The following is a 57671-nucleotide window of genomic DNA, read 5'->3' on the forward strand; positions in this document are numbered from 1 at the left end:
GACCGCATAGTCGGGCTGCGTCCCAGGAATGGGCGCGGCAATCGCCTCGACGGAAACGTCGCCCGTCGCATTGATGACGCTGCCCGTTCCAATGCTGCTGGAGACGGTCGGGCTGACATTGGTGGTCGCGTCGGAGTCGCCGGCGCCGAAGACGCCGCCGATCGTCACGCCGACGACCTTGGAATCACCTTCGGTGTTGGCGAGGGCCTTCAGGCGAATATGGCGAGCCGACTGGATGGATGTGTTGTTGCCGATGGTCGCGGCAACGGATGACGGGCTTGCGGTTGCCGTGGCGCTGTTGAGCGTCAGCGCCCCGAGGACGCCGCCACCGGTTGCTTCCGCAACGGCAAGCGCGCCGTTGATCGCAAGCGCGTCGACCCCGATGTCGCGGACCGAAACGATGTTGGCGTTCATCGATGCATTCGACTGGCCGTTGGCGACCGCCTCGGCATCGGTTGCACCCACCGCAGCCGCACCGAAGGAGTTTGCCTCGGTATTGGCGACCGCGTAGTTGCGCAGCCGCGACTTGATATCGATGTCGTTGGTGATCGTCAGGGCACCGCCCGCGCCGATCGAAGCGGTTACAACGGCATTGGACCTGGCGGTGGGCACGGCGCCCTGGCCGCTGAACAGACCGCCGCCCGAGGCTTCCGCGAAGGCCTTGGCGCCGCGATCCGTGGCGGTCGCACCGGAGAAGTTATGGGAGGCGAGGATGACGATGCCACCGGCCGAAATGGTCGAACCGCCGGCAATCAGCGCACTTGTCGTCGGCACGACATTGACGGTCACGAAGCTCGTGCCCACAGCGCCGAGACCGATGCTGAGCGCGAAAACGTCACCCTTGGCATTGTGGCTTGAGAGCGCTTCCAGCGTCACCGCGCCAGAGGCATCGATGTTCGCGCCGCCAAGGATCGAGGCTTCGATGTTGGTCTCGACATCAATCAGCGCGAAATTGAAGGAGAGGCCGAGCGCACCGCCGGCGAGCGCAAAGGTCTTCGCCTTGGCGTCGACGGTCGAATCCGCATGCACGGTGATCGCGCCCACGGTGTCGGTCTGGCCAATATGGCTACCGGACCCGATGGTCGCCAGAGCCTCGATCGTGCTGTCGTCCGTATCACCGATGTTGAGGTCGACATAGGACGCGCCGGCCGCCAATAGGCCTGCCTGTATGCCCGTCGTCGTGACGTCCAAATCCTGCGTATTCGAAGCTGAGACCGATAGCAAGCTTGCGCCATCCACCACGGTTCCGTCGAGCAGGCGCGCCTGTACGCGGCTGGTATCGTTGATAACGATGACCGAAGCCCCGAGGCCGACAAACCCGCCCTGGAAGGCGACGGTGGTTACATCAATCTCTTCGTCGAGTTCAGCTTCGACCTTGATCTGGTTGCCGGCCTTGAGATTGCCGCCTGCCTTTGCTTTGACCTGCTCGGACACATTGAGAACGGTCACCGCTGCGCCGGCGCCGACCAGGCCGACGGCGGCGTTGCCGATCAGCAGATCGACCTTCACGTTCTGGCGCGAAACGACCAGGATATCATGGCCGGCTTGCACCTCCGCACCGGCTTCGATGGTCGCAGTGGTGCCATGCTCCTCACTCGTCGGGGCCAGGGCAGCATTCAGGTCGGCGGCAGAGAAGAACGATGGATCGCTCAACCGGTTCGATGCGCCCTGCATATTGTCCCGGACGCGGGAATCGGCTGTACGCGCATTTCCGTCGCCGGTGAAGCCGGTCATCTGACCGGTCAGTTCGCCGACGCCGCCGTCGGTCTTTTCGCCCGCATCGGCGGCTGCATTGTCGCCACTGCCTGTGGTGGCATCGCCGGACGTGCTTTCCTTCTCGTTTTTATAGTCGTCGCTGAAATCCTGGCCGATCGACCAGACGGAGACCGACGCGCCGAGGCCGACGACACCGCCGACGCCGCTGAACGCGAAGCCCTTGAGGACCTGGATCGAGTCCGCACTGACCGCGACATCGTTGCGCGCCAGGACGTCGACATTCGCGCCGATCGAGGCTGTTGTGTCGTTCTTGATGCTGCCGAAGTCGATGCCGCCACCAATGCCGACGAAACCGACGGCTGCCGAACCGGCAAAGGAGGTGATGCGAACATCATTGGCCGCGTTGACGTAGACTCCCTGCCCGAGGCCGACAGCGGCCGGATGAAGTTGATAGTTGGCAAAGCCCTGGTTGATTGCAGCACCCGCACCGATGGCGGCGAAGGTATCGGAATCGATGATGGTCACGCTGACCGCGCCGGCTATGCCGACATAAAGCCCGCCCGCGCCGGCAACGGCGATATGGGTGACGACTTCGGACGATTGCGCCTGGACGATGACGCCATGGGCCTCACCCGAAAGCGTCGAGAAGCCGGTTGGGTCGCCACCGCTCGTGGCGATGTTGCCGTTGTGCACATTCGCGATGCCTGCGCCGTTGGCGCGCGCATCAATGGTGGCGTTGGCGCCAATCGTCGCCTCGGTGTCCTTGGTGACGTTAACGACGCCGACGGAGCCTGCGGCACCACCGCCGGAAAGGCCGATGGCAACTGCGCCGGAAACGATCGTGAACTGGGAGTCGTCCTTCGCCATGACGGCGACGTCGCCACCGGCTTCGACGGTCGAATCTCCGATGCGCGCAAAGGTGTCGGCATCGATCGAGACGACCGAGACACCGCCGGCAAGGCTGACCGCACCGCTGAGTGCCAGACCGGCGGAGACGACGAGAACCTTCTCCTTCGCCGTCGCGATCACCGCCACGTCATTGTTGGCATCGACCAGCGTGTCGTCGCCGATCGTCGCCGTTGTTTTCGTCGTAACCACCGACACGTCGACCGCAGGCGCGGCCGCAGCCGAACCGCCGAAGGCGGCACCTGCGCCAACACCGAGATGGCTGAAATCGCTGGCCGCAGCGACGAGGACGGACTGCGCTCCATTGCCGCCGCCGCTCATGTCCTGATTGATACGGGCGCCCTCGCCGATCAGCGCGGTGGTCGTCGTGTTGAGGACGTTGACCGCCGCACCGACGGCGACGCCGACGGAACCGCCGCCGCCAACGCTGATCGCTGCCGTTTCGATATCGTCCTTGGTGGTTGCCGAGACCGCGACCCCACGGAAACCGCTGTCGACAGAGGCTGTTGCAATCCGCTGCTGGGTCAGGCCCGGATCGGTCGGCGTCCCGTCATCGCTGTGATCCTGGTCGAGGTCGTTGAATTGTCCGAGGCCGCCGCCTCCTTCCTTGACCGGCACGCCCGCTTCGAGGCTGTCCTTGCCGACCTCGCCGTCGGTCTTCGGATCGTAGCCGTCGCCCATGCTTTGCGAACCGGCAAAGCTGATGTCGAAGCGGCCGGTGCGTGCGGCCACGCTGTGCTGGCCTTCGCCTGTCACGCGCGCGTTTTCTCCGATGAACGATTCCGTCACCTTGTCGACAACCGCGACGCCGGCAGCAACACCAACGCCGGCGCTGCCGCCAACGGCGACGCCGCCAACGATCAGGTCGAGTTCCGTTTCGTCGATCGCCTGTACCAGCACGCTGCCAAGGGCGCGCACGTCGGTCAGGCCCGCATTGGCGATACCGTCGAGCGGATCGTCACCGATGAAGGCGCGGGTGGTCATGTCGAAAACGAAGACATCCGCCGAAACGGTGATGCCGGCCGTGGAGGCACCGCCGGCCGCCACCGAGAAGGAACCAATGTCCTCGTTGCTGGTTGCCTCGACTTTGACGTTGCCGTCAGCGTCCATGTCCATGCCGGAATCGATCGATGCCTGCGTGGTCTTGATCAGTGTCGCGATATTGACGCCGGCACCGACCGCTGCGCTGCCGCCGGACACCGCAAGCGATCCGGCGACAGTGAGCAGATCGGTCTCGCCATAAGCGTAGACCGCAACACCCGGATCGTTTGCACCGGACTGGGCGGTCACCGCCGTATTCGAGCCAATGCGCGCGATCGTCGTTTCCGTCAGCACCGTGACGGCAACAGAGCCAGCCACGGCAGCGCTGCTGGTCGATACACCGCCGGCGGCGGCGATCGTGGTCACATCCTCAGTCGAGATCGCGGAGACATCGAGGCCGGCCGGTCCACCGGTTTCGACGTCGGCGTGGCCGAGAATCTGTGCCTTCACATCGTCGATGTGAACGAAGACCGTGCCGGCGATACCGATGCCGGCGCCCTGGCCGAAGGCGACGCCGCCGGCGAGCGCAAAGATCTTGGCGTCACCGGTTGCCTTGACGGAGACATTTCCGCCGGCATGAAGTTCAGATTTGTCGAGTGCCGTTCCCGTCTCGACATAGGCTTCGGTGGAGGTGTCGAGCACGACGACACCGACGGAGGCGGCAACGCCCGAGCCGCTGAGGCTCAAGCCAAAGGTGGCGGCAATCGAGGTGATGGTGTCGAACGAATCCGCATTGACCAGAATATTGCCGGCAGTCGCACCGAGGTCCGCGGTTCCGCCGACCCAGGCGCTGGTGTTGCGAATGATGACGTTCACGTCAAGCCCGATGCCGACACCGGCATTGCTGCCGCCGGACAGTCCGATGCCGCCAGCACCGCTAACCATGGTCAAGATGTCGGTCGCTTCGACGGTCACGCCGCCATCGCCGTCAAAGTCGGAGCCATCATTGATGAAGGCATGCGTCTCCATGAAGATGACGTTGACGCTGGAGGAGCCACCCACCGCCGTTCCGTTGCTTGCCGCAACGCCGGCGGCAAAGCTGGTCACCGCCAGATTGCCGATGACAGGAAGGCTCTCGATAATCGGCAACAGCTCGGCATGCGCCGTGACACCGATCGCGCCGGTAGCCTCGGCATCGACGCCGGTTCCGACGTCGGCCTTGGTGTTGAGATCGTTGACGATGTTGATGGAGACCGCGACGCCGACGCCGGTGCTGCCACTACCGCTGCTGAGCGCCGCACCGCCGGCGATGCTCTGCATCTCGTTGACGCTGACTGCATTGATGGCAATGCCACCGGCATTGGCGTCGAGATCGGCATTGTTGCCGATGACCGCACTTGAATTGACGTCGAGATAGTTGATCGCGACGGAGCCGCCGACGGCTGTATTCTTCGACACGGCGCCGGCCAGTGCCCGCGCCTGGAAGGTATTCCTTTCGCCATCGGCCGTGACTGCCCGTACCTTGATCGAGCCGGCGGTAAGGTCGGCGCCGGAATTGACCTGCGCGGTATTGTCGAGCAAGGCGATGTTGAGGCCGACCGCGGCGGCGACGCCGGTGTTGGCGCTGGTATTGGTCGCCGTCGCCGTGCCGAGTGCGCGCGCGTCGGTGGTCATCGTCGCTTCGATTTTCATCGCACCCGAGGACCCGATCACGACATTGCTTGCGATCGTCGCGGTGTTGTCGCCGTCGAGGAAGTTGACGGCGATCGTTGCGGCGACGCTCGTCCCGCCCTGTGTCGACTTGCCGGTCTCGTTCGTGCTCTTGCTATCGGCGGTGCCGAGGCTGCTACTGCCAGATTGGGTCGGCGCCTTCGAGCCGCCACTCTGGTTCTGCGCCATGCTCGTCTGGTTGCTGGTCTCCTGGTCGGAGTTCGCCTTCGAGGTGTCGTTACCCTTGGCGCTGGCCTTGGATTCTGCCTTCGTGTCGAAGGTCGACGTGGCAGTGACGCTGACATTGTTGGCGCCGGAGAAGTTTCTGCCGACAAAGGCGTCGTTGGTCACTTCCGCGATGTTCAAAGCGAGCGAAATGCCGACACCGACATTGCTGCCTGCCGCTTCGCCGTCGCCGAGCGTATGGATCGTGCTGGCATGGGTCGTCTGCGCGGCGAGATTGCCGGTGAGCGTGATCGCGCCGCCGGCACCCGTGCCGATATGCGTATCCGTGTCGTTATCCACGTAGGCGACTGCAATTGCGCCGCCGACGGCGGTGTTGCCGGCTGCGCCGGCCTTGGCCGTGGTGGTGACCGTATCGTTCGAGGTGGAAAGAACCTGGAAGTTACCGGTATTGCCGCTGACCGTTTCGCCGTTCTCGATCCCGGCGAAGGTCGTGTTGAGTGAAATTCCAAGCGCTATCGATGCGCCGACGCCGGTGCTTCCCGAACCGCTGCCGGCGCCATGGGCGGTCGCCTCTGTCGTTGATTTGGTTGTGTTGGTCGCCTGCAGGCCGACATCGCCGCCGGTGAGCGTCACGGTCGTCGTGCCGCCACCGCCGTGGTCGAAGCCGATCGTGCCGAGCGTGTTGGTGGTCGCAACGCTCAAGGCAAACGAACCCGCCACGCCGGTGTCGCCGCCGCTCGCACCTGACGTGGATTTCGCACCGAAGTTGTGCTCGGCATTGCCGCCGACCGTCTTCATCGTCGCCGAAGCCGTGAGGCCATCGGCCGTGATATGGGCGCCTGCCCCGACCGAGGCTTCGTTCCGCATGGTCGCGACGTTGATGGCAACGGCGACGCCGACGCCGGTGCCGCTGCTCGTGGTCGTTGCCTTGCCGTCGCCCGTGGCACTGGCATTCATGTTGTTGGAGGACTGGAGCAGAAGCGCTCCGGTGCCCACGCCCTGCCCGGCAATGATCGTGACGCCATCACCGATCGACGCGACGGCAAGCGACGAAGACACGTTGAGGGCGAGTGCGGCGGCGACGCTCACCTGGCCGCCGCCCGTGCCGCCCTGGCTTGTTGCGGACTTGTCGCCGGTGTTCGTCTTGCCGGATTTCTCATTGGCGAGCTGTTTTTGCTTGTTCTTCTGGTCGTCGGCGGTCGTGTTGCCGCTCGTGTTTTCCTTGTCCTTGTCGGCGCCGGCGGCGCTGGCCGTGGCTTCGGCCTTGCTCGCACCATCGCCATGGGCCGCAAAACTGACATTGCCATCGGCGGTAATGTTCCGGGCGGTGGTCGCAGTCGCGCTGTCGTCGACAAACGCCAGCGCGATTGCCGCACCGACCGCCGTGTCGCCGGCAAGCGCATCGCCCAGTGCCGAGGTCGTGCTATCGCCATGGTGGGTCGCGGTGGCGCTGAAGGCGCCGTCGAGGTCGATAAGACCGCCGGTGCCGAGCTTTGCCTCCGTCACATTGTCCGCAACGGTGATCGCAATTGCGCCACCGACGCCGGTACCATCTTCAGCTGCCGCACCGGATTCTGCCGTCGTGGTGGTCTTGTGGCTGCCCGTGGCGCTGAGCGTCAGGTCATCGAGGCCAGTTAGGACGGCGGAATTCTCGACCTTGGCCGACGCCGTGTTGTCGGCCGCATTGATCGCAAAGGATGCACCGACACCGGTGCTGGCGCTCTCGGCATCCGCTTCGGCGACAGCACTGCTTTCGGACGTGTTGGAGACCGTCAGCGAGGCGTCGTCGCTGCTGAGCGTGACGCTGGCCGAAGGTCGAATCGCCGCTTCTGCGGTGGCATCCGAAACGTTGAGCGCAAACGAGCCGGCAACGCCGGTGTTGCCACCGCTGGCGCCGGAAGTCGAATGTGCTTCGAAGACGTTCTTCTGGTCGCCGTCGACGTTCTTCATCGTGGCAGACAGCGTGACGCTGCCGTCAGCATTGACGATCGCGCCGCTGCCGATGATCGCCTTGTTGCTCATATCGGCGACATTGATCGCCACTGCAGCACCGACCGCCGTGCCCGAGGTTTCGCTTTCGAGCGTCGCGCTGCCATCGGCGATTGCCGAGGCGTCCATGTTGTTTTTCGCTTGCAGGCTCACGCCGCCGGTTCCGGCGCCATCCCCGGCCCTCACCGCGCGGCCATCGCCAATGCTGGCCAGCGCTTCGCTGTCGGAGACGTTGATCGCAAGGGCGGCGGCGACGCCGACATCGCCACCGCTGCCGCCGCCGGTATTAGCGGTCTGGCTCGTGCTGTCGGCATCGCCGGATTTGCTGTTGGCGAAGGCGACCTGCTTCTGTTTCTGCTGGTCGGCCTTGGTGTTGCCGTCGGCGGATTCGTCGTTCTTGTCGGCACCCTTTGCGCTTGCCTTGGCTTCCGCCTTGCTGGAGCCGTCGCCCAACGCAGACAGGCTGACAGAGCCGTCAGCACGCAGATTCCGGTTGGTGGTCGAGATTGCACGGTTGTCGACGAAGGCAAGCGCGATCGCCGCGCCGACAGCGGTCGAACCGATCGCGGTGCCGTCAGCCGTGGCCGTGCTCAGCCCATGATGGGTCGCCGTTGCTGAAAAATCTCCTGTTATGTCGAGCTCGACGTCGTCCGTTCCGAGCGAGGCGCGGGTGGTGTTGTCGATCACGTCGATCGCCACTGCGCCGCCGATGCCGGTGCTGCCACCGGTGCCGCCGGCTTCCGCCGTCGTTTCGGATTCATGGCTGCCGGTTGCCGAAAGTGTCACGTCTTCTGCGGCCGTGACCGTCGCCCCGTTTTCGACGAGTGCGCTCGTATTGTTGTCGATGACGGCAAGCGCTACCGAACCGCCGACGCCGGTCTCACCGGCTTCGCCGAGATCATCGCCGTTCGGGGTCGCGGCGGTCTCGGCATGGGTGGTCGACGAAGCGGTGAGGCTGAGGTCCGCACCATTGAGGTCGACCGAGGCGCCCGCTTCGATAACGGCCTCGACGTCGGCCATGATGATGCTGATCGCGAGAGCGCCGGCGACATTCGTTTCGGCGCCGCCAGCACCGGCTTCCGCCGTCACGACGAAACTGTCGCCGGCGTTCAGCGTGGCATTGAGGTTGACGGAACTTGCCGTCAGGTCCGAAGTTCCTGCGACATAGGCGCGGGTGGTAACATCGGCAATGCCGAGCGCGACAGCCACGCCAACGCCGGTCCCAGCGCTGCCCGTGGCCGAGCCGTCTGCGGCTGCCGTGACGCTCTCGGTGGAGGTCGCCGTCAAGCCAAGGGTGGTCGCAGAAACTAGGGTCGAACTGTCGACATAGGCCTCGGTCGTGGTCCGGTAATCGGAAACGGTCACCGCGCCGGCGAAGGTAATGTCACCGCCACTCGTCGTGGCCTTGTCCGAGGTATTGCTGTCCTGGTTCGGGTCGGCGAGCCGCTTCTCGGATTCGTTCGAGCCGTCGCCCTGGTTCGAACCGCCGGCGCTGGAAATCGCGGTGGTACTGACATTGCTGGTCAACGTCGCGCTGAAGGCGACGGAATCGGGCAGGTTGCCACTATTGGCGTTTAGCGCGGAATTGCCCGACATATAGGCGCGCGTTGTCGCGTTCACTTCCGAAACAGCAACGCTGGCACCCTTGGAGCCGGAGCCGCCATCTGCGGTCGTCGTCAATGCGAGATTGGTGTCGGCGGTCAGCGAAACAGCGCCGGATACGTTGAGGGCGCTCCCGCCCAGCACTTCGGTGATGGAATCGCTGAGAACAACTGTCACGGAAACCGCGGCATCCTTTGTCGTGTCGTTCTCGCTTGCATCGCCTTCGTCGGCTGCGGTCAGCGAAACGCTGACCGAACTGCCGGCCGAAAGGCTCGCAGCCGTCAGCGTGCTGTTGTCAAATTTGATCCTCGCCTCCGGCAGCACGGTGACGATGACGCCTTCGAGCGGCCCGACTTCCGCGGTCGAAGCCGAAACGGTCGCATCCGCCGTCGCCGAGATCTGCACAGCGCCAGAGGCGGTGATGGTCGCACCGCTGAGGTCGATGATCGCCTCGGGTGTCGCGAAATAGGCGCCGCCTGTGATTTTGCCGTCGTCTTCGGCGAGCGCCACAAGGGTAACCGTCGTCGCCGAAACATTGCCTGAAACCGTGATCTTTTCGGCATGAATCGCCAAGGCGCCGAATGTGTTCGCCCCCTCGATCAGGACTTCGTCCTTGCCGTCATCGCCGGCCGTATCGGCAGCGCTTTCGCCAAAAACGGTAAGGCTCGCAGCCCCGAGGTTGACGCCCGTAACCGTCAGGACATCCTTCGACAGGAGCGGGATGCCGAGGTCTGCGCCAAGTTTGATCGTCAGGCTGTTGGTGGGCTTGGCGAAGGTGACCTCCTCGAAGGTCGGGATCAGCGACAGCGACTCGAGCGTCAGAGTGCCGTCACCGTTGTCCTTCAGGCGTGCTTCGTCGTCGAAATCGCTGGTCGCAATAATGCGATCGGCGACGACCGTATTGTCTGTGATCGGCTCCAGGCCGTCGTAGCGCAGAACCTGGCCATCGCGGGTGATCGTGCCGGAGGCGGGACCGGTCGCAACGTAAGTGACGGAATGGAAGACACCGCCATCGAGAACGAGGCTGTCGAAGCCACCGGCGCCGCCGTCCATGACGCCGGCCAGTCCGCCGCCGGCTGAAACGAAGAAGGTGTCCTCGTTGTCGGCAGAACCTCTGAGATTCTCAACCTCGACGAAGGACACCCCTGAAACGTTGCCGGAATTCAGTCCGGTTATGTTCCAGTCGGTATCTTCCGGCGGTCCGATTACCGCGTCGCTTCCTGCACCGCCACTCAAGAGAACCTTGCCCGAAATGGCGTTGTCGAAGCCGTTGTGAACGAAAGTGTCGTCGCCGGCTCCAGTGTCGATTGTCAGCTTCAGATTGGGCGAAGCAAAGGTGTAGGACACCAGCGCGCCGTCATTGATGCTGTCGAGCGTCGAGAACCCATCTCCGGGCGTGCCGGCATCGCTGAGGCGCAGAGTCTGCCCCTCACCGGTCACGTCGGCAAAGATCCGCTCCTGCGCAGTCGTGGCATCGGTCACGGCCGAGACGCCGCCGATACCGATCCGATGGCTGATCTGGCCGTCTACGGCGGTGAACACGCCGGACTTCGCGCCATCGGCCGCGAATTCGACGAGATCGAACAGGCCGCCGGTCAGCGAGAGCTTGTCGTCGCCGTCACCGCCCTGAAAATCGATATCGAGCGCCTGAAGGAAATCCGTGCCAAAATCGATTGTCAGCGTGTCGTTCGCCGCCGTGCCGGTCACCCGGATATAGTCGATTTCCGCAGCGTTCCGCTGCGCAACGAGGAGGCTCGACCTGTTGTCGTAAACCTGGACCGTCTGGATGAGATTGTCATAGCGCAGGCTGTAGTCGGCGCCGCCATCGCCGACCATGTCCACCGCAAAGGGCATGATATCGGCAGACAACAGGTAGCGAGGCTCAAGCGTCTCGAGCGCGAGCCCGGACAGATGGGTGGTTTCCGAGCGCGGTGTGAAGCCTCGCGCCTTCCTGCCACCGAACCACCGGAAAAGGCGTTCGACCATAGCCGTTTCCTGGGGAGGTGGCCCATCCTGTGCGGCTGATTTTTGGCGAAGGTGACGGGAATTCCTGGAATCAAGCATCGACGACAGCGGCATGCCACCCTCCCGCGTTCAAAGCTGTAATGAAACCCCTATATTCGAATGTTAACAAACTCTAATGCGGAAAGACAAGATGTAATCTTGCGTTGTCAGAAAAACTTTATAATCCACTAGATTTTTACTTAAACCGTAAAGCATATGGCAACTTTGTTACAGAAACCCCCTAAATAATGCTGGGCCGTTAACAATTTGGTTTGAAAGGATTTTATAGCTCTTTGGGGCTAGTTTGGCCGCCTCCTTTTGATGACCCAAAGTGGTCAGAAGCCTGTGTCGGTTTTCTGCCCCGTGATTGCAATTCGGGCATACCTAAATGCCGCTCGTTCGGTGAGCGATCTTTTGCAATCTCTACTTGTCTTGCTATCGCTACCTGTTGTTGTGCTGTCTTGCCCGCCTCCGACAGCCGCCCGGCACACGACAGGGCGGATGATGCCCGCTACCGGGATCACGCGAATTTGCAAGCACGTCGCCTCCCAAGTCTCCCGTGTTTTGCCGATAATCGAGCGACCGGAAACCGGAGGACGAGCTATGGGCCAAGGCTGCTTAGGCACGTTGCTAACCTTTTCATTGCTCCTGTCGACACTGGATGCTCCCTATGCGGCCGACGTCACGCGTTCCGGCCAGCCCGTGTTTGACCGTGTCGTCGAACTGGTGGATGAAGAATTCTACGACACGACGGCGCTGGACCGCTTCAACGCCGTTGCTCGGGCACAAATCGACGGGAAGAGGCACTCGATCTCGGCAGCGAGCCCGCCCAGCGACGTAGACGACGCAATCACATCGGCCCTTGCCAGCCTTCGGGTCTCGCATACGGGACGCTACAAGTCCGATACGATCGACTATTTTGAACTCTCGGACATTTTCCGTTTCGCGATCAGGGACGATTTGCGTCGCCTCTTTCCGCCCGATGGCGAGGTCCGCTATCCCGGCATCGGCATGGTGACGGCCGTTGATGGTGGTCGGCGCTTCGTTGCCGATGTCTACGATGGATCGCCGGCCGAGAAGGCCGGCCTCCTCGTTGGTGACGAGATCCTGTCGGTTGACGGGCTACCCTACCGCGAAATCGGCTCTTTCGCCGAGAAAGTCGGCCGAAGTGTCGAGATCCGGCTTCGACGCCATCGCGATGCCGCGCCGATTTCGGCGAAAGTCCAGGTCGAGCGATTGCGGCCGCTGCCGATGTTCGAGCGGGCAATCGATGAAAGCCTTGCCTTGAGCGAACGCGAAGGTCACAAGATCGGCTACGTGCGGTTATGGACGCTCTCGACGCGCAACGGCCTTGATATTGTCGCGGAGGCCCTTGCGACTGGCCGCCTCAAGGATGCCGAGGGCGTTATCGTTGACTTGCGCGGACGCTGGGGTGGTGGCCCTGCCGATGCGGCCGAGCTTTTCGTCGGCGATACCCCGTCCTTCCGGCTGGTGCCGCGCCGTGGGGATGCGACGCTTGCAAACTTCCGCTGGCGAAAGCCGGTGGTCGCGTTGATTGACAAGGGTACTCGCAGCGGCCTGGAACTCTTCGCCTATGCTCTGCGGCAGAACGCCATCCCGCTGGTTGGTGAACGGAGTGCGGGCGCCCTGCTCGCAGGCCGCGCCTATGTGCTGCCAGATGACAGCCTGCTCGAACTCGCGGTTTCGGACGCAGTGATCGATAACGGTCTGCGGCTTGAGGGGATTGGCATCGAACCGGACCGGGCAGTGCCGTTTCCACTTGCCTATGCGGCTGGCAAGGATCCGCAACGGGAAGTGGCGATAGGCGAAATGGTCCGAATGCTCGAAGCTGGAACGACAGGGCATGCAGCCCTATCGCAAGAGCCTGCCGCGACCCGATGAAACTTGCGCTCACGCGTAAAAAAGCCCCAAAACGGTTGCGACGCCCGCGAAAATCTCTTGCCCCTGCCGAACAACCTCTTCGTCGGCGCCACGCGTTCGAGTTGTGGCTCGCCTCAGGTGACATGTCGCAAGAGATGGCACGAAACATTTTTTGGGAGGGGATTCACTTTATACAACAAGGATATTGCTCGTAAATGACGAGCAAATTTGAGATTTTATAAAGTCCCCAATTGCGATTACTTTACAAAAATGCTATTTTGTACGCCATGAGCGAGCAAAAAGACAGCAGGTTAAAGGGCCTCCTCTCGTCGGTACCCCCGGGCTTCTATGTGGACAGTAAATGGCTGTCAGCCCAGGGTATACGTCGATCGTCCGTCGCCGACTATGCGCGCGCCGCATGGCTGCGTCATGTTGCGCACGGCCTCTATCAGCGCCCTGGCACCGGGCCGACTAGCGAGAGGGACTGGCGCGTCCTCGCTCTCTCTGTGCAGACGCTGATGGGGCATCCGGTACATGTCGGGGGCATGACAGCCCTCCAAGAGATGGGCTATCGGCACTACCTGTCCCTTGGCGCGGCGGAGCCAGTCTATCTCTATGCGCCCCGCTTTCCTTCATGGCTCGATTCTGCGCTGCTCGATGCCCCGCTCCACCTGCGCAAGACAAGCCTGTTCGCCGATGCAGGCCACGATCTGGATGGCATCGCCGACAAAGGCACAGCCGGTGACGCGCCGCGTGAATGGTGGGACTGGACGCTGCGCCTATCGTCTCCGGAACGTGCCATCCTCGAAGCCCTCGATGAACTACCTGACGGGGAGAGCTTCCATTCCATCGACATGGTCTTCCAGAGCCTCGTCTCCCTACGGCCCCGCCGCCTGATGACGTTGCTCACCGCTTGCCGCTCCGTGAAGGTCAAGCGCCTGTTCTTCGTTTATGCGGACCGGCATCATCACGCCTGGTTCAAGCATTTGGACCGCGACAGCGTGGACCTTGGCGCCGGCGACCGCTCATTGGTCAAGGGCGGACGGCTCCACCCCACCTATCGCATAACTCTGCCCGAAGACCTCATGACCGACAACGAAAGATCCACCCATGGCAGCTGACATCTACGAACAACAGGTGCAATTGCTCGTAAAGGCACTGCCATTTGTCGCCGCGGAAGCCTGCTTTGCGCTCAAAGGCGGCACGGCCATTAATCTCTTCTATCGTGACCTGCCGCGCCTGTCGGTCGATATCGACCTGACCTACCTGCCGGTTAAAGGGCGCCCAGAAAGCCTAGCCGACATCAATGCGGCGCTGACTCGCGTTGCCGACAGGATCGAGTCGATACTGCCACGCACGCGTGCCGTGAGAATACAGGGTGGGGGCGGCGGTGAGACACGGATCCTCGTGCGGCAAGGGGCAATCGAGGTCAAAATAGAAACCTCCCCGGTCACACGCGGCGTCGTCCAGGAGCCAGTCCGCATGAGAGTGATGGAAATGGTCGAAAACAAGTTCGGCTTTGCCGAAATGCCGGTCCTCGCGTTCGAGGACCTGTTCGCTGGCAAAATTCACGCGGCCCTTGACCGACAGCACCCACGCGACCTGTTCGACATTAAGCTGCTCTATGAGAATGAGGGCCTGACAGACCAGTTGTTCCGCACATTCCTTGTCTATGTAGCAAGCTCACCCCGACCTCCGCACGAATTGCTGCGGCCGATCCGCGCGCCGCTCGAAGATCAATATGTCAAGGAATTCGAGGGCATGACACGCAGAAGTGTGACACTAGAAAACCTAGCCGAGACGCGCGAGCGGCTGATCGCCGATATAGCAGGAAGGCTTGACAAGCTGGTGCGACGTTTCCTGCTATCACTGCATGACGCAGAACCCGATTTCGATGCCATCGCCCTGCCGCAGGCTGCCATCCTCCCGGCGGTACGCTGGAAAGTCCAGAATCTTGCCCGCCTCAGGACAGACAATGCAGAGAAACACGCAGAACAGCGAGCGCTCATTGAAGCACTGTTCGAACAGTCTCCCTAAAGACAAGCGCCGTCTCTGTACATGCGCGAAGTTATGGCTCAGATGAAGCTGATAACGGAGAACTAAAGATTTACGGCAGCCGCAGCAAATTGGAGCGCGTCGCAATGCTCAATTGCGTCATCGCCGTTCCCAGTTTTGCACGAAAAAGCCGCGGCGAAGCGTTCGCGTACTGTGGCCGGCATACTGCGCCTTACCGGTCTTAACCTACTCCACCGCGGTAGTCGCGTCGTCGTCCCCGATGTGGTGCGATAGAGCCGGCAACTTGCTCTAATCTCGTGGCCGCGCGTTCCTCCACGCTGCCTGGAGGTTTCGCCCCGAATTGTGGCCCTAAGGCAGTTCGCGCGTCCCGACCACGACGGTTGCGGTGGAGCGCAGCTCCACCTTGCCGGCCCGCATCGACTGCCGGACGAGATCCAGAACCTCCGCCTTGATACGCTCCCGCGTCGCAATATCCGTCTGCCCCAACCCGGCGACCACGGGTGCTGCGATTTCCGTCATGAAGGCCCAATAATCCTCGGGACTATCGTGAACCATCGTGGTGGTGATCTCTTCTTCCCGAACGTCATGCAGGCCGGCGTTGGCAAAGACGGCCGTCATCATGCCTTCGGGTGCACAGCGGAACAGGCCCGGCGCTCCAACCGGTGGCTTCGGCAGTTCCACGTTGCGCGCGATGGTCGCCATGATCGTGGTTGCCCAGGCGTTCTTTTCCGGCGAGCTCCAGACGGCGGCGCAGACATGTGCGCCCGGTTTCGCAACCCGTCTCAATTGTTCAGCCGCTGCCGCGACATCAGGGAAGAACATGAACCCAAACCGGCAAAGGACGGCGTCGAATGCCGCATCCGGGAAAGGCAATGCGCCGGCGTCGCAGATCCTGGTTTCAAAATTCGTCAGGCCGCGTTTCCCGGCATTCTCGCTCGCCACCTGAAGCATACGCTCGGATAGATCCGTGACGGTGACCCGACCGTTCGGGATCAATGCAGCGACCGTGAGCCCCGGCTCTCCCGTACCGGCAGCAACGTCGAGCACCTGATCGCCGTCCTCGATGGCCGCCTGCCGGATCATCGCCTGGCCGAAGGGGGCAAGCCAGCCGAGAACCAGTGCATCCCATTTCTTCCAGCCGGCGGAGAAGCGGTCCCATGTCTCTCTTTGCTGATCGCGGATTTGATCGAGATGCGCGGACATAAGGTTCCTCCCTGGCGCCGGTTTCCGACCTCGTCTGGCGGAACTATGAACCGGCTGCGGAACGTTACAAATCAAATTTGCGCCGCGGGACGAGGACCTTTGTGACCGCGGTTACGTGTGCGCTGAGCCAATCCGCTCTAGGGTGGGACGGCAAGGCACGCTATATTCTAATTGAGGAGAGTGGGAAGGAGAGATTCGCACCGATGTCGAACCGGACGAACGGCAGGGATAACGGCCGGATAGAACCCAGCGACGAACAACCCCTCGGTGATCAATTGCGGATGATGCATCGGGCCTTCATGGCCTCGCCGCTACGCAACAAGATCATCTGGCTGAGCATCAGCATCATCATCGTCATCGTCGTAACAGCCTTCGGCCAGATCATCCTCAATCGATGGTACAAGCCGTTTTACGACACGCTCGAGCGACGCGACCTGCCTGCCTTCCTTCACCAGCTCGTCGTCTTCGCCGAGATCGCCGGCGTGCTTCTTGTCCTCAACGTTGTGCAAACCTGGCTCGGGCAGGTCATCAAGCTGCGCCTGCGAGAGGGCCTGACGGAAGATCTCATCAACGAATGGATGCGCCCCACGCGGGCATTTCGCCTGGCGAATGCCGGCGCAATCGGCATCAATCCGGATCAACGCATCCATGAGGACGCACGTCACCTGACCGATCTTTCCGCCGGGCTTTCGATCGGCCTTTTCCAGTCGGGCATTCTGCTGGTGAGCTTTATCGGCGTCCTGTGGTCCCTGTCCGACGGCTTCGTCTTCCATGTCGCGGACTACGCCGTCGCCATTCCCGGCTATATGGTCTGGGCTGCCATTCTCTACGCGGGCACGGCCTCCTGGCTAAGCTGGCTCGTCGGCCGTCCGCTGGTAGGACTGAACGGCGAACACTATGCCCGCGAGGCGGCGCTGCGCTTCTCGCTAATGCGCGTCAACGAACATATCGAAGCCGTGTCGCTCTCATCGGGAGAAGCAAATGAAAAGAAGCGCTTGCAGCGCGATCTTGCTTCGGTACTCGAGATCAGTTACGGCCTGTTGCGTGCGGTCACGCGGCTGACATGGGTGACGGGGGGCTACGGCTGGATCACCGTCGTCGCACCGATCGTCATTGCCGCGCCGGTCTATTTCTCGGGAGACTTGAGCTTCGGCGGGTTGATGATGGCGGTTGGCGCGTTCAACCAGGTGCATGCGTCGCTGCGCTGGTTCGTCGACAACATCGGCGCGATCGCCGATTGGCGTGCCACGTTGCTACGTGTCGCCGCCTTCCGTTCAGCATTGCTGATGACCGACGAACGGCACGAGGGCGACAAGCGTATCGACTTCAAGACGGCGGAAACGCCGCAGATGAGCTTCGACAATATCGAGATCGTCTCGCCGACCGGCTGCATTAAGCTTCGAGAACAGAGCGTCACCATCGACCCGGGCGAACGGGTGCTGGTCACCGGTGCTCCGGAAGTGGAAAAGGCCCCGTTCTTCCGGGCGATCGCCGGCCTTTGGCCCTGGGGCCACGGCCGCATTGCACTGCCGGTGGACGATGGTCTCGCCTTCGTTCCGAAGTCACCTTACTTCCCGCCCGGTACCCTTGGCGACGTTCTTGCCTATCCCAGTCCGGCCGATAGCTACGGCAAGGGCGAACTTGCAGCGGTGCTCTCCAAGGTGGGGCTCGGTCGGCTTAGTGGTCGGCTTGACCAGGATGCACGAAAGCAGATGAACCTCAGCGAGGCGGAGCAGCGGCTTCTCGCCATCGCCCGGCTCAGCCTGCACAAGCCCCGGTGGCTGATCATCGACGAGGCGCTCGACACGCTCGAGGACGACGCCTACCAACGGGTCCTGAAGTTCATGGACGAGGAGCTCAAAGGTGTCGCGATCGTCAACATCGGGCGCACAGAACGCGGCAATCATTTCTTCACCCGCGTGCTGCACCTGGACAAGAACCCGATCGGCAGTACGCTGCGGCGGCTGCAGCCAAGGAGCCTTCGGCCTGCCGATCCGCAGTTGGTGGATTGAAGCAAAAGAGCAGCGGGCACTGCCTGCCCTGGCCACTTGTCAGCCGAGACATCCGGAAGAGGCTGCAACGCATTGAAAAAGAGAAACCGCGCGTTCATCGGACGCGCGGTTTGCTTTGCCTTGCGTGAGCTTCCTTAGCGCGACCGCAACTTCATATGGCGATTCACGTCCTTATAGAGCAGGTAGCGGAACTTGCCCGGACCACCGGCATAGCAGGCCTGCGGGCAGAAGGCGCGCAGCCACATGTAGTCGCCGGCCTCGACCTCGACCCAATCCTGGTTGAGCCGGTAGACCGCCTTGCCCTCGAGCACGTAGAGGCCGTGCTCCATGACATGGGTTTCAGCAAAGGGGATGATCGCACCGGGCTCGAAAGTGACGATGGTGATGTGCATATCGTGACGGAGATCCAACGGATCGACGAAGCGGGTCGTCGCCCACTTGCCATCCGTTCCGGGCATGGGCGCCGGGGTGATCTCGGCCTCGTTGGTGAAAATGGCTTCCGGTACGGGCAAGCTGTCGACGTGTTCATAGGCCTTGCGCACCCAGTGGAAGCGAACAGGCGCTTCGCTTCCGTTGCGAACGGTCCAGCTGCTGGCCGGCGGAATGAAGGCGAAGCCGCCCGGCTGCATCTTGTGCACCTTGCCGTCGAGCGTAACGGTCAGTTCGCCCTCGACGACGAAGATCGCGCCTTCGGCGCCCTCGTCGAGTTCCGGCCGATCGCTGCCGCCGCCGGGAGCGATTTCCATGATATATTGTGAAAATGTTTCAGCAAAACCGGAGAGCGGACGCGACAATATCCACAGCCGGGTCTTGTCCCAGAACGGCAGGTAGCTGGTGACGATGTCCATCATCACGCCCTTGGGGATCACGGCGTAGGCTTCGGTGAACACTGCGCGATCCGTCAGGAGTTGGGTTTGTGCCGGGTTGCCGCCATGCGGCGCATAGTAACTACGGTTGGTCATATCTTCCTTCAGTCTGCTGGCAGGCACCGCCTCTTCTTCAAATGCGGTGCAATTGGTCCTGCGCTACGGCATCTGTCCTTAAATCGTCTCCGACTTGAGGACAAAAACATGCAGCAAATCAAAGTGCTACAGCGACTTTTTTGCACGTTGGATGAGACGTGCGGCGCTGCAGGCCTCAAAGCAATGCGGTGCGAAGATCCCGGGGCTGATCCTTCTCTTCGTCCAGATCCAGTTCCGCTTCGACGTGGTTCAGGTGCTCGGCCATTTCCTTGATCGCGCTCGCGACATTGCGCGCAGCGATGTGCTCGACGACAGCCAGATGCTCGTCCGGCCCGCAATTGTGCAGATGGTTCGAGCGGTACATCGCGGTAATCAGAGATGTGCGCGAGACGAGGTCGCGCAGGATGCCGAAGAGAAAGGCCGAGCCTGACAGCTCCGCGAGCAACAGGTGAAAGCCACCGGAAAGCCGAACGATATCAGAGAGATTGCCGGAACGGCCGGCAATGCGCTCTTCTTCGATATGGCCTCGCAACCGAACGATATCCTTGGGGGTGGCGCGTTCGCACAAGCGCTCGACGACGCGCTGCTCGATCGCCCGTCGCGCGACGAATACGTCGCGCGCCTCATCGACGGAGGGCTCGGAAACGAAGGCGCCGCGGTTCGGCATGATCGTCACGAGGCCGTCGCGTTCCAGCGCGGTCAAGGCCTGGCGAATGCGGGCCCTGCTGACGGAGAATATTTCGGCAAGTTGCTCTTCCTTCAACCGCGTGCCCGGCCGTAGCCGCCGTTCTGCAATCGCAAGCCAGATCTTCTCGCAAATGATCGCCGTCGGAGCACCGGCGGCTTCGTCCGCGTTGTACATGAAATCTCCCTTAGATCACGATGATTTTGGGTCGATCCGACCCAAAATCATGAACGTGATCGATTCTAAAAAGTTAGAGCGGGATGCGGGCGGAAAACCGCGTACACTTTTCCTCATCCCGCTCTAGCCGTTCGCCTACTCTCGCCGTGCGGCGCTCAAAGTCAATTCCATCCGCTGCAGTTAGATATTGACTACAAAATTGTAGACAATATTGTGTACCGCAACTTGATGTGCAAAGGCAACTGCTTAAACACGATCACGCGATCGGCCTGAAGCCGGTGCGTGGTGCCACTTGAGAGCTCCAATGGACTTTGAATTCACTGAACTGCCGCACCAGGAGGGGCCGCGATGCGCGCTCCCGGCATCACGGCCCATGTGGTCCTCGCAATCGTCCATCGGAAAATGAGCTGATCCCAATGCGTCTCCTGCTGATCAACCCGAATTCCACCAGCTCCATGACGGAACAGGCGCATCGCAGCGCTGAGCGCGTCGCAGCCCCCGGGACCCGCTTGGAGTCCATCAACCCGACGTCGAGCCCTGCCAGCATCGAGGGCCATGCCGACGAGGCGATGGCCGTCCCGGCCATGCTTGCCGAGATCCGCAAGGGCGAGGCGCGCGGGATCGACGCCTATGTGATCGCCTGCTTTGATGATCCCGGCCTTGGCGCCGCGCGCGAAATCGCCCGCGGTCCGGTCATCGGCATCTGTCAGGCGGCGGTGCAGGTGGCGATGAACATCGCCACCCGGTTCACGATCATCACCACCCTGCCCCGCTCCGTGCCGATCATCGAAGATTTGGCGGTGGCTTATGGTGCGGGCCATCGCTGCCGCAAGGTCCGTTCGGTGGACATGCCGGTACTGGCGCTGGAAGAGGATCTTGCCCATACCGAGGAGATGCTGGTGCAGGAGATCCTCAAGGCGCGGCAGGAAGATGGCGCCGAAGCGATCATTCTCGGCTGCGCTGGCATGTCCGAACTCTGCGACCGCCTGAAGGCGCGCACCGGCATGCCTGTCATCGACGGAGTGACTGCTGCGGTAAAGCTCGCCGAAGCCCTTGTCGGCGGCGGCTATGCCACCTCGAAGGTGGGGGCCTACGACTACCCTCGCGCCAAAGAAGTGCCAGCCTGCCGCCTGGTTGACGTCGCCGGCTAAGTCTCGGCATGTCACCGGGCGCATCCCCGCCCGATAGAGAGCCAGCGTAGATTTCCCACTAAATATCCCTACTGCATGTCTCCTTAGATCGACCTCGATTTAAGGAGACATGCGGCGAATCAAAGCGCTACAGCGACCTTTGCGCGTCTGATAGGACGCGCGGCGCTGTAGGGGGTACGCAAATTGAACGAGGCTCGGAAGCCGATGCGTCCCGGAGAGTGCTCAGAACGCCTGCGTTCTCCCTTCTGGCAAAAAGGGAGAACGCTTGCAAATATGCGGCTTCAGGGTTGCCGCTAAGGATCGTCACGCAGGCCGGTCGGAAGCGCTCGGTCGCCACTTGATCAGTCGCTTCTCGGCGACGTCCAGGATGCTGTCGATGATCAGGACAAAGATCGCGAGGATGAGGATGCCTGCGAAGACCCCGACCGCATCGAAATTGCCTTCCGCCTGAGCGATCAGATAGCCAAGGCCGGCAGACGAGCCAAGATACTCGCCGATGATCGCCCCGACGACGGCAAAGCCGACCGATGTGCGCAGCGAGGAGAGAATCCAGCTTGCCGCTGCCGGGAAGTAGACGTGGCGAAGCAGATCCGATCGCTTGGCTCCCAGAATGCGGGCGTTAGACAGCACCACCGGGTTGACTTCACGAACGCCCTGCATGGCGTTGAAGAAGGTGACGAAGAATACCAGCGTCACGGCGAGCGCCACCTTGGACCAGAGGCCGAGGCCGAGCCAGAGCACAAAGATAGGCGCAAGCACGACTCGAGGGATCGCGTTCAAGCCCTTGATGAAAGGGTCCAGAATGCGCGCGGCCGAACGGCTGAGGCCGAGCCAGACGCCTGCTGCTACCCCAAGGCCCGTTCCGACCAGATAGCCGAGCACGGTTTCCGTCAGGGTGATGGCCACATGGTTATAAAAGCTGGCGTCAGCCACCCAGGATGCCACCTGGTTGAAGATGTCGGCCGGGGCCGGGAAAAAGAAGACGTCGATGACCCCGGCCGTGACGCCGAGCTGCCAGCCGCCGACGATTGCCAGCAGCAGCACGACTTGGATAAGGCGTTCAGTCATGGCGTTCATAGCTTTTCTCCACTTCGCCGCGCAGCGATGACCAGATGTTGCGATAAAGATCCATGAAGCGTGGATCGAGCTTGATTTCGGCAACGTCGCGTGGACGTTCGAGATCGACGGGGAAGCTGTCGATCACGCGCGAGCGCGGTCCGGCGGCAAGCACCACCACGCGATCCCCGAGAGCGATTGCCTCCTCAAGATCGTGGGTGATCATCACCACGGCGCGCCGTTCCTCCTGCCAGAGCCGCAACAGCTCGTTCTGCATCAGGTGACGTGTATGAATATCGAGCGCCGAGAAGGGCTCGTCCATCAGGATGACCTTGGGGCCTGTGATCAACGCCTGCGCCATCTGCACCCGCTTGCGCTGACCGCCGGAAAGCTGATGCGGATAGCGGTGTTCGAAGCCCTTCAGCCCGACCTTCGCCAACCACTTCATCGACTGCTCGCGCCGTTCGGCGGCGCCTGTACCCTTGAACATGGGGCCAAGTTCCACATTCTCGAGAGCAGTCTTCCACGGAAGCAGCGCATCCTGCTGGAACAGATAGCCGATATCGTTTTGGACACCGCGTACCAGCTGACCGTCAATAGCGACAGTACCGCTCGATGGTTTCAACAGCCCGGCAATCGCATTAAGAATCGTGCTCTTGCCGCAGCCTGTCGGACCTACGATCGCGAGAAACTCGCCGTCGGCGACACTCAGGTTCACATCCTGCACGGCCACATAGGCACCGAAGGACATGGTGACCGAGTCGATGGAAACCATCGGCTTTGCCTGATGCCGACTGTCCGTCGGGGGTGCGGTTTTCACTACAGCCAATGCCATGAACTCCTCCTGTCAGTTGGCGGCGACGTTCGGGGCCTTGCCGACGAACTCGTTCGTGTAGGTTTTCGTCAGGTCGATTTCGGCTGCCGCGACCTTTTCGTTGAAGCTCTTCAAGACCGCAAGCGGAGTCTTGATATCTTCTTCGTTGATACGGCCGTCCTTTGAAAAGATCGCCTTCGCGTTCTCGACCGCCTTGATGTAGGTGTCGCGATCTCCGGAGATGAACTCCTTCGGGAGCTTGTCGACAATCTCTTCCGCCGAGTGGCTATTCATCCACTCGAGCGCTTTGACCGTCGCGTTCGTGACCTTTTGGATGGTCTGCGGATTTTCCTCGATATAGCTCTGCGTGGCATAGAGGACGGAGGTCGGGTAAATCCCGCCATAGATCGCCCTGGCACCCTCATCACTGCGCCCGTCGATCAGGATCTTGCCGACGCCCTTGGCCTCAACGAAGGTCGCCGCCGGGTCGTAGTTGACGAGGAGGTCAACCTTGCCCTGTTCAAGCGCCGCGACGGCGGCGGACCCGGAGCCAACGCCGATGAGCGAGACATCGTCCGCGGACATGCCGTTGCGCTGCAGATAATAGCGGACGAAGAAGTCGGAAGACGAGCCTGGCGAGGTGATGCCGACTTTTGCACCTTTGATCGTTTCCGGTTTTGCCGGGTCGAACGTGCTGTCCTTGCCGCCCGCCAGGACGAGCCCGGAATTGCGGGCGAGTTGCACGAACGCCACCACAGCCTTCTTCTGCGATTGCATCTGGATCGTATGATCGTAGAAGCCGACGGCGATATCCGTCGAGCCAGCAACAAGCGCCTGAAGCGTTTTCGAGCCGCCCGACGCGAAGTTTTCGACGGTCACCTCCAAGCCTTCCTTTTCGTAGAGGCCGAGCCCCTGCGCAACCGGAAAGGGAAGATTGTTAAGATTATAGGATCCGACGCTGATGCGGACGGGATCCGCCAATGCCGAACCGGCAAAGGCGACGGTTGCCGCGAGGGCGAGCATGAGCTTGCGCATGATATTCTCCTCCTGTTGGTGGCGCCCTCCCGGCGGCCACGATCATTATGCCGCGCAACCGAGTTGCGTGACAGGTTTTGCAAAGACATGGCCTTCGAACAGCCGCCTGGCGGTGCGCAGGATGCCGGCAACGACCTTGCCGTCCCTTTCATGAAGCTTGACATCCAGGTGGCCGCTCGGGTGTTCAATCGAAAGCACCACCGGCGGTTTGCGTGTGCCGACGAGAAGGGAAGCAACGGTGCCTTCATGGATGCAGGCGGTGGCAATTCCCACGGCCCCGGTCGTCGCCAGCGAAGGGTGACATTGATGCGGCATGAAATAGCGCACGTTGACATCCCCTCCTGACTTTGGCCGGGAAATGAGCACGGGCTTCGGGGTCACCTGGTTCCGCACATCGCCAAGGCCCATCCGTTCTCCGGCAGCGATGCGCAGCTTTTCCAACCGGTCAAGCAACGTCCTATCGGCGTTGAGTTCTGCCGCTGACTCGAAGCCGCTTGCGCCAACCGCGCCAGCCTCGACCAACATCATCGGCATGGCGCAATCGATGCATGTGACAGCCACACCGTCGATCGAATCGATCGGCTTGCCAGTGGGAAACAACTGTCCGGTACGCGCGCCGGCTGCGTCCATGAAGGTCAGCGCGATCGGCGCTGCGTTGCCCGGCACACCATCGATCGCCGCTTCGCCGAGATAGGAGACGTTGCCATTCGGCGTGGGAACATCGGCTTCGATCATCTTGCCGGTGTTGACGTTGTGGATTCGCACGAGCGTCGTTTTGCCTCGGGCCGGAACGAGACCCGCCTCGATGGCGAAAGGGCCGACCGCAGCAAGCATGTTGCCGCAGTTCGGTGACGTGTCGACGATTTGTTGATCGACCCGCACCTGGGCAAAGAGGTAGTCCACGTCAGCATCAGGGATGGTGGCGGGTCCGACGATGGCTACCTTGCTCGTGACCGGGTTGCCGCCACCGATGCCGTCGATCTGCAGGGGATGACCTGAACCCATGACGGAAAGCAAGATCTTGTCACGTTCGTGCGTATCGACGGGAAGATCGCTTGCCAGAAAGAAGGGACCCTTCGAGGTGCCGCCTCTCATCAGTACGCAAGGGATCGCCAACAGGTCGTTCATCGCTTGTGCTTCCATTGGAATTATGTCATCGCCGTATCAATCGGCCTATTTGATCCAATTATCGAAACTACGGTTGATTTGTGAAATGCTAAGAATCGGGAAATTGATGCAAGATGAGCATTAATTGCGAAATCCTAGATCTGCGGGCGTTCTTGAGCGTCGTCGAGTTGGAGAGCTTTCATCGCGCTGCCGATGCGCTGCATCTGTCGCAGCCCGCCCTGAGCCGCCGTATTCAAAAGCTTGAGCAGGCGATTGGAGCGCCTCTCCTGGAGCGAACGACGAGGCATGTGTCGTCGACGGCGCTCGGAACAGAACTCATTCCGCTTGTGCGGCGCATGTTGGAAGAGTTTGACGGTTCCTTGTTCGCCGTGCGGGACGTTGGTACCAATCGAGGTGGATTGGTAACGATCGCATGCCTTCCGACCGCAGCATTCTACTTCTTGCCGACCGTCATCCGACAGTTCAACGAGGAGTATCCCAACATTCGCTTTCGGATCCTCGACCTGCCGGCGACCGACGGCCTCCAAGCCGTGGCGCGCGGTGAGGTGGAGTTCGGGATAAATATCATGGGCACATCGGATCCGGACTTGATTTTCGACCGGCTTGTGGAAGACCCGTTCGTGCTTGCAGCGCGCAGTGATCACCCCCTCGCCGCCAAGCCCGTGGTCGGCTGGGCAGAGCTTGAGCCCTACCATCTGATTACAGTTCATCGATCGAGCGGCAACCGAACCTTGCTTGACGCCGCGCTGGCAAAATCGAATATCAAACTACGTTGGTTCTACGAGGTGACCCATCTGTCCACCTCCCTCGGCTTGGTGGAGGCCGGCCTCGGAATTTCGGTCCTGCCGCGCATGGCGACCCCGCAGGATGACCATCCGTTCCTGATCACGCGCCCGATTGGCGATCCCGAGATATCGCGCACGATCGGCGTGGTCCGCCGCCGCGGCGGCACCTTGTCGCCTGCAGCGGAGAGATTTCTTGAGATGCTGATGGGCGCATGGGGAAATGACTGAGGGGCGCAGGAAACCGGAATCCTCATGCAATCATAGACCGTCCGCGCACCAGGGATTTGCGGAATGCCGAGACCGAGCGGCTCTCGTCGTCAGTTGGGAGCTGACTCTCGTGAAGATTCCTTCCCCTTCAGCGGCGTCGTTTTGAACGGGCTATGTTGGCCGACGAAGCTCAGGCTACCCTCTTCAAAGGAGACCTCGAGCTTTTCAGCGCACCAAGGCGTCGAGCTGCTCCTGCAGCGTCGCCACCTTCCGCTCAAGCGCTTCCAGTCGCTCTTCAAGGGCGGATAGCGCCGAACCACTCGACGCCGGTGACACTGCCACCCTCTCGGATGTTGGCTGCTCGACTTCCCCGCAAAGCAGATGCGCGAAGCGGTCCTCGCGCTGGCCGGCGCCCCGGTTCAGTTGAACGATGAGGGGCGGCCGGCGGCCCATCATCAGGTCGAGATTGTCCTTCAGGTCCTCGATCGATGCGAACCGCGCCATGCGCTCGCTGCGCGCCCAGAGCTCGTATGCCGTCTGCGGACCACGAAGAAGCAGCAGGCCTAGCGCGACGATCTGCGGCGACGTCAGCGAGAAACGGTTGGCCACCAGGTGCTCGTAGCGCTCGACCCTCGACGCGAACGCCTGCCGGACCAATCCCTTCTGCACCAATGATGCGAGCGCACGGTGGACATCCACCTGCTCGAGCGCCATGACGGGATCGCGTGCGGTCTTCTGGTTCGCCGCCGAATGTGCCGAATTGAGCGTCAGCGGATAGACGTCGGGCGTCGTTTCCTTCTTCTCGATCAGGCATCCGAGAACGCGGGCTTCAACGGCATTGAGGACAGGGAAATCAGTGTCGGAGGTCGTGTTCATGGGCCAACTCTTCAAATCAACGCATCGATCCCAGCCGCGTCCGCCAAGTGTAGTGCGGCCCGGCTTTCGGCCCCTACCCTAACGTGAGTGTCGGGGCCCGAAAATGGTTCATCGGTCTATTTCGTTGAATTCCGGTTAGCACTGTTGCATGCACCTGACGACAGCAATGCGAAACATGCCGCAAGGGCTCGCCGCAACTGCGGCCAAAAAAGAGGCTCCGCGACTGGCACGACACGGAGCCCAAGGCTTCAGGGAAGAAAGCTGCGTCAAGCGGCGTGGATGGCTTTCATCGTCTCTTCGATGCGGTGGCAAGCAGCACGCGACCCGTCGGCAAAATTGCGCATTTCCGGGCGCTCGCTCTTGCAACGCTGGTCCGCGAAGGGGCAGCGCGGATGGAACGCGCAGCCGGTCGGCGGATTGAGCGGGCTCGGCACCTCACTGGCAGCGATGCTGCGCCCACGCTTCGGGTCCGTGATATCCGGGATCGTCTCCAAGAGCAGCTGCGTATAGGGATGCCGCGGATTGGCGAAGAGTGTCTCCGTGTCCGCCTCCTCGACGATGCGGCCGAGATACATCACCGCAATGCGGTCGGACATGTGGCGCACCACGCTCATGTCGTGGCTGATGAAAAGATAGGTCAGCCCCATCTCGTCCTGCAGCTTGCGCATGAGGTTCAGGATCTGGGCCTGGACCGAGACGTCGAGCGCCGAGGTCGGCTCGTCGCAGACGAGGAACTCCGGCTCGCCGGCAAGCGCCCGTGCGATCGAGATGCGCTGACGCTGTCCGCCGGAGAATTCGTGCGGGAACTTGGCGCCGTCCGATGGGGCGAGGCCGACGATCGTCAGCAGCTCGCCGACCCGCTCCATGATCTCGTCTTCCGAGTTGCGCAGCTTCAACTCGCGAAGCGGCTCGGCAATGATGTTGCGCACCCTCCAGCGTGGATTGAGGCTGGCATAGGGATCCTGGAAGATCATCTGCGCGGAAAGCGGCTGCCCGTTCTTGCCGGGCGCAAACCGCACCTCACCTTCGCTCGCCCGGTACAGGCCCGTGACGAGCCTTGCCACCGTCGACTTGCCGCAGCCGGATTCGCCAACGAGGCTGAGGCATCCCCCCATCGGCACGGTGAAGCTGATATCGTCCACCGCGCGCACGAATTGCCTCTGCTTGCGCTCGATCACGCGGTTGAGCCAGGGCGCGGACACATCGAAGTTGCAGGTCAGGTCGTTGACCGTCAGGGCATCACTCATAGAACTCCTCCTGCATTGAGCCAGCATGCGCTGACGCCTGAGCCGACCGGCGCCGGTTCGGGACGATCCTTCCGGCAGCGCGGACCCGCCTCGGGGCAGCGCGGGTTGAAGGCGCAGCCGGTCGGGATTGCGTTCAGCCGCGGCATCGAACCGTCGATCTGGTTCAGCCGCTCGACGCGACGGCCGAGTGCCGGAATCGAGGCCATCAGACCGCGGGTATAGGGATGACGGGCGTTCTTCAGCACGTCGCCGACCGGACCGATCTCGACCAGCCGCCCGGCATACATGACCGCGACCCGATCGGCCGTCTCTGCGATGACGCCCATGTCGTGCGTGACCAACATGACTGCGGTGCCATGATCGTCGCAAAGTCGGCGCAGCAGCGACGTAATCTGTGCCTGGATCGATACGTCGAGCGCCGTCGTCGGCTCGTCGGCGATGATCAGTTTCGGCTCGGCGGCGAGCGCGAGTGCAATGACGACACGCTGGCGCATGCCGCCCGAAAATTGATGCGGATAGTGGTCGTAGCGGGCCTCGGGCGCCGGAATGCCGACTTCCTTCAGAAGCTGGATGGCGCGCGCCTTGGCATCGGCCTTGGAGAGCTTCAGGTGCAGGCGAATGGTCTCGACCAGTTGGGCACCGATCGTAAACAGCGGGTTAAGCGAGGTTAGCGGATCCTGGAAGATCGCGCCGATCTGCCGGCCGCGCACCTGCTGCATTTCCTTGTCGTCGAGCTGGTCGATCCGACGGCCAGCGAGCCAGACCTCGCCCCCGGAAATCCGGCCCGGGGGCTCGAGCAGCCCCTGGACCGCCAGCCCGGTCATCGACTTGCCGGCGCCGGACTCGCCGACGACACCGAGGATTTCGCCCGGGCGGATGCTGAGCGACACGTCGGACAGCGCCGACACTGTTCCATGGCGCCCGGGGAATTCGACGCAGAGGCCGCGAACGTCAAGCACGGCCGATGAGAGATGTTCGGTCATCGCTGCCCCTCCAGTGGGTAGCTCGGCGGGAAGATCTCGCTAACCGGCGGGTGGCCAAAGCTTCTTTCGGGGTATTTTGCGATCAGGCCATCGAATTGCACCTGTGCCTTCGCGCGGGCTTCGTTCATGTCGAAACCTGCGACTTCGCCATCGCGCATCGACAGGCGGCCGTCGACGAAGACCGCCTTGGTGACGCGCCCGGAACCGCCGACCACCAGCGTGGTGATCGGGTCGACCGCCGGCGCCATGTGGTGGTCCATGAGGTCGAAGACGGCGATGTCGGCGCGAGCGCCCGCTTCCAGGCGACCGAGATCCGAGCGGCCGAGCGCCTTGGCGCCGCCAAGCGTGGCGGCATCGAAGAGATCGGCGCAGCGCACCGCGGTCGCGTCGTTTTCAACGACGCGGCAGGTGATCAGGCCCACCAGCAGGTTCATCAGCATGTCCGGCGGCGTCGTGTCGGTGCCCATGGCGATGTTGATGCCGCGGGCCTTGACCGAGCGGAAGGAATTCAGCGTGCTGCCACCGCGGGCTGAAACCAGCGGACAATGGACGATGCTGACGCCGTTTTCGGCATAGAGACGCAGATCGTTGTCCGTCGCCTGGGTCGCATGCGGCGCAATCAGCCGGTCGCTGAGGAAGCCGAAGCTCGCCAGCCATTCCGGCGCGGTCTTGTCGTGGAGGCGGCGAACGGTATCGACCTCCATGGTGCCCTGCGCCGCGTGCAGACGGATCGGGCAGTCCAGGTCACGAGCCGCGTCGGCCGTGCGAAGCAGGAGTTTTTCGGTGCAGGTTTCCACCCGATCCGGAGCCAGCAGGCCCTTGACCAGGCCACCGTGACGACCTTCGTGATCGCGAATGAAGCCGATGGCATCGTCGAGGCCTTTCAGTCCTCTTTCTTCATTGAAGATCGCTTCGAGCTGCCCTGGGGCCGTGACCATCATGCCGCCGGCGCGATAGGCCGGGCTCAAATAGACGCGCAAGCCGAGATCGCCGGCAGCATCCGAAGCAGCGGCGAACTCCGCCACGGTCTCGCCCCACTCGCGGTAGAAGAGCGACGCAATCGGTGCTGCCGTGGTGATGCCATTCAACAGGAGTTGCGCAAAGGCGAAGCGCTTTTGGAAGGCGAGCTCCTCAGGCGTGTACATCTCGTAGGGCCCGCGCTCGATATAGGAACGCGGCCAGACGCGACCCTTGGCCCAGCCCGGCTGGTGATCGATCGAGAGAACGGTCGTGTCGAGATCGGAAAGCGCGTCGAGGTCGATCAGGCCGGGGCTGATCATGGCCGCGCCGAGATCGATCCGCCGAGCGACCTCGCCTTCGAAACGTGGTCCGACGTAGAGCAGCGTACCGCCTTCGATAACGACCTCGCCCTTCGGGATCAGCCGGTGTGAGCCGTCGCGGTGGCCGAGCACCCATTGCGCCGTCAGAAGCGTGCGACCGTCCGGACGACGGCCGAGTGTCAAATCCTTGATGCTGTTCATGGGATGGCTACCTCCGCAATGCCATTACGGGCGATGACGCGACCACGCTTGACGACCAGCGGCCGCGGGGCCACGTCGACAACGGCATGCGCCAACGTCTCTCCGGTGAGCAGGGTGAAGTCGGCGTCACAGCCGACGTCCAGGCCGTAGCCCTTGATGTCCATAACCTCGGCGCCGCCCTTGGAGCAGACATGCAGCGCATGTTCGAGATCGACATCACGGCGGAGCCCGTTCTTCATGCCGAGAACGCGGGCGCGGTCCATCATATCGGGCTGGCCCCATGGACCCCAGGTATCGCGGATGCCGTCGCAGCCGGCTGCCACCTTCACGCCGGCGTCCTTCAGCCGAAGGATCGAAGGCACGGTCGAAGACGGCGAGCCTGTAGTGATGATGCGGACGTCAAGTTCGGCGATCTGTTCGATCAGACCCGCCACGCGCAGGTAGTCGGGCGCGCCGAGCGCAAAGGCATGGCTGATTGCGACCTTGCCCTGCATGCCGAGCGCGCGGATGCGCTCGAACATCAGCTCCATGCTGAAGGCACCAAGCTCCCCCTGTTCGTGCAGGTGGATGTCGATCGGCTTTGCGTGCTTGTCAGCGAGGCCGAAGATCGTGTCGAGATGCCCTTTGGGATCGCGATCGATGCCACAGGGGTCAATGCCACCAAGGACTTCCGCGCCATTGCTCAGAGCCTGGTCGAGGAGCTCGACCGTGCCCGGGCGCGTGACGAGCCCCGACTGGGGGAAAGCAACGATCTCGATATCGATTACGCCTTCGAGCGCGTTGCGGGTCTCGATGATGCCTTCCATCAGGCGCAGGCCGTGGGTGGTATCGATGTCGACATGGCTGCGGATGTGGCTTGCACCGTTGGCCGCGAGCATGATCGCCTGGCGCATGGACTGGCGGTGCGGGTCGATGCCGATTTCCAGCCGCTTCTCGCGCTCGAAGTCGATGCGTTCGCGCAGCGTCGCGGACTTGGCGTTCACATGCCAGGGCATGCCCCAGACCGATTTGTCGAGATGCGTATGCGCCTCGACGAGGCCGGAGATCACGATATGGCCGTTGCCGTCTTCGGTCGCAGCACCTTCGGCAGAAAACCCCTTGCCGATGGCCGCGATCTTGCCGTCGCGCACCAGAATGTCGGTCGCTTCGCCGGCATTGGGCCTGACATTGCGGATCAGGAGACTGGACATCATTCACCTCAATTTCGGATTGAGCGCATCGCGCAGCCAGTCACCGAGCAGGTTGACCGAGACCACGAGAAGGCAAAGCTGGATGACCGGGAAAAGCACGACCCACCATACGCCCGAGAACAGGAACTGGTTGCCAAGGCGGATCAGCGTTCCAAGACTCGGCTGGCTGGGCGGCATGCCGATACCGAGGAACGAAAGCGTTGCCTCCGTCAGGATCGCCATGCCGAAGTTCAAGGTCGCAGCGACCATGATCGGCGTCAACGTGTTCGGCAGGATGTGCTTCAACATGATGCGCCGAGCCGGCGTCTTTAAAAGACGCGCGGCTTGGACATATTCCTTGCCGCGCTCGACGATTGTCTGGGCGCGGACGGTACGGGCATATTGCACCCAGGCGCTGAGCGTGATCGCCAGCACCAGCACTGCGGCGGCGCCGACGTCCCTCAGTTCCGGCGGCAGCATCTGGCGTGCGACTGCGCTGACGAGGATAGCGATCAGGATGGTCGGGATCGACAGGAGCACATCGCCGATACGCATCAAGAGGTTGTCGATAAACCGGCCGAAATAGCCGGCAATGAGACCGAGGCTGAGGCCAACGGCGAGCGACAGCATGACCGAAGCGACGCCGATCAGGATCGAAATGCGTGAGCCGTAGAGGATGGCCGAGAGCATGTCGCGGCCTTGCGTGTCCGTGCCGAGCACGTAGGGCCACTGGCCATCGGCCTCCCAGATCGGCGGCAGTTCGGAATTCCAGAGTTCGAGCTGAGCCGGATCGAAGGGGTTCTGCGGCGCAATTAGCGGTGCCGAAAAAGCGGTCACGATCAGGAAGGTGAGCATGACCGCCCCGACGATCGCCGAGGGCTTGTGGGTGAAGGACCACCAGAGATCGCTCTGGCGCCAGCGAGCAAGCCTGGAGGGCTGGCGTGGCGGCGTGGTTGGCTGAACGTGATCTGTCATGACAGCGACCTCAACGGGTGGCATCGCGCAGCCGCGGGTCGATGACCGCATAGGCGATGTCGACCAGGGTGTTGAGCGTGACGAAAATGAACGAGACGATGCAGAGATAACCCGCCATCACGGGCATATCGAGGAAGGTGACCGCCTGGATGAAGAGCATGCCCATTCCCGGCCACTGGAAGACGGTTTCGGTGATCAGCGCAAAGGCGATCAGCGAGCCGAAATTCATGGCCGTCATGGTGACGACAGGCATCAGACAGTTGCGCAGCGCGTGGCGGAAATAGATGCGCCGGCGCGGCACGCCACGGGCACGCGCGAACTTGACAAAGTCGGAGCGCAGAACCTCCATCATCTCGGCACGAACGAGGCGCATCACCAGGGTGATCTGGTAGAGCGCGAGCGCGAGAGACGGCAAAAGCAGCGATGCGCGGCCCGAGGCCGTCAGCAGGCCGGTGCTCCACCAGCCGAGCTGCACGACATCACCGCGACCGAAGGCGGGCACGAGGCCGAGGGTTACGGCAAAGACGAGGATCAGCAGGATACCGACGACGAAGCTCGGCAGCGAGACGCCGATGATGCTGACGAATTGCAGCCCCTCCGAATACCATCGTCCTCGATGGATGGCGGTGACGACGCCAAGTGGAATGCCGATCAAAAGCGACAGGATGGTCGCAACCAGTGCAAGTTCCATGGTCGCCGGGAAGCGCTCGGCAATGAGCGTCATGACGTCCTGGCCGTTGCGGTAGCTGATGCCGAAGTCGCCCCGCGCGGCGTTGACGACGAAGCGGCCGTACTGGGTCAGGAACGATTCGTTGAGCCCGAGCTTTTCGCGCAGCTCGATGCGGTCGGCCTGCGACATCTGCTCGTTGGCCATCAGTTCGACCGGGTCACCGGCGAAGCGGAAGATCAGGAAGGCCAGCAGCGCGACGGCGAGCATGACCAGCACGGCGTTGGCCAGCCGCTTTATGAGAAAGACAATCATTGGGTTTCTCGCTGAATGAGAAGGCCCGGCAGAGCGAACCCTGCCGGCGCAAGGAAACTCAATCGCCGATACGGGTCAGCCAGTGGCGCGGCTTGTTGTCGGCCCGAATGGTCACGTCCGTGACGTTCTTGGACATCGCCCAGGCCATCGGCTGCTGATGCAGCGGGATCATGATGACCTCGTCCTTGGCGAACTTCAGCGCTTCGGTCTCGATTGCCAGGCGCCTGTCATGATCCATCTCGAGCGCGGCCTTCTTCACCATCGCGTCGAGCTGCGGATAGGACCAGCCGCCGTAGTTGGCGACACCGGCCGCACCTTCGCGGGTCGAAAGCACCTGAACCAGGATCGAATAGGCGTCGAGCGTCGGCTCGTTGGCCCAGCCGATCATGTAGGCGTCGGATTTGCCGCCGGCGCGCTTCGGCGCCTGGACCGCGCGCGGGCCGATGTCGAGGGTCGGCTTGAGGCCGATGCGCGACAGCATCGAAACCAGTGCGCTGCAGACGTCTTCTTCGTTGACGCTTTCGTCGTTCATGCAGACGAGCGTGAACTCCTTGCCGACGGCGCCGGCCTCTTCAAGCAGCTTCTTGGAGAGTTTCGGATCGTAGCTCGTCGGCACGTCGAGCTCTGCGCTGTAGCCAGGGATTTCCGGGGCGACCATGGTGCCGGCGACATGCGATTTGCCACGCATCACGCGCTTGAAGATGAGTTGACGGTCGATTGCATGGTCGATCGCCTGGCGCACCTTGATGTTGTTGAAGAAGTTCTCGCGACCGTCGGCGAAGGTCTCGTGACGGTTGAAGACCATGTGCACGGTGCGCAAATCGGTGCGCTCGATGACCTTGATGTCCGGCGAGCTCTTCAGGCGCTCGAGATCCTGTACCGGCGCGCCGTCAGTGAGATCGATTTCGCCCGAGAGCAGTGCCGCCACGCGCGTGGCGGCGGAAGTGATCGGCATGAACTCGATGCGGTCGAGATTGTGCTTCGGCGTATCCCACCAGCCGTCGTTCTTGACGAGCACCGTCTTGCTGTCGGGAACGCGGGACTCGAGCTTGAACGGGCCGGTGCCGTTGGTGTTGTGGGTCGCGTAGCCTTCAACCTTGGCGCCGACGTCGGTTGGCAGCTCGGACTTGTTGTCGACCAGCCAGTCCTTGTCGAACATGAAGATGTTGGTCATGTCGTTGAGGAACAGCGGGTTCGGCGAGTTCACTTCGATGTCGACGGTATAGTCGTCGACCTTGGTGGTGGAGACGTAGGCCGGAATATTGCCGCGCAGCGGCGAGGTCGGGTGGCTGACGCGAGCCATGGAGGCAACGACGTCGTCAGCGGTGAAGTCGGCGCCGTTCTGGAACTTCACGCCCTTGCGCAGATGGAAACGCCAGACATTGTCCTTGACCATCTCCCAGCTGGTGGCAAGCGCCGGCTCGACCTTGAACTCGGGCGTATAGCGGGTCAGGCCCTCGTAAACATGGTTGAGGAAGGCCAGGTTGGAGGTACTGCCGTAAGAATACGGGTCGAGCGAGTAGATATCCCGCGGGCTCCCCCAACGCAGCGTTTCGGCGGATGCGGTGGTTGCAAGAAAGGCAAATGCCAGCCCCGCAAGGAGATGCTTTCTCAGTTTCATGTCGTTCCCTCTGTTTTTTCGTCTGTCGCCATATTCGGGCGCCAACAGCGTCTGCGTTCTTCCGTCCAGCAGGCAGCTCTAGATTTGAAGTTGTTGGCGACAATGTCAACTCTTTTGTCGACAATTCTGTATGCATAATTGTTCAATGTCGCATACGAGACAGAAGCATCGATCTCCTCGCCCCAAAGATGAGAGCAGATAGCCGAACTCTTCAGCAACCTGTGGGCGAGACGTAGCACATCACAAAGTTGCGCCGATATTGGACGCCTGGGCCGAACAGAACCTGAGCCTTTCGTCCGAGGCCATCCGTCAGCGAGAGTGGCGCGCCACTTGTCGCAAGGATTTATGCAGGCAGAAATTCTCTCGACGACGCCGTGCTCTCGTTGCCGGTGATATGAAGCGGGAGTTTCTTTCGGATCATCGTCGTCCTCGGGATCGCCCCCTAGGCCCGCACGTCGTCAAGGCGTTTCTTGAACGGGGCGGCGTAGGTGGTGTTGAATGGTCCTCGAGGTCGGATCGTCGGGCGCCAGTAGGACACGCACACAAATTTCTTCAGACTTTCCGGCAGCAGCACTGCACAAACCCCGCTAAAGGGCGCCGTTGTCGCACCTTCGATGCGTCGTTCAATTTCCTGCGCCTCGCGCCATTTGGACCGCAGGGCCTTTGCCACTGCGGCCTAACGAGCCCGCGTTCCCATATTCGCTAATTCAAAGTGGCTAATACATAGAACAAGTTCTTCGTGTTATTCATATTTTTTGGTTGCAAGCGGCTGTATCGCGGAGGGCAAGATGTTTCGACTGAGCGTTCGGCTCGCATTTTTAGCCTGTGCCTTGGGGCTCCCGGCGAGCACGGCAGCAGCTGCCGACGATATTGACACTGCGCGCGGCGAATATCTCGTCACGATTGGCGGCTGCAGCGACTGCCATACACCGGGATACTTCTTCGGAAAGCCGGACACTTCGCGATTTCTCGGTGGATCGGATGTCGGATTTGAAATCCCGGGACAGGGCGTTTTTGTCGGCCGCAACATTACGCCGGATAAGGAGACCGGCATTGGCGGCTGGACTAGGGAACAGATCGTGACTGCCCTTCAGAGCGGGCAGAGGCCGGACGGTCGCATCCTGGCGCCAATCATGCCGTGGCATGCGTTCGCGCAGCTCACTGAAGAAGACGTGACATCAATTGCAGCGTTCCTTCAAAGCCTGAAGCCTGTGACGAACCAGGTCCCCGGACCGTTCAAGCCGGGAGACAAGGTGTCGACTTTTATGTTCCGGATCTTGCCGCCGGGTGAAACCGCAGCCAGCGCGCCAAACTAGCCGGCTGTTCGCCCCTTCATCGGTGGCGCGAATTGCCGGCGCTTGGGTCAGGGCGATGAAGTCTTTGCGCGGCGTTACCGGGCCGGCTGCGCGCTATCCACGAACGCGAGCGACCTCGCCCGACCACGTAGTAATAGCCATCGACGCAGTAGGTCAGCGCGCAGCCGCCGAACCAAATCCCGTAAGGAACGCCGTCAAGTTGTCGGACAACGCGTCGCAGAGGTAGCCACCCTCCTGCACGATCGCCGTCGGAATCCCGAGCCCTGCGATCGCTTCGCCAATCCGGGCAAAGCCCGGAGTAGATACGGACAGGCCACCAAAAGGGTCTCCCTCGAACGCATCGAGGCCGAGCGCTACGACCAGCGCATCGGGTGCATAGGCGCGAATGCGGCGGAATGCGACATCGAGGCCGGCCAGGAATTCAGCATCGCCGGATTTGCGTTCAAGCGGCAGGTTCAGGTTGTAGCCCAGCCCAGGCCCTTCGCCGCGTTCATCCGCATGACCCCAGAAGAACGGGTAGAAACGGACTGGGTCCGCGTGGATCGAAATGGTCAGCACGTCGGCGCGCTGGTAGAAGATGCCTTGTGTGCCGTTGCCGTGGTGCAGGTCGACGTCGAGGATTACGACCCGTGAGGCATTCGTCAGAAAACGCTGTGCGGCAACGGCCGAATTGTTGACGAAACAGAAGCCGCCGGCGACGTCGGCGAAGGCGTGGTGCCCCGGCGGCCGGCACAGCGCATAAGCCGCACGGTCCCCCGCCATGACTGCGTCTGCCGCGTCGACCGCACTCCAGGCGCTCCAGCGCACGCTATCCCATGTCTCGCCGGATATCGGGCACGCGGTGTCGGCCATGTGATAGCCTGCCTGCCCGACGGCCGAAGCCGGATACCGACCATCGCGCGCCAACGGATGGATGTTTGGTATGACCTCGTCTGAAGCTTCCGCGATGCGTTGCCAGCGTTGATAGATATGCTCGAGAAAATCGAGATATTCGGGTGTGTGCACGGCGGCAATCGGGCCAAGCCCGTGATCCTGTGGCCGCTGAATTTCGCAGCCTGCTGCCTTCGTCCCGGCGACCAACCGCTCGACGCGCTCCGGCTGTTCGGGATTCGGCTTCGGCGCGCCGCTCGACAGAAAGGCCTTCGGGTCGTGGCGCTTCTGTTCCTCTGCATAGAAGGCTTTCATACTCGTTCCGTCCTCATCAATTCAGTCCATCGGCGAGCGCCAGAAAGGCGTCACCATAGGCGGCGTGTTCATGGTCGGCTTTCTGCCAGGTGATGCCGAGCCGTTCGTAGAAGCGTTGAGCGGCGAAGTTCTCGGCATCGACCGCCAGTCGCAGGTAGTCGCCTCCCCGCGCCTTCGACCAGCTTGCCGCCTCGCGCAGCAGCCGCTCGCCGATGCCCTGCCCGCGCAGGCGTCCATCGACATAGAGGTCCTGGACGAAAACGCCGGGCCGGCCGCGCCAGGTGGAAAAGATCGGGAAAAAGAGGCAAAGCCCGACCAATTCCCCGCGCGCTTCCGCGACGAAACTGCCGAAGGCGGCCTCGGGCCCGAAGCCGCATCGGCGAAAAACCTCGACACTACTCGTGATCTTGGCCTCCATGCCAAGTCCGCGCCCCATTTCAAGGATTGCCCGGTGCATTGCATCGGCATCCTCCGGCCGCCCGGGGCGGATCGCCACATCCAAGGCATCGGCTCCTATTGTCATCACCTATTCTTCCTTTTGTTCCCATGACCATGGCGGCCTGCGCTTTGGCGGCGGGCTGCGCCATTAGAACGCGACCTTGTCTCCGCCCTTTAGGCCGAGAAGATCGCGTGCCTCGGCTGGTGTGGCAACCTCCAGCGACAACGCGTCCAGCACCGTGCGGATGCGGTGAACCTGTTCGGCATTGCTGGTCGCAAGCGTCCCGCGGCCGTTATAGAGACTGTCTTCCAACCCGACGCGCACATTGCCGCCCATGGCAGCAGCCATTGTGATCATCGGCATCTGGTGGCGGCCGGCAGCCAGCACCGAGAAGCTGTAGTCGTCGCCGAAGAGCTTGTCGGCGATGCGCTTCATATGCGTCAGGTTTTCCGGGTCGGCGCCGATGCCACCGAGGACACCGAAGACGAACTGGATGAAGAGATGGCCCGACACCAGGCCGCGATCGCGGAAATGCGCCAGCGAATAGAGATGGCCGACGTCATAACATTCGAACTCGAAGCGCGTGCCGCAGCCTTGGCCGAGCCGCGTCAGGATAAACTCCATATCGGCAAAGGTGTTCTTGAAGATCGAACCGCGCGTTGCTTCCAGAAGCTCCGGTTCCCATTCGTGCTTCCATTCCGTCGGTTTGTCGAGCGCCGGAAAGAGCGCGAAATTCATCGAACCCATATTCAGCGAGCACATTTCCGGTTCGGCGCGAAGGGATGCGGCAAGTCGATCTTCCAGCGCCATCAGCGACGAGCCGCCGGTCGAGATGTTCACGACCGCATCGGTCGACTGCTTGATGCGCGGCAGGAATCGCATGAACAGCGCCGGATCGGCGGACGGACGGCCGTCCGTCGGGTTACGCGCGTGTAGATGCAGGATGGAAGCGCCGGCCTCGGCCGCTGCAACCGCTTCAAAGGCGATCTGGTCGGGCGTAATCGGCAGGTAAGGCGACATGGTCGGCGTATGCACCGATCCCGTCACCGCGCAGGTGATGATCACTTTGCGCGATGTCTTGGCTTTCGTCATGGTCAAGCCCTCAGCGGTTGACGGGAAGGTTGAGTTCTTCGGCAAGCACTTCGAGAACGTCACCGAGGGTGGCGACGATCTCGCCGACCTGCTCGCGGGTGATGATCATCGGTGGGCAGACGAGGAAATGGTCACCTTCGACGCCGCCGCGCGTGCGCCTGGAATAGATGATCAGGCCGCGTTCATAGGCGAGATCGACCATGCGCTGGTGTGCGTTCAGTTCCTTTGGCAACGGTCTCATCGTTTCGCGGTCGGAAACGAACTCGGCTGCCAGCAGCAACCCCTTGCCGCGCACGTCGCCGATGAAAGGGAAGCGGGTGGAGAGCGCCACGAGTTCAGCCTTCAGGGCCTCGCCCATGAGCGCGGCGTTGTCTATCAGACCAAGCCGATCAATCTCGTCGAGAACGGCAAGACCGGCGGCACAGGCAAGTGGATTGCCGGCATAGGTGAAGCCATGTTGGAAACCGCCGGCATCGAGAACCGGCTGGACGATCCGTGACGGTGCCGCCATGGCGCCGAGCGGGCAATAGCCGGAAGCGAAGCCCTTTGAGAGCGCGATCAGATCCGGGCGGCAATTCCAGTGGTCGCCACCGAGGAACTTTCCGGTGCGGCCCGCACCACTCATCACCTCGTCATGGATCAGCAGGATGCCGTACTTGTCGCAGATTTCGCGAATGCGCGGGTAGTAGCTGTCCGGCGCCACCAGAGCTCCGGTCGAGGCGCCGCCGATCGGCTCCATGATGAAGGCCAGCACCGTTTCCGGGCCTTCCGCCTGGATCTTCTCCTCCAGCATGTCGGCATATTTGATGCCGCGCTGCTCCATCGTCAGGTTGTCCCGGTCAAGATAAGCGGTTGGCGCCGGCACCTTCGGCATCTCGCGCATCATCGGCGAGAAGGGGGCAGAGAGTGCGGCATAACCGGTGACGGCCAAGGCTCCAAGCGTGCCGCCATGATAGGAGGGAAAGCGCGAAATCACCTTCCAGCGATCCTTCTGGCCGGTGGCGACAGCCCATTGCCGCGCGAGCTTGAGGCAGGATTCGACGGCTTCCGAGCCGCCTGAAACGAAGAAGATCTTGTCCATGCCATCAGGCAGCTTTTCGGCGGCGCGGCGGGCCAAGTCCTCCGCAGGCTCGTTTTCGAAATGCAGCCGGTAAGCGAAAGTCACCCGATCCATCTGGCGCTTCATCGCATCGAGCACGTTGCGGTTGCCATGGCCGATATTGACCACCATGGCGCCGCTCGAACCGTCGATCACACGGCGTCCGTCCTGATCCCAGAGATAGATGCCTTCAGCGCGGTCAACCAGCGGACGGCGCAGGCGCGACTGGTAGAAGAGGTGAGAGGCGAGTCGTTCGTTGGAAGCTGTCGTCTTGAGCATGGCAAGTCTCTGTCAGCGGTTGAGGTAGTGATTGAGAACATTGGCGGTGACGCGCTCGACCATCGCGTCGCCGCGTTTGAGTGCCGCCACCCATTCGCAGCTTCCGGCGTGGAAGACCTCGCCCTTGCCGCGCGGGAAATTGACGATCATGCCTGCGCCGCGCTTGACGCGTTCGACGGCCGCCGGGCCATTGTCGCCGGTCAGCGTCTCGGCGACGAATTTCGCGTCGGCATCTGAGAGGAACTGGTCGTCGGCGGGAATGTCGGCGCTTTCTTCCTTCAACGACGACATGCCGAGCGCGAGGATTTCGAGACCTTCCGGCGCGCCACTGTTTTCGGCAGGCTCCGGTAGTCCGCCGCGGATGATGTAGTCGAGACCATCGACCTCATAGCCGAAGGCATGGCCTTCCGCGCCGAGGATATCGCCGTAGTAGATACCTGTTCCGGCAAAAGCCCAATGCTCGGGCCGATAGACCGGAAAGCCCCGTGCGCCGCGCGGGGCGCAACCGCCCCAGCCGACGTAGAGCCCGCGGGTGGCGTTGAGTCCAAAGGTCGCCGCGCCCGGCCGACCGATCTCGGCGGCCTCCCAGGAGCCGCTGGTCCGCGTCGGATCAGCTGAGCGATAGGCGGGGTCTTCGGCCCGTGACCGGTACTTGTAGCAAACCTGGCGCTTGCCGCCGTCTTCGAGGCGCGTCTGCCACATGAAGTTGCCGGCAAAACGGGCCGCCCTGCCGCCGCGCTCGACATAGGTGTCGACCGCATCGCGCATTTCCCAGGTCCAGTATTCGTCATGGCCGACGAAGACGACGCAGTCATAGCCGTCGAGGATCTCAGGGTTGAAATGCAGGTCATGCTGGCTGGCGAGATCGACGGCATAGCCCTGACGTTCCGCCCAGCGGAAGAAATGACTGTCGTAACTCGCCCAGCCGGAGGAGGCATACTTCTTGGAATAGCCGTTGGCATAGGCCCAATCCATATGCGGGTAACGTGGAGCGACGGCCATTGGCGCGTAGATTTCAAGCGGCACGCGCGGCGCGTCGGCCGGCAGCACGACGAAGCCACGGCAGAAGGGGCGCTCGATGCTGACCGTCGTCGCATACTGGTCGCGGTTGGGACCCGTGATGCCCTGGTAGTGGTTGGATCCACCCCAGGTATTGTAAGAGGTCCAGGAGCCGGTAGCGGCGATCTGCAGCACGCGGCCCGGCTTTCGGCCAGCGATCGGCCGCACGATGAAGAGGTGATGACAATAGATCGGCGTGCCGTCCCTGCCCTCCGCTCTCAGCGTGACGCGGTAGGCGCCGGACGGCCAGTTCTCTTCAACCTTGAACTCGAAGCTCGACTCCCAGCCGCAGCCGATGACCGAGCACTGGTCAGGCGTTTCCTGCCAGCGCGCGGCAAGGCCGTCATGCTTCATGACGCTTTGCTCGGTTGCACCGTCGCGAACGATTTCAAGCGAGAAGCGGGGAGCCGTCGAACTGACCTGCAGCCGCACGGTGGCGCCTGGCGGATAGGCATAGGCGTCGGTGTAGCACCAGATCTCGCCGCGCTCCCCGTCCATGCCCGGATATTCGTAATAGTGACCTAGCACCGCCTCGCGGCGCTGTTCCGGCGTCAGGCCGAAATCGGGGTATCGGTTGTTTTCTTCCATCATCACCCCCATCACGCCGCCAGGTACTTCTTGAGGAAGGCCCGGGTGCGCTCCTGCGTCGGTTGGCGGAAGATCTCGCCAGGCGCGCCTTGCTCGACGACGACACCGCCATCCATGAACAGGACACGGTCGGCGACCTCACCGGCAAACCGCATCTCATGGGTGACAATCAGCATGGTCATATGCTCGGCCGCGAGTTGCTTCATGACCGCGTTCACTTCGTCGACCAGTTCCGGGTCGAGGGCCGAAGTCGCCTCGTCGAAGAGCATCACCTTCGGCTGCATCGCAAGCGCCCGGGCGATCGCGACGCGTTGCTTTTGTCCGCCGGAAAGCCGGGACGGAAAGGCATCGACCTTGTCGGCAAGGCCCACCTTCGACAGGAGTTCGATGGCGAGTTCACGCGCCGCCGCCTTTGCCATGCCCTTCAGAATGATCGGCCCCATGGTAATGTTCTGCAGGACGGTCAGGTGTGGGAACAGGTTGAAGTGCTGGAACACCATACCCATCTGTTGGCGCACCGCATTGATGTGCCTTTCGAAGGCCTGACCTCTCAGGTCCTGGTTGACCTGAACGCCATCAAGCCAGACTTCGCCACCATTCAGCGTCTCCAGATGGTTGATCGACCTCAAAAGCGTGCTCTTGCCCGAACCGCTCGGGCCGATAATCGCAACGATCTGGCCGCGCGCCACGGAGAGATCGATGCCCTTCAGGACTTCCAGGGCGCCGTAATTCTTGCGGGCACCCTTGACTTCGACCATGGGTCTCTGTGCGGTCATCGTGAAACCTCCACGTTCTTTTCGACCTGGCGCAGACCCGCTTCGAGGACGAGATTGAGGATGTAATAGAGAGCTGCGACCGTGATGTAGAATTCGAACGGCCTGAAGGTCTCGCTGATCGCGAGCTGTGCGGCATGGACGAGTTCGGCAATGCCGATGATCGAAACGAGCGAGGATTCCTTCAGGAGCACGATCAGGTTGTTGCCCATGGCCGGAATGGTGTTGCGGATCGCCTGCGGCACGATGAAGTAGCGCAGCGTCTGCATGCGGCTGAAGCCAAGGCTGCGGGCGCCCTCCGTCTGTCCGGCATCGACGGCCACGATACCGGCGCGAAGGATGTCGGCATTGTAGACGGCAAAATGCAGGCCGAGGCCGATGATGCCGGCGATCAGCGCCGGGATCTTGAAGCCCAGCTGTCCGAGCCCGTAATAGATCAGGAAAAGCTGCAGGAGCAGCGGCGTGCCCATGAACAGCCACATGAACGCCCGCACCGGCAGCGCCACGCTCTTCGACGCATAGAGCACGACGAGGGCGAAAACGATGCCGAAGACGAAGCTGATCAGGGCGGCGGAGATGGTCAGGACGACCGTCCACCAGACGCCCAGCCAGAGGATGTCGGCATAGGGTGGAACGACGCTGAAATCGAGACCTTGCATGCGCGTCTCCCCCTCAAGCTATGGCGTAGCGTCGGTCGATGAGATCGACGATCCGCGCGACGACATAGACGATGAGCATGTAGAGCACCGCGGCAACGCCGAAGATCTCGAACGGCTTGTAAGTCGAACCGATGTAGCGCTGCGCGGTATAGGTGAGCTCGACCACTGAAATCGTCGAGACGAGTGCTGATCCCTTGACGAGGGCTACCGCATTGACGCCGAGCGGCCGGATCATCAGGCGCGCAGCTTGCGGCAAGACCACCTTGCGCATGGTCTGGAACCGGCTGAAGCCGATCGAGCGTGCTGCCTCCGTCTGACCGCGATCGACCGAGAGCACCGCGCCGCGGATCGATTCCGCCATGTAGGCGCCGATGTTGAGACCAAGGCCAATGACGCCGGCAGCAAATGGCTCCAGATTGATGCCGATCTGCGGACCGCCGAAGTAAAGCACGAAGAGCTGGATGAGGCACGGCGTGCCGCGAAACAGGCTGACATAGGCGGTACCGAAGGCGCGCAGCATCAACGAGCGCGACATCTTGGCGGCGGCGATCAGGAACGCCACCACCAGCCCGAGCGCAAGCGCAAGTACCGAGATCTCGATCGTGATCCACGCCGCTTCCACGAAAAACGGGAAGACGCGCTCAACCAGCGAAACGTCCATGGGAAAACTCCGGAAGGCGAATTCATGAGCTCCGGCCGCGGCTCATGCTGCGGCCGGAGAGACGGGAAGCTCAGGGGATCAGCGGATATCGCTGCCGACCCATTCCATGGCGATCTTCTCGTAGGAACCGTCTGCCAGCATGTCCTCGAGCGCCTTCTGCATCGCCGCCTTCAGCTCCGGATTGTTCTTGCGGATGGCAATGCCGATCGCGACGCTACCGCCTTCGATGTCAGGCGTTTCCAGGCGACGGACCTTTTCGCCGGTTTCCTTGACGGCGACCATGACCGGAATGTTGTCGACGACGATCGCATCGACACGACCGCTCTTCAATTCCATCAGCAGCTCCGGCAGGCCCTTATAGGTGCGCACATCCCAGCCGCCCTGCTCGCGTGCCCACTTCTCATGCGTTTCCCCGAGCGTCACGCCAAGCGTCTTGCCCTTGAGTTCGTCGAGCTTTTGAACACTGGATGCCTCGCTGACGAAGACGGCGCGACCGGCATGGTAATATGGACCGACGAAATCGACGACCTTCTCCCGCTCCGGGGTGATCGTCATCGAGCCGACGATCGTATCGTATTTGTTGGCGAGCAGGCCGGCGATGATGCCGTCCCAGGCGGTCGTGACCAGCGTGCCCTTGACGCCGACACGCTCGGCAATTGCCTGGCCGATTGAAGCGTCGAAACCGACGACCTGGTTTTCTTCATTGACGAAATTGAACGGCGGGTACTGGCCCGACATGGCGATCTTCAGTTCGCCGGCCGCCTTGACGTTCTCGAGGTCGTCGGCCTTCGCCGAGACGGCGGAGAAAGTTGCAGCGATGGTCAGCGTCGCGGCCAGCAGGCCGGAGAATAGGCTCTTCATAAATTGTTCCTTGTTCCTCTGGGTGAATGCGCCTTCTGGTGCGCTTGGGGCCCGGCACGGAGGCGCCTTCCGAATTTCATGATTGCTTCTGCTTCAGCATTGCGCAAATAGATAATGGAAATAGAAGGCATAGACTTGAAGAATGACTTCACCGCGGTTGGATCGGCTCGTCTGGGAGCTCGACTGGAACCTTTTGCGCACCTTCGTGGTGATCGCCGAGGTCAAAAGCATCACACGTGCGGCCGAGCGGCTGAACCTCAAGCAGCCGAGTGTGAGCAACGCACTTCGGCGGCTTGAAGACCGCGTCGGGCGACGTCTGGTCGAGCGGGATGCGACGCGCTTTGAGCTCACCGAAGTGGGACAGTTGCTCTACGAACAGAGCGTCGAGGTCTTCGGCACGATCTCGCAACTGCCGCAACTCGTGCGCGGCGTCAGTGACGACGTCACCGGCCACGTCACGATTGCCGTTGCGAGCCATGTGGTCTCTCCGATCTTCGACCGGGCGCTGATAGAGTTCCACCGCAGCTATCCGCGTGCGACGCTGACGATCAACGTCGGGCCGAGCGGCGAGGTCACGCGCCAGGTCCGAGAGAAGCGTGCTTCCTTCGGTCTTTGCCTCGTCAGCGTCCGGGATCCTGCGCTCGATTATCTCTTGGTCTTCAGGGAGTTTTTCGGCTTCTTCTGCGGTCCGCACCACAGGCTTTTCGGCCGGGAGGGATTGAAGCTTGCCGACCTCAAGGGCGAGACGTCGGTTTCCTTCCAAACCGACCATATCGCCGATGCGCTCCGGCCCGTGGCGCTGCTTCGCAGCGAAGCCAAGCTCAACGCCAATGTCGTTGGCGTCTCATCCAGCCTCGAGGAGGTTCGACGGATGACTCTTGCCGGTCTCGGCGTCGGCTCGCTGCCGCTGCATGTCGCCCGCCGCGATGTAACAGACGGGCTTCTCTGGCGCCTGCCGCCCTACGACAATCCTCCGGCGATCGATATTTTCATGCTGACGAACCCTGAAAAAGCGATCAACCGGGCCGAGAAGGCCTTGATCGGCGGCTTGCAGACGCTGATTGCCGAAACGCCGGTTGAAGAACGCGTCTACGCCGATTGATCGCGAAGCCGCGCCGGCTCAGTCGACAATAGCGCTTCGGCCCGCTCCCGCGCGTCCGGCTCGAGCGCAATCGCCGCGCGCGCCCGAAGATCGAAGCGTACGGTCGTCGTCCTGTTGACCGCATGCACCACGCCGTCGAGCGTGCCGGACATGATCTGCTCGAAAGTGACCGACGAGCGGCCGAGCTTGATGACGCGCGAGCGGATGGTGATCAGCGCGCCAGCCTTCGTTTCGTGCTTGTATTCCACCTCGGAGCGCACATCCGCCCACCCCCTGCCCCGATCCGTTTCGGTTTCGGCGCCGGCGATATGGCCAAGAAGCTGGAAACTCGCGTCGTCGAACATCGCCGCATAGTGGCGCACATTCATGTGCCCCATCGTGTCGCACATCCAAGGGTGGGCAACGCCGACATAGGTTGTCAAATCCTGCAAAGACATGGGGCGCGCCTCAATCGTCGAGTTGTGACCGGTTGCGACACATAGCGGATGGCCAATGCCTCTGTCCATGGCGGTCGGACACAGCGTTCGCGTCCGCTCCAGTTCGACAAAAGGCGAGAAATCCGTGGGTAAGCACGCTCGCTTTGGACTGCAGCTAGGCGCGGCGGCGTTGCTCCCCTAGATTGGCCGCCTGAGACGTGAGGAGGTTTGCGCGTGAAAGTCTATCTCGCTGGCCCGGAAGTTTTTCTGTCCAATGCGGTCGAGGTCCAGAAGGAGAAAGCGGCGCTGGCGCGTGCGGCCGGCTTCACGCCTCTGGTGCCGGGCGACCTTGAAATCCCACCGGCCCCCACCAAGCATGAACGCGGTCTGGCGATCTATGCCGTCGATGAGGGCATGATGCTGGCATCCGAAATGATCATCGCCAACCTTACACCGTTTCGCGGCATCAGTGCCGATGTCGGCACGGTGTTCGAGCTCGGCTTCATGTGTGGCCGTGGCAAGCATGTCTACGCCTATACCAACACTTCGCGCAGCTATTACGAACGTATCTTGAACGATCATTACCAGGGTAACGCTGCGCTGCGCCCTGACGGACGCATGGCCGGCTCCGACGGCCTCAGCATCGAAGATTTCGACATGGCCGACAATCTCATGCTGGACGGCGGCATCCTTCGCCGGGAGGGAGTGCTGATCAAGCGGGAAGTACCGGAGGCCGATCGCCTTACCGATCTCGAGGCTTTCAAGCAATGCCTGGCCATCGCCGCAAGGCGGCACCTCAGATAGACTTACGATCAATCCTGTCGTCCGGCAAGGGCCTGCCGAAGCCGGAGAAGTCATTGACCTTGACGGACCGGTCGCCGCCCTCGACATCAAGGGCGAAACGTGCCGTGATCCACAGCTGTCGCCGATCGCTCGGTCGCCAGCTTGTAGTTCTCAATCCCTTCGGTATCAAAGAGGCATCAAAGACTGGTTCAATCCTCTCCATTCGCTTATGCGCATCAAACGATTGGCCGGGTCGAGACAATCTCCTATAAAATTCGCCGATCGGGAAGTTATCTGCGGAAGATATCCCTGTCCGCGTTATTTTTCCCGATCGGGAATACTATTCTCGACGGACCACCCAATATTTTGCTATTTTCCCGAGCGGGAAAATAATGATGGCAAAGCGCGTTAAAACTCCATCTGATATCGGCACCTTGGTCCGAAGTGCACGCAAGGAGCAAAAGTTGCGGCAGGATGAACTTGCCGGGGTTGCTGGCGTCGGGCTCCGGTTCATTGTCGATCTCGAGGCCGGCAAGCCGACAGCTCAGATAGGAAAAGTGTTGCAGGTTCTGCAAACGCTCGGCTGTTCGGTCGATATTCTGGCTCCTGGTGAATGCAGACAATGACGGCAAGGGTTCTCAACGTCTGGTGGGATAGTCGAAGCCGGGCAATTCACCCAGGATCGGCACGGCGATATCGGCTTCGCCTACGCTGAAGCTTGGCTTGACGATGAAAGCACACTTCCGCTTTCAGCCTCCCTCCCGAAGCGCCCGGCACGTTTTTCCCGTCGTGAATGCAGACCATTTTTTGGCGGCCTGCTGCCCGAAGAATGCCAGCGCCTGGCTTGTCACTTCATGTTCTCAGCAAGGCGATATGGGGAAAGTTGTAATAGAGTTGCGGTGAAAGTGTCGATAGCGGTCCGGGGAAAGTGTCAATAGGAATCCGGTGAAAGTGTCATTAGCGGTCCGGGGAAACCGTAAATAGTGCGATTGTCGCCGGTGAGCGCGATCCGATGGTTCTGGCGTCCTACCGTGACCCACGCTGCCATGCGTCCGCAGAGACGATCCGTCAAGCGCTCGTCGGCAATGATCGCGAAGAGCACATCTTTGCCCTGACCCAGGCCCTGGAGTTCTACGACGTCTACCAAGCCAAAGTGGCGCTCTGCGACGCGCGCATCGAGGCTGCGTTGAAACGGCTGCGGAGGGCCTCGTCCACCGCTGTAGGCAAACCGCAGACCGGACGGACAACGCAGAAGCAATCCAATGACCCAGCCTTCGACGTTCGCGCCGCCCTGTACGGCTTGCTCGGCTGCGATGTCACCCAGATTCACGGGCTCGGGCCTTATCTGACGCTCAAATTGGTCGGAGAGTGCGGGACCAACCTCTCGGCCTGGCCGAGTGCCAAGCACTTCACCTCCTGGCTGTGCCTCTCACCAAGCAACAAAATCTCCGGCGGCAAAGTGTTGTCATCACGGACCCGACGATCTGATAGCCGGGCCGCGGCGCTACTGCGACCTGCCGCGGTTGCGGTTGGGCGCACTCAGACCGCGTTGGGGGCATTCTATCGGCGTCTGTCGGCTCGCGTCGGCAAGGCCAAGGCCGTGACTGCCACGGCCCGCAAAATCGCCGTCTTGTTCTACAATACCCTGCGGCACGGTATGGAATACAGCGATCCGGGACCCTCCCGCTACGAGGAGAATTACCGTCGACGCGTCCTCACCAATCTCGAGCGAAGAGCAAAGTCGTTTGGGTGTGCCCTACAGCCGGCGCCAACATCCGGCTGAATGTTTCTTAGGAATTCCGCAAATCACTTTGCGGACTTGATCGAGGGTCGCGCCAAACTCGTCGGGTTGTCGATTTAGCCGAGCCGCGGAAGGCAATCCTAAAAGGCCATATTTCCGTACTATCCCGAATTCCGCGATCAGATTCGCCGCTTGTTACATCCAACATTTCGGCAGTATCCGTACCCGCCATCTGCGCCATAAGCACTGCCGCCCCAAGCATTGATGAATCAGCCACGGTCTTCCACGTCGGGATCTGGCACAAAAAGGGCTGGCCTCCCGTACGCCAGATCGAGATGCCGTGGCTCGTCTGCGGATGGTCGCTGCAACCACGCCAGTGTTCGGAGGATAGCGAAGTATCCCTAGTCGGAAGCGCAGGGCCAGGCCGCCGGCGTGCTCAAGCCGGGCGGCAACTTGGTCGAGCTGTCGCCACAGGTCAGGTCGATCTGCTCCTGTTCAAGTCCGGTCGCCTCGGAGAGGTTTACGCCCTCGATGCGCGTCAGGAACATGAAGGCGCCATGAAAGTCGAGCGGGCCTTTAAAGCTCGAATTGGTAAAGGTGGCGCGCGACAGGTTGGCGTGTGTGAAACGGGTTCCGGTCAGTTCCGCCTTATCGAAATTGGCGCGCCCGAGTTCGGCTTTCTCGAAACTCGCTCCCGTCAGCCGAGCGCCGGTGAAATTGGCACGCTGCAGTTCCGAATTGACGAAGGACGCTTTTTCAGCGGCGATACCCGCGAAATTGCAGCGATAGGCTTCGATCCTCGAAAAATTCGCGCCCTCGGCCAGAGCGCCCGCTACCGATGAGCGCACCAGCGTTGCCTTTTCCAGATTGGCGCCTGTCAGATTGGCAGCGCGCAGATCGGTCAGGGTGAAATCCGTATTGACCAGATTGGCGCCTTGCAGATCGCTCCCGCCAAGCATGAGCGCCTTCTTGTTGCAATCGGTCCAGTCCGCTCCGGGTGCTGCCGCGTCCTTGCAACTGGCGGCGTGGCCCACGGCCGGCGCCGCAAGGGTAACAAGGCAGGCGGTCATCGCCGGTGCCAGCAGGTTTTTCACTGCGCGCGCCGCGATTTTCAGCGCGTCCAGGCGCGGCCCCATGGTTCGGCGCTCCGCGCGGCACCCGTGGTCGAGATCGGTTTTGAGGATAGTCATGGCGCCGCTCCGGGGACCCGCGGGGTCGAGTCGATTGTATTTCAGATGGCACACACACCCTTCGGACGATCGGATCGCCAGTTGTGCGTGCTTCGCTGGCAAACGTATGACGTTGCTGCCCTTTATGCAAATAACAGAAATGAAAACGGCTTGGTTTCAGATGACAATCGCCAACAGCCAGTCAGGCAATTTGGCGTACGGGGGCTCGGCGGCAATGGCGGCCCGAAGGCTGATGTAGACGTACTCGAAACTGTGGGAGCGTCGCCCGAGCGTGCGGCCTGAAACGGTACCCCAATCTATCGGAACAATGAGAGCACACCAGCGGCGTTTGTATTGGCAATCTGCAGGGACTGTATTGCTAGTTGCTGCTGTGCTTGAGCGGCTTTGAGGCGAGCCGATGCTTCATTCATATCTGCGTCGACGAGGCGCCCGATGCCCTTTTCGATGCTCTCCATCAGAGTACTGGTGAAGTCGGATTGCAGGTCGATGCGCATTTGCAGAGAGCCAAGCAAGCTCGCACTCGAAATCGCGCCCTTCAACATGTATTCGATACCCTCGATGTATTCGTCGACAGTAAAGTCCGCGCCGGTTACGTCAATCTCGGCAAGGTCGAAGTCGAGCGTCCAGCGTGGCGTAGATCGTACGTTTTCGACCGTGACCCTCGCAGCGCGATTACCAGCCTCGGGGTAGATTGCCTGATCCGCGGAAAACGTGAGAGACGTGCCGGACGCTGTGACGGCCAGCCCGCTTCCTGCCGAGGCAAATGCGATAACCGTCGCAAGCGCGGTTGCGTCGCCGACCGTGCCGTCGCTTGTGCCGAGTGCAGCATCGACCGTCGCCCGATCTATCGTGTAGGTCTGTAAAGCGCCGGGGCCGACCTTGACATCAAAATAGATTGCCGCCGTTGGCGAGACCGTAAACGGTTTGGTAAACCCGATGCTCGCCTGGGGATACATATTATCGTGATTGTTTATTGGTGCGTCCTCCAGGCCCAGCGCAAACCCTGCGGGGTGAACACCGTTGAAGTCGGACACCACGTTGGAAATATCGATGCTGGAGCCTGGTTCCCCGGACGTCTCGAGCGAGCCGATCTCGAATTGACTTGATGAGGAGGATCCGCTGAACAATGTTTCATAGGCGGTAGCGGGAACCGAGTTGTCCTGAAAGACTCGCTGCAGGACAGCACGCAGTTGAGACGCCGTGTTGATTTTGCCGTCGGTTGCGGCGAGCGCCGCGTCGATCACGGCTTTGTCGATCCGCAAGCCCGCAAAAACCTGGCCCGCGGAGTGCGTACCCGCATCGACCGTAAGATCGAACTCGATATAGTCAGTCGGCCCGAATGTCGCCGGCCCCGTGAAGGCATGGTTCTCGTGACCCTGATGAGCGGTCGAATTGATGCCCGTTCTCCGGAAACCGCCAATGTCTCCCACACCGCCTATTTCCTTCTGCAAGATGCCGCCGCCACCAGCATTGAGCATGCTCGTCAGTTTGAGATTGAGATCCGTCGTGTTCACTGCCACCGATCCGTCCGCCGCTCTGACGAAGGACGAGACGATCGAAGCGGTCAATTCAGCGGTTTGCATGAGGTGGGTCGAGGCGCCTGTACGCAGCCAGTTCACGCCGTTGAAGCTGGACGAGGCAATGACGCTCTCCGCTTGAGCATTGAGTTGGCCGAGTTCCTTCTGGATCTTGGTTTTGTCAACGCCAGGCTCTTTTGCGGCGATGACCCTTGTCTTGAATGCAGTCAAAATCTCAACGATCGATTCGGTCCCCTCGTAGGCGACACCGACCTTCGCTGTCCCCAGACCGAGAGCGTCAGCAACGGCCGAGATCGCCTTGCGATCTGAACGCATCGTCGTGGAGATAGACCAGTACGCAGCGTCATCTGCCGCGGTTTGTATACGAAGTCCGGAACTCACTTCATCATGATTGGCAGCAAGCGTAACAGCGGTATTTCTCAAAATATGGACGGCGGACATCGCTGCCGCGTTCGTATGAATGCTGGACATTACAGAGCCGTCGATTAGAGATTTTTGCCCTTCATGGGCGAGTCGATGCGTTCACTCAACCACAAATTTGGTTAAGGAGCTACTACTTTTGCAAACGCACCAGCGCTACGTGCTACCCAGAAATGTAGCGTTGTCTGGCCGGCTGCGTGTCCGCCTGTTCCGACTGCGGCTCTGGATCGCGTCCTCGGCGTCCTGCTGGCGGGCTTTGGCGTGTTACCTCGTTCAGCAGCCGGTCGGGTCACTTGCCCGCCACGCAAAAACATGCAATATCCATACAATCATAAAGGCCGGATATGATAGTGATGAACGACGAACGCCTGCAGATCTCGTGGCGCCCCACCATTCGTAAGGCAGACGGACCTCTCTACCTCGCGATCGCGGATGCAATTGCGGCGGATATCGCTGATGGCCGCCTTGTCGACGGCATCCGCCTGCCGCCGCAACGCGTGCTCGCCGAGGCCCTTGGGATCGATTTTACCACCGTCAGCCGCGCCTACAACGAAGCGAGGCATCGTGGCCTGGTGGAAGGTCGCGTGGGCCAGGGCACCTATGTCAAGGCACGGCGCGCCACGAACGCCCGTCCGGCGACGAGCGGTATCGTCGACATGAGCATGAACCTGCCGCCGTTGTTTGACGATCAAGCGCTTGCTGCAAAGCTCTGGGACGACATGGCCTCACTTCAGGCCGAGCACGGACTCGACCTCCTGATGCGCTACCAGGCGCCGGCCGGCACTGCGCACAACAGAGCCGCCGGCGCCGCCTGGCTGAGACCGCGCCTCGGCGAGGTGCCGGTCGAGCGCGTGCTGATCTGCCCCGGTGCACAAGGCGCGCTGCTTGCAACGCTCACCAGCTTGGCAAAGCCAGGCGACACCATATGTGCCGAGGCCATTGCCTACCCCGGCCTCCGGGCCTTGGCCGCCCATCTCGGCCTCACGCTGCTGGGGATCGCCATCGACGAGAAAGGCCTTATACCAGAAGCCTTTGATGAGCTATGTTCAACGCGAACATTAAAGGCACTCTATTGCAATCCGACACTTCACAATCCGACAACCGCCACGCTCCCGCTGGAGCGCCGTGAAGCGATCGTTGCCATCGCCAGACGGCATGGGGTGCCGATCATTGAGGATGATGCCTACGGCGCCCTGCCCGTCGCGCCGCCGCCCGCACTTGCCGCTCTGGCACCCGATTTCGTCTACTACATCGGAGGTCTCGCGAAATGCCTTTCGCCAGCGCTCCGCGTTGCCTATCTCGCCGTTCCGGACAGCCGCAGCTCGGTCCGAATCGAGGGCGCGATCAGGGCGACTGCCGGTCTCGCTTCACCGCTCACGGCAGCGATCGCGACCCGCTGGATCGAGGATGGAACGGCCGAAGCCGTCCTCGCCGCGATCCGTCGCGAAACGGCCGATCGGCAACAGATCGTCGAAAACGTCCTCCCCAAGGGCACGGCCGTCACCGATCCAAGTGCTTTTCACGTCTGGTTGCGCCTGCCGCAACCGTGGACACGCGGCGAGTTCAGCGGGCGGCTGCAGGCTGCGGGAATTGCAGTCGTTCCGAGCGACGCCTTTTCCCTCTGCCCGCCCCCGGAGGCCGTGCGCTTGGGGCTTGGCGCACCTGCAACACAAGAGGAGCTGCGCCGCAGTCTGCTGATCATCGCCGATCTCCTCGGCCAATCCCCGGCGGCATCCAGCCTCGTGGTCTAACGAGAGCCCTAATGGCGGGCGGAATTGTCGCAGCAATGTATGCATACAATAAATTGACAATGTATGCTTTCAGGCGCTTAATCCCCTGGACCTGAGGCGGCGCCTGGAATGGCGGGCCGCATACCCGGGCAACATCGGCGCAACATTAGGAATGCGCCGGACAAGACGCCTGAAAGGAACGACGATGTCTTCGGATCACGATTGGCCGCCTATCCCGCCCATGCAGACCGGCCTGCGCGGCCGTTGCCCGCGCTGCGGACAGGGGCACCTCTTCGAGGGTTTCCTTAAGATGCGCAAGGAATGCGAAGTCTGCGGCCTCGACTATTCCTTCGCCGACCCAGCCGACGGGCCTGCCTTCTTCGTCATCTGCTTTGCCTGCGTGCCAAGCGTGCTTCTTGGCGTCTGGCTCGAAGTTCAGTACAGCGCGCCGCTCTGGGTTCACTTGCTGGTCACCGGCCCGTTCATGCTGCTGACATGTATTCCACCGCTTCGGCCCTTGAAGGGCTGGCTCGTCTCAAGTCAGTTCTTCTACAAGGCTGAGGAGGGCAAGGTCGTCAGGCGCAGTGCAGATTCGCGCGTCCCGACGACGCGGTAGATCTGGCTGAACTGCGCCGTTCCGCGGAGACATGCGACCGGTCGCCGATAGCGCGGCGACTCAGTTATGGTACGCCTTTTCAGGCGTCAGATGTGAAAGTTGCCTCGGAGGCGACGCGGCACGCGATCGCAAATCGCGTCAGCCTCGACTTTGGTGATATGGTTGGCCTGCCCATGAATCGCGGCTTCCTAACCGCTTTGACGAAGTAAAGAGTTCGCTCCTTGGGCTTGCATGATTGGACCTGCATGCTGGTTTCCTTCGCTTTGCGAACCGGACTCGTTTATCGTCTTCTGCTAATTCACAAACGAGGACGGGGCGATGGAAAGCAACTGGTCGACATTGGAGGCGGAATACCAAGGTGATGACATCGGCGTGATTTCTACTGACCCGCTGCTCGGTCGTCTTCAGTTAGTGGCCGAGCAAGAGGAAGTCGTTGAAGTCATGCTCGATCGCGCAACAGCGGAACGGCTCCTCTCCGCTCTGGTGCAATTCCTAGCGCACGGCGAAGGTGGTGATGCGCCAAATTTCTCCATTACACAATGAAGGTGGCCGGTCGCGGCGATAGCCCCAAGCCTTGATAGCCTGTTCATCTCCGGTTCGGGATGCCGTGGTACAATTTCCGAGTCGATGCATCCAAGAGGAGTGAAGCATGAGCCGAAATACTGTCCTCGGAATAATTCTTGCCGTAGTGGTTATCATCCTCGTCGTCCTTCTAGTGCCGAAGAAGGAAACGACCACGGAGACTGCGACACCGCCGGCGACCACGACTGAGCCGACGACCTCTCAACCGTCGACAGGTACCCCCTCGACAACGGCCCCGTCGACCACCGAACCGTCCACGACCCAGCCGTCTACGGCGACGCCTTCCACGACCGAGCCGTCGACAACGGCGCCTTCAACCACACAACCCTCTACTACCCAGCCTTCTACCACGACACCCGCTCAATAGAGTGCTCATGTCGCGGCCGCCCACCATCTCTACATGGTTGGGCGGCCGCCCTGTCAGGTCTGATCTGACCCTGCAAAACTTCGCCCGCGTAGGGCCGGCGGTCAGGTTAACCCTTGGGCAGCTATTCTCAGCCTAGAGCCCGCAGACCCGACGTTAATCAGTTCGCAGGAGTCGGCTCGCCCAGCGAGAGCATCAGGCGGTTCGCCCAGTTGAAGAAGGCAGCGCCGTGGATCACATCGGCGATTTCCAACTCATCAAGGCCCGCCGCAGTCAGCCGTGCGACGTGCTCGTCGCCGAAGGCGGGCGGCGTCGCAGTCAGCGCGACTGAGGCGGCAACGATCGCATTCCAGCGTTCGCCAAGTTCGGCACCGACGCCCTCATCCAGCAGCTTTTGCACGTCGTCGCCGCGTTTCGAATGGTGAGATGCGAAGCGTGAATGGACGGATGCGCAGAAGACGCAGCCATTCGAGCGCGAGGCAGCCGTGGCCGCGAGTTCGCGCTCGGCACGCGGCAGGCCTGTGCGGGTGTTGTAGAAGATGTCCTTGTCCGTCTTCGTGCGTGCCTCCAGCACCTCCGGATCGCGCACCAGCAGCCGAAAATAGGGAGACTTTGCGCGCGCCGCTTCGACGAGCCCAAGGAGATGTCGTTCGGTCAGATCGTCTTCCGCCAAAGGCTGGAGCCAGGGTGTCCAGCCGATCTCGGCCTGAGTGAAGGTTCCAGGAGGATTTGTTACGTCTGGGATGATGGCACGTTCCGTCATTGTTGCGGTTCCTCTCGATGACTTATGCGGCGGCACGCTTCGAAGCGGCAGACAGCAGGCTGAGCCCGACGATCACGCGAACCTGGAACGCGACGAACGAGATGAGTTGCGACAACGTGACGATGCCATCCGTCGTCCAGCCGGCATCGAGCAGCGCCTGCAACGCTTGCGGGCTGGCCTCGCGCGGGCGGAAGACGAGCAGATGGGCATGCTCCAACGCGGCTGAGAGCCTTTCGCCGAGCACGTCGCGGTTTGTGTCCGTGACGCGGTAAAGCAGCCCAGCCCTGTTTTCGACGCTCAACGGACCCGCGGGATAATCGCCGTAGGGGCCTATCGCCCGCCCCGCCCCGATCTCTGCCTTCAAGACCTCGACAAGCCAGCGGTCCGTACCGCTTTCCTCGAGCGGATTGACGTAGAATTCATAGATATCCGGCTGACGGTGAAGTCCGGCGATGAAGCTCGCAATCGCCTGCCGCTCCGCCAGGGAGACCTCGCCAAATGCCTTGGGTCGAAACAGCGCGAGATAGCTTTGCTGCGCCTGTTCTCGCGTTTCTGGCCGTTGGGCGCGGATGCGGTCGAGGCTCGATCCCGGCGTGATGCCGGCGAGCAGATCGATGACGTCTGGTGACACTTGGGTCATGCTTGGTCTCCTCTAAGGGTGAAATCGGCGTTTGGTCTCAACCGACGGCCCCGAAACGGCGCGCATGGAACTTCTCCTGCGGCGACCACCCGAGCGCCGGTGCAACCTTCGTCGCGATCAGTTCGATCGAGCGCAGGATCAACGGGTGCGGTGGATCGACCGAGTGAACCTGGAACACGAGGTCGGGCACGCGCTCCAGGGTTTCGTCGCGGCTGAGGCTTTCGATGACATCGTC

Annotated in this window: 44 protein-coding genes and 2 pseudogenes (2 of these 46 cut by a window edge); 15 read left to right on the forward strand and 31 right to left on the reverse strand. The window is 61.7% G+C overall.

Going from position 1 to position 57671, the window contains the following annotated elements:
• Nucleotides 1–11076: the 5' portion of an LEPR-XLL domain-containing protein gene (locus AC0C6X_RS16880; RefSeq protein WP_472954160.1), read on the reverse strand. 15903 nt of this gene lie to the left of the window's left edge; only the first 11076 of its 26979 coding nucleotides appear in the window; the start codon lies at nucleotides 11074–11076; the stop codon falls past the left edge of the window.
• A gap of 621 nt (nucleotides 11077–11697) precedes the next feature.
• Between AC0C6X_RS16880 and AC0C6X_RS16885 the strand changes: the two genes are divergently transcribed.
• The 3 genes from AC0C6X_RS16885 (at nucleotide 11698) to AC0C6X_RS16895 (ending at nucleotide 15012) form a co-directional block, all read left to right on the forward strand.
• The gene (locus tag AC0C6X_RS16885) at nucleotides 11698–12996 is read left to right on the forward strand and encodes a S41 family peptidase (protein WP_472954443.1); all 1299 of its coding nucleotides are present in this window, start codon (nucleotides 11698–11700) and stop codon (nucleotides 12994–12996) included.
• 266 nt (nucleotides 12997–13262) lie between these two features.
• The gene (locus AC0C6X_RS16890) at nucleotides 13263–14096 is read left to right on the forward strand and encodes a type IV toxin-antitoxin system AbiEi family antitoxin domain-containing protein (protein WP_472954162.1); all 834 of its coding nucleotides are present in this window, start codon (nucleotides 13263–13265) and stop codon (nucleotides 14094–14096) included.
• Nucleotides 14086–15012: a nucleotidyl transferase AbiEii/AbiGii toxin family protein gene (locus AC0C6X_RS16895; RefSeq protein ID WP_472954164.1), complete on the forward strand. Its 927-nt coding sequence runs from the start codon at nucleotides 14086–14088 to the stop codon at nucleotides 15010–15012. Before AC0C6X_RS16890 ends, AC0C6X_RS16895 begins: the two co-directional genes overlap by 11 nt.
• Before the next feature lie 327 nt (nucleotides 15013–15339).
• Here the strand turns inward: AC0C6X_RS16895 and AC0C6X_RS16900 are convergent, their stop codons facing one another.
• The gene (locus AC0C6X_RS16900; protein WP_173518298.1) at nucleotides 15340–16194 is read right to left on the reverse strand and encodes a class I SAM-dependent methyltransferase; all 855 of its coding nucleotides are present in this window, start codon (nucleotides 16192–16194) and stop codon (nucleotides 15340–15342) included.
• 203 nt (nucleotides 16195–16397) lie between these two features.
• Between AC0C6X_RS16900 and AC0C6X_RS16905 the strand changes: the two genes are divergently transcribed.
• Nucleotides 16398–18206, forward strand: coding sequence for an ABC transporter ATP-binding protein/permease (locus AC0C6X_RS16905; protein ID WP_472954167.1), 1809 nt, complete (start codon nucleotides 16398–16400; stop codon nucleotides 18204–18206).
• A gap of 134 nt (nucleotides 18207–18340) precedes the next feature.
• Here the strand turns inward: AC0C6X_RS16905 and AC0C6X_RS16910 are convergent, their stop codons facing one another.
• Both AC0C6X_RS16910 and AC0C6X_RS16915 read right to left on the reverse strand, forming a co-directional pair.
• Nucleotides 18341–19168 (reverse strand): bifunctional allantoicase/(S)-ureidoglycine aminohydrolase, encoded by an 828-nt coding sequence (locus AC0C6X_RS16910; protein WP_173518296.1) that lies wholly within the window; start codon nucleotides 19166–19168, stop codon nucleotides 18341–18343.
• A 175-nt stretch (nucleotides 19169–19343) separates the two neighbouring features.
• Nucleotides 19344–20030 carry a GntR family transcriptional regulator gene (locus AC0C6X_RS16915; protein WP_173518295.1) on the reverse strand — a complete coding sequence of 229 codons (687 nt, stop codon included), beginning with the start codon at nucleotides 20028–20030 and terminating at the stop codon, nucleotides 19344–19346.
• Between the two features lie 416 nt (nucleotides 20031–20446).
• Here AC0C6X_RS16915 and AC0C6X_RS16920 point away from each other — a divergent pair, with 416 nt between their 5' ends.
• The gene (locus AC0C6X_RS16920; RefSeq protein ID WP_173518294.1) at nucleotides 20447–21181 is read left to right on the forward strand and encodes an aspartate/glutamate racemase family protein; all 735 of its coding nucleotides are present in this window, start codon (nucleotides 20447–20449) and stop codon (nucleotides 21179–21181) included.
• A 303-nt stretch (nucleotides 21182–21484) separates the two neighbouring features.
• Here AC0C6X_RS16920 and AC0C6X_RS16925 read toward each other — a convergent pair whose 3' ends face one another.
• Genes AC0C6X_RS16925 through AC0C6X_RS16940 form a run of 4 tightly spaced genes read right to left on the reverse strand, consistent with a single transcriptional unit; the run spans nucleotide 21485 to nucleotide 25214 of the window.
• Entirely contained in the window at nucleotides 21485–22258 is a 774-nt protein-coding gene (locus AC0C6X_RS16925; protein WP_173518293.1) for an ABC transporter permease, read from the reverse strand.
• On the reverse strand, nucleotides 22242–23072 hold the full coding sequence (locus AC0C6X_RS16930) for an ABC transporter ATP-binding protein (protein ID WP_472954170.1): 831 nt from the start codon (nucleotides 23070–23072) through the stop codon (nucleotides 22242–22244). Before AC0C6X_RS16930 ends, AC0C6X_RS16925 begins: the two co-directional genes overlap by 17 nt.
• A gap of 12 nt (nucleotides 23073–23084) precedes the next feature.
• Entirely contained in the window at nucleotides 23085–24086 is a 1002-nt protein-coding gene (locus tag AC0C6X_RS16935; RefSeq protein WP_472954172.1) for an ABC transporter substrate-binding protein, read from the reverse strand.
• A gap of 45 nt (nucleotides 24087–24131) precedes the next feature.
• A complete protein-coding gene (locus AC0C6X_RS16940) occupies nucleotides 24132–25214 on the reverse strand; it encodes a 4-oxalomesaconate tautomerase (RefSeq protein WP_472954174.1) in 1083 nt (360 codons plus the stop codon).
• 113 nt (nucleotides 25215–25327) lie between these two features.
• On the opposite strand from AC0C6X_RS16940, the gene AC0C6X_RS16945 reads away from it, so the two are divergent.
• Nucleotides 25328–26227 (forward strand): LysR substrate-binding domain-containing protein, encoded by a 900-nt coding sequence (locus AC0C6X_RS16945; RefSeq protein WP_472954176.1) that lies wholly within the window; start codon nucleotides 25328–25330, stop codon nucleotides 26225–26227.
• A gap of 204 nt (nucleotides 26228–26431) precedes the next feature.
• Here AC0C6X_RS16945 and AC0C6X_RS16950 read toward each other — a convergent pair whose 3' ends face one another.
• The 8 genes from AC0C6X_RS16950 to AC0C6X_RS16985 all read right to left on the reverse strand — a co-directional run bounded on the left by AC0C6X_RS16950 (nucleotide 26432) and on the right by AC0C6X_RS16985 (nucleotide 35540).
• On the reverse strand, nucleotides 26432–27082 hold the full coding sequence (locus tag AC0C6X_RS16950) for a YceH family protein (protein ID WP_173518288.1): 651 nt from the start codon (nucleotides 27080–27082) through the stop codon (nucleotides 26432–26434).
• 266 nt (nucleotides 27083–27348) lie between these two features.
• A complete protein-coding gene (locus AC0C6X_RS16955) occupies nucleotides 27349–28329 on the reverse strand; it encodes an ABC transporter ATP-binding protein (RefSeq protein WP_246304461.1) in 981 nt (326 codons plus the stop codon).
• Nucleotides 28326–29312, reverse strand: a complete 987-nt coding sequence (locus AC0C6X_RS16960) for an ABC transporter ATP-binding protein (protein ID WP_173518286.1) — start codon at nucleotides 29310–29312, stop codon at nucleotides 28326–28328. Before AC0C6X_RS16960 ends, AC0C6X_RS16955 begins: the two co-directional genes overlap by 4 nt.
• Complete coding sequence (locus tag AC0C6X_RS16965) at nucleotides 29309–30793, reverse strand: amidohydrolase family protein (RefSeq protein ID WP_173518285.1); 1485 nt, start codon at nucleotides 30791–30793, stop codon at nucleotides 29309–29311. The genes AC0C6X_RS16960 and AC0C6X_RS16965 overlap by 4 nt, the downstream gene beginning before the upstream one ends.
• Nucleotides 30790–31983 (reverse strand): amidohydrolase family protein, encoded by a 1194-nt coding sequence (locus AC0C6X_RS16970; protein ID WP_173518284.1) that lies wholly within the window; start codon nucleotides 31981–31983, stop codon nucleotides 30790–30792. Before AC0C6X_RS16970 ends, AC0C6X_RS16965 begins: the two co-directional genes overlap by 4 nt.
• A 3-nt stretch (nucleotides 31984–31986) precedes the next feature.
• Nucleotides 31987–32937 (reverse strand): ABC transporter permease, encoded by a 951-nt coding sequence (locus AC0C6X_RS16975; RefSeq protein WP_173518283.1) that lies wholly within the window; start codon nucleotides 32935–32937, stop codon nucleotides 31987–31989.
• A gap of 10 nt (nucleotides 32938–32947) precedes the next feature.
• Complete coding sequence (locus AC0C6X_RS16980) at nucleotides 32948–33919, reverse strand: ABC transporter permease (RefSeq protein WP_472954181.1); 972 nt, start codon at nucleotides 33917–33919, stop codon at nucleotides 32948–32950.
• Nucleotides 33920–33977: 58 nt separating this feature from the next.
• A complete protein-coding gene (locus AC0C6X_RS16985) occupies nucleotides 33978–35540 on the reverse strand; it encodes an ABC transporter substrate-binding protein (protein WP_472954182.1) in 1563 nt (520 codons plus the stop codon).
• 788 nt (nucleotides 35541–36328) lie between these two features.
• On the opposite strand from AC0C6X_RS16985, the gene AC0C6X_RS16990 reads away from it, so the two are divergent.
• On the forward strand, nucleotides 36329–36856 hold the full coding sequence (locus AC0C6X_RS16990; RefSeq protein ID WP_173518280.1) for a c-type cytochrome: 528 nt from the start codon (nucleotides 36329–36331) through the stop codon (nucleotides 36854–36856).
• Nucleotides 36857–37009: 153 nt separating this feature from the next.
• Here the strand turns inward: AC0C6X_RS16990 and AC0C6X_RS16995 are convergent, their stop codons facing one another.
• From AC0C6X_RS16995 to AC0C6X_RS17035, 9 genes are all read right to left on the reverse strand, one after another.
• A complete protein-coding gene (locus AC0C6X_RS16995; RefSeq protein WP_472954185.1) occupies nucleotides 37010–38041 on the reverse strand; it encodes a histone deacetylase family protein in 1032 nt (343 codons plus the stop codon).
• Between the two features lie 16 nt (nucleotides 38042–38057).
• Complete coding sequence (locus AC0C6X_RS17000; protein WP_246304460.1) at nucleotides 38058–38564, reverse strand: GNAT family N-acetyltransferase; 507 nt, start codon at nucleotides 38562–38564, stop codon at nucleotides 38058–38060.
• A 63-nt stretch (nucleotides 38565–38627) separates the two neighbouring features.
• Nucleotides 38628–39572, reverse strand: a complete 945-nt coding sequence (kce, locus tag AC0C6X_RS17005; protein ID WP_472954187.1) for a 3,5-dioxohexanoate:acetyl-CoA acetone transferase — start codon at nucleotides 39570–39572, stop codon at nucleotides 38628–38630.
• A 10-nt stretch (nucleotides 39573–39582) separates the two neighbouring features.
• Nucleotides 39583–40950 carry an aminotransferase family protein gene (locus AC0C6X_RS17010; protein WP_472954190.1) on the reverse strand — a complete coding sequence of 456 codons (1368 nt, stop codon included), beginning with the start codon at nucleotides 40948–40950 and terminating at the stop codon, nucleotides 39583–39585.
• A gap of 12 nt (nucleotides 40951–40962) precedes the next feature.
• Complete coding sequence (locus AC0C6X_RS17015; RefSeq protein WP_472954192.1) at nucleotides 40963–42600, reverse strand: N,N-dimethylformamidase beta subunit family domain-containing protein; 1638 nt, start codon at nucleotides 42598–42600, stop codon at nucleotides 40963–40965.
• Between the two features lie 8 nt (nucleotides 42601–42608).
• A complete protein-coding gene (locus tag AC0C6X_RS17020) occupies nucleotides 42609–43373 on the reverse strand; it encodes an amino acid ABC transporter ATP-binding protein (RefSeq protein ID WP_282439071.1) in 765 nt (254 codons plus the stop codon).
• On the reverse strand, nucleotides 43370–44029 hold the full coding sequence (locus tag AC0C6X_RS17025) for an amino acid ABC transporter permease (RefSeq protein ID WP_247960422.1): 660 nt from the start codon (nucleotides 44027–44029) through the stop codon (nucleotides 43370–43372). Before AC0C6X_RS17025 ends, AC0C6X_RS17020 begins: the two co-directional genes overlap by 4 nt.
• A gap of 13 nt (nucleotides 44030–44042) precedes the next feature.
• Entirely contained in the window at nucleotides 44043–44690 is a 648-nt protein-coding gene (locus tag AC0C6X_RS17030; RefSeq protein ID WP_472954195.1) for an amino acid ABC transporter permease, read from the reverse strand.
• A 78-nt stretch (nucleotides 44691–44768) separates the two neighbouring features.
• Nucleotides 44769–45551 carry an ABC transporter substrate-binding protein gene (locus AC0C6X_RS17035; RefSeq protein ID WP_173518273.1) on the reverse strand — a complete coding sequence of 261 codons (783 nt, stop codon included), beginning with the start codon at nucleotides 45549–45551 and terminating at the stop codon, nucleotides 44769–44771.
• Between the two features lie 142 nt (nucleotides 45552–45693).
• Here AC0C6X_RS17035 and AC0C6X_RS17040 point away from each other — a divergent pair, with 142 nt between their 5' ends.
• The gene (locus AC0C6X_RS17040; RefSeq protein WP_472954198.1) at nucleotides 45694–46653 is read left to right on the forward strand and encodes a LysR family transcriptional regulator; all 960 of its coding nucleotides are present in this window, start codon (nucleotides 45694–45696) and stop codon (nucleotides 46651–46653) included.
• Here AC0C6X_RS17040 and AC0C6X_RS17045 read toward each other — a convergent pair.
• Nucleotides 46641–47090 carry an acyl-CoA thioesterase gene (locus AC0C6X_RS17045; RefSeq protein WP_472954200.1) on the reverse strand — a complete coding sequence of 150 codons (450 nt, stop codon included), beginning with the start codon at nucleotides 47088–47090 and terminating at the stop codon, nucleotides 46641–46643. The genes AC0C6X_RS17040 and AC0C6X_RS17045 overlap by 13 nt on opposite strands.
• A 207-nt stretch (nucleotides 47091–47297) precedes the next feature.
• Here AC0C6X_RS17045 and AC0C6X_RS17050 point away from each other — a divergent pair, with 207 nt between their 5' ends.
• From AC0C6X_RS17050 to AC0C6X_RS17065, 4 genes and pseudogenes are all read left to right on the forward strand, one after another.
• The gene (locus AC0C6X_RS17050) at nucleotides 47298–47873 is read left to right on the forward strand and encodes a nucleoside 2-deoxyribosyltransferase (protein ID WP_247960425.1); all 576 of its coding nucleotides are present in this window, start codon (nucleotides 47298–47300) and stop codon (nucleotides 47871–47873) included.
• A 374-nt stretch (nucleotides 47874–48247) separates the two neighbouring features.
• Nucleotides 48248–48478 (forward strand): helix-turn-helix transcriptional regulator, encoded by a 231-nt coding sequence (locus tag AC0C6X_RS17055; RefSeq protein WP_472954202.1) that lies wholly within the window; start codon nucleotides 48248–48250, stop codon nucleotides 48476–48478.
• Nucleotides 48475–48694, forward strand: a pseudogene (locus AC0C6X_RS17060) (HipA N-terminal domain-containing protein); the annotation flags it as partial. The gene AC0C6X_RS17055 and the pseudogene AC0C6X_RS17060, both read left to right, overlap by 4 nt.
• 140 nt (nucleotides 48695–48834) lie before the next feature.
• Nucleotides 48835–49635 (forward strand): annotated as a pseudogene (locus AC0C6X_RS17065) (transposase); the annotation flags it as partial.
• A 359-nt stretch (nucleotides 49636–49994) separates the two neighbouring features.
• On the opposite strand, the gene AC0C6X_RS17070 reads toward AC0C6X_RS17065, so the two are convergent.
• Nucleotides 49995–50663: a pentapeptide repeat-containing protein gene (locus tag AC0C6X_RS17070; protein ID WP_173520087.1), complete on the reverse strand. Its 669-nt coding sequence runs from the start codon at nucleotides 50661–50663 to the stop codon at nucleotides 49995–49997.
• A 416-nt stretch (nucleotides 50664–51079) separates the two neighbouring features.
• On the reverse strand, nucleotides 51080–52792 hold the full coding sequence (locus AC0C6X_RS17075; RefSeq protein WP_472954204.1) for a flagellin N-terminal helical domain-containing protein: 1713 nt from the start codon (nucleotides 52790–52792) through the stop codon (nucleotides 51080–51082).
• Between the two features lie 302 nt (nucleotides 52793–53094).
• Here AC0C6X_RS17075 and AC0C6X_RS17080 point away from each other — a divergent pair, with 302 nt between their 5' ends.
• From AC0C6X_RS17080 to AC0C6X_RS17090, 3 genes are all read left to right on the forward strand, one after another.
• Nucleotides 53095–54492 carry an aminotransferase-like domain-containing protein gene (locus AC0C6X_RS17080; protein WP_472954206.1) on the forward strand — a complete coding sequence of 466 codons (1398 nt, stop codon included), beginning with the start codon at nucleotides 53095–53097 and terminating at the stop codon, nucleotides 54490–54492.
• A gap of 184 nt (nucleotides 54493–54676) precedes the next feature.
• Nucleotides 54677–55087: a DUF983 domain-containing protein gene (locus AC0C6X_RS17085; RefSeq protein ID WP_173518266.1), complete on the forward strand. Its 411-nt coding sequence runs from the start codon at nucleotides 54677–54679 to the stop codon at nucleotides 55085–55087.
• A gap of 318 nt (nucleotides 55088–55405) precedes the next feature.
• Entirely contained in the window at nucleotides 55406–55630 is a 225-nt protein-coding gene (locus AC0C6X_RS17090) for a hypothetical protein (RefSeq protein WP_173518265.1), read from the forward strand.
• 563 nt (nucleotides 55631–56193) lie between these two features.
• Here the strand turns inward: AC0C6X_RS17090 and AC0C6X_RS17095 are convergent.
• The 3 genes in view from AC0C6X_RS17095 to AC0C6X_RS17105 are tightly spaced (at most 37 nt apart) and all read right to left on the reverse strand, a layout consistent with a single transcriptional unit that may run on beyond the window.
• Nucleotides 56194–56796: an alkylhydroperoxidase domain protein gene (locus AC0C6X_RS17095; protein WP_472954209.1), complete on the reverse strand. Its 603-nt coding sequence runs from the start codon at nucleotides 56794–56796 to the stop codon at nucleotides 56194–56196.
• 22 nt (nucleotides 56797–56818) lie between these two features.
• A complete protein-coding gene (locus AC0C6X_RS17100) occupies nucleotides 56819–57436 on the reverse strand; it encodes a CMD domain protein (RefSeq protein ID WP_472954211.1) in 618 nt (205 codons plus the stop codon).
• A gap of 37 nt (nucleotides 57437–57473) precedes the next feature.
• Nucleotides 57474–57671 carry the 3' end of a putative FMN-dependent luciferase-like monooxygenase gene (locus tag AC0C6X_RS17105; RefSeq protein ID WP_472954212.1) on the reverse strand. Its footprint extends 849 nt past the window's final position, so the window shows 198 of its 1047 coding nt (coding positions 850–1047); the start codon falls outside the window, past its right edge — the gene reads right to left on this strand; its stop codon occupies nucleotides 57474–57476.

Source organism: Ensifer sp. VA4, from assembly GCF_055710065.1.

Coding starts and splice junctions, on each gene's coding strand:
- AC0C6X_RS16885 (WP_472954443.1), top strand. CDS start 11,698: ATGGGCCAAGGCTGCTTAGGCACGTTGCTAACCTTTTCATTGCTCCTG.
- AC0C6X_RS16890 (WP_472954162.1), top strand. CDS start 13,263: ATGAGCGAGCAAAAAGACAGCAGGTTAAAGGGCCTCCTCTCGTCGGTA.
- AC0C6X_RS16895 (WP_472954164.1), top strand. CDS start 14,086: ATGGCAGCTGACATCTACGAACAACAGGTGCAATTGCTCGTAAAGGCA.
- AC0C6X_RS16900 (WP_173518298.1), bottom strand. CDS start 16,194: ATGTCCGCGCATCTCGATCAAATCCGCGATCAGCAAAGAGAGACATGG.
- AC0C6X_RS16905 (WP_472954167.1), top strand. CDS start 16,398: ATGTCGAACCGGACGAACGGCAGGGATAACGGCCGGATAGAACCCAGC.
- AC0C6X_RS16910 (WP_173518296.1), bottom strand. CDS start 19,168: ATGACCAACCGTAGTTACTATGCGCCGCATGGCGGCAACCCGGCACAA.
- AC0C6X_RS16915 (WP_173518295.1), bottom strand. CDS start 20,030: ATGTACAACGCGGACGAAGCCGCCGGTGCTCCGACGGCGATCATTTGC.
- AC0C6X_RS16920 (WP_173518294.1), top strand. CDS start 20,447: ATGCGTCTCCTGCTGATCAACCCGAATTCCACCAGCTCCATGACGGAA.
- AC0C6X_RS16925 (WP_173518293.1), bottom strand. CDS start 22,258: ATGAACGCCATGACTGAACGCCTTATCCAAGTCGTGCTGCTGCTGGCA.
- AC0C6X_RS16930 (WP_472954170.1), bottom strand. CDS start 23,072: ATGGCATTGGCTGTAGTGAAAACCGCACCCCCGACGGACAGTCGGCAT.
- AC0C6X_RS16935 (WP_472954172.1), bottom strand. CDS start 24,086: ATGCGCAAGCTCATGCTCGCCCTCGCGGCAACCGTCGCCTTTGCCGGT.
- AC0C6X_RS16940 (WP_472954174.1), bottom strand. CDS start 25,214: ATGAACGACCTGTTGGCGATCCCTTGCGTACTGATGAGAGGCGGCACC.
- AC0C6X_RS16945 (WP_472954176.1), top strand. CDS start 25,328: ATGAGCATTAATTGCGAAATCCTAGATCTGCGGGCGTTCTTGAGCGTC.
- AC0C6X_RS16950 (WP_173518288.1), bottom strand. CDS start 27,082: ATGAACACGACCTCCGACACTGATTTCCCTGTCCTCAATGCCGTTGAA.
- AC0C6X_RS16955 (WP_246304461.1), bottom strand. CDS start 28,329: ATGAGTGATGCCCTGACGGTCAACGACCTGACCTGCAACTTCGATGTG.
- AC0C6X_RS16960 (WP_173518286.1), bottom strand. CDS start 29,312: ATGACCGAACATCTCTCATCGGCCGTGCTTGACGTTCGCGGCCTCTGC.
- AC0C6X_RS16965 (WP_173518285.1), bottom strand. CDS start 30,793: ATGAACAGCATCAAGGATTTGACACTCGGCCGTCGTCCGGACGGTCGC.
- AC0C6X_RS16970 (WP_173518284.1), bottom strand. CDS start 31,983: ATGTCCAGTCTCCTGATCCGCAATGTCAGGCCCAATGCCGGCGAAGCG.
- AC0C6X_RS16975 (WP_173518283.1), bottom strand. CDS start 32,937: ATGACAGATCACGTTCAGCCAACCACGCCGCCACGCCAGCCCTCCAGG.
- AC0C6X_RS16980 (WP_472954181.1), bottom strand. CDS start 33,919: ATGATTGTCTTTCTCATAAAGCGGCTGGCCAACGCCGTGCTGGTCATG.
- AC0C6X_RS16985 (WP_472954182.1), bottom strand. CDS start 35,540: ATGAAACTGAGAAAGCATCTCCTTGCGGGGCTGGCATTTGCCTTTCTT.
- AC0C6X_RS16990 (WP_173518280.1), top strand. CDS start 36,329: ATGTTTCGACTGAGCGTTCGGCTCGCATTTTTAGCCTGTGCCTTGGGG.
- AC0C6X_RS16995 (WP_472954185.1), bottom strand. CDS start 38,041: ATGAAAGCCTTCTATGCAGAGGAACAGAAGCGCCACGACCCGAAGGCC.
- AC0C6X_RS17000 (WP_246304460.1), bottom strand. CDS start 38,564: ATGACAATAGGAGCCGATGCCTTGGATGTGGCGATCCGCCCCGGGCGG.
- kce (WP_472954187.1), bottom strand. CDS start 39,572: ATGACGAAAGCCAAGACATCGCGCAAAGTGATCATCACCTGCGCGGTG.
- AC0C6X_RS17010 (WP_472954190.1), bottom strand. CDS start 40,950: ATGCTCAAGACGACAGCTTCCAACGAACGACTCGCCTCTCACCTCTTC.
- AC0C6X_RS17015 (WP_472954192.1), bottom strand. CDS start 42,600: ATGATGGAAGAAAACAACCGATACCCCGATTTCGGCCTGACGCCGGAA.
- AC0C6X_RS17020 (WP_282439071.1), bottom strand. CDS start 43,373: ATGACCGCACAGAGACCCATGGTCGAAGTCAAGGGTGCCCGCAAGAAT.
- AC0C6X_RS17025 (WP_247960422.1), bottom strand. CDS start 44,029: ATGCAAGGTCTCGATTTCAGCGTCGTTCCACCCTATGCCGACATCCTC.
- AC0C6X_RS17030 (WP_472954195.1), bottom strand. CDS start 44,690: ATGGACGTTTCGCTGGTTGAGCGCGTCTTCCCGTTTTTCGTGGAAGCG.
- AC0C6X_RS17035 (WP_173518273.1), bottom strand. CDS start 45,551: ATGAAGAGCCTATTCTCCGGCCTGCTGGCCGCGACGCTGACCATCGCT.
- AC0C6X_RS17040 (WP_472954198.1), top strand. CDS start 45,694: ATGACTTCACCGCGGTTGGATCGGCTCGTCTGGGAGCTCGACTGGAAC.
- AC0C6X_RS17045 (WP_472954200.1), bottom strand. CDS start 47,090: ATGTCTTTGCAGGATTTGACAACCTATGTCGGCGTTGCCCACCCTTGG.
- AC0C6X_RS17055 (WP_472954202.1), top strand. CDS start 48,248: ATGGCAAAGCGCGTTAAAACTCCATCTGATATCGGCACCTTGGTCCGA.
- AC0C6X_RS17070 (WP_173520087.1), bottom strand. CDS start 50,663: ATGACCGCCTGCCTTGTTACCCTTGCGGCGCCGGCCGTGGGCCACGCC.
- AC0C6X_RS17075 (WP_472954204.1), bottom strand. CDS start 52,792: ATGTCCAGCATTCATACGAACGCGGCAGCGATGTCCGCCGTCCATATT.
- AC0C6X_RS17080 (WP_472954206.1), top strand. CDS start 53,095: ATGAACGACGAACGCCTGCAGATCTCGTGGCGCCCCACCATTCGTAAG.
- AC0C6X_RS17085 (WP_173518266.1), top strand. CDS start 54,677: ATGTCTTCGGATCACGATTGGCCGCCTATCCCGCCCATGCAGACCGGC.
- AC0C6X_RS17090 (WP_173518265.1), top strand. CDS start 55,406: ATGGAAAGCAACTGGTCGACATTGGAGGCGGAATACCAAGGTGATGAC.
- AC0C6X_RS17095 (WP_472954209.1), bottom strand. CDS start 56,796: ATGACGGAACGTGCCATCATCCCAGACGTAACAAATCCTCCTGGAACC.
- AC0C6X_RS17100 (WP_472954211.1), bottom strand. CDS start 57,436: ATGACCCAAGTGTCACCAGACGTCATCGATCTGCTCGCCGGCATCACG.